General features: G+C 67.9%; 52 protein-coding genes (2 of these 52 running past the window's edge). 20 read left to right on the forward strand and 32 right to left on the reverse strand.

Annotated features, from left to right (window positions below; translation table 11 throughout):
- Nucleotides 1-551: the 3' portion of a nitroreductase family protein gene (locus GC106_RS12240; RefSeq protein ID WP_312872609.1), read on the forward strand. The gene continues 160 nt to the left of window position 1, outside the view; the window shows 551 of its 711 coding nt (coding positions 161-711); its start codon lies off the left edge, out of view; it ends in the stop codon at nucleotides 549-551.
- Between the two features lie 26 nt (nucleotides 552-577).
- Here GC106_RS12240 and GC106_RS49285 read toward each other — a convergent pair whose 3' ends face one another.
- The gene (locus GC106_RS49285; RefSeq protein ID WP_376777726.1) at nucleotides 578-2,302 is read right to left on the reverse strand and encodes a ThuA domain-containing protein; all 1,725 of its coding nucleotides are present in this window, start codon (nucleotides 2,300-2,302) and stop codon (nucleotides 578-580) included.
- Between the two features lie 235 nt (nucleotides 2,303-2,537).
- Nucleotides 2,538-2,897: a MerR family transcriptional regulator gene (locus tag GC106_RS12250; protein WP_173128514.1), complete on the reverse strand. Its 360-nt coding sequence runs from the start codon at nucleotides 2,895-2,897 to the stop codon at nucleotides 2,538-2,540.
- Between the two features lie 107 nt (nucleotides 2,898-3,004).
- Between GC106_RS12250 and GC106_RS12255 the strand changes: the two genes are divergently transcribed.
- Entirely contained in the window at nucleotides 3,005-3,340 is a 336-nt protein-coding gene (locus GC106_RS12255) for an EthD domain-containing protein (protein WP_173128517.1), read from the forward strand.
- Nucleotides 3,341-3,618: 278 nt separating this feature from the next.
- Here the strand turns inward: GC106_RS12255 and GC106_RS12260 are convergent, their stop codons facing one another.
- From GC106_RS12260 to GC106_RS12280, 5 genes are all read right to left on the reverse strand, one after another.
- Nucleotides 3,619-4,086, reverse strand: coding sequence for an SMI1/KNR4 family protein (locus GC106_RS12260; RefSeq protein WP_173128520.1), 468 nt, complete (start codon nucleotides 4,084-4,086; stop codon nucleotides 3,619-3,621).
- Entirely contained in the window at nucleotides 4,083-7,889 is a 3,807-nt protein-coding gene (locus GC106_RS12265; protein WP_173128523.1) for a DUF6531 domain-containing protein, read from the reverse strand. The genes GC106_RS12260 and GC106_RS12265 overlap by 4 nt, the downstream gene beginning before the upstream one ends.
- A 6-nt stretch (nucleotides 7,890-7,895) precedes the next feature.
- Nucleotides 7,896-8,600 carry a WXG100 family type VII secretion target gene (locus GC106_RS12270; protein ID WP_173128526.1) on the reverse strand — a complete coding sequence of 235 codons (705 nt, stop codon included), beginning with the start codon at nucleotides 8,598-8,600 and terminating at the stop codon, nucleotides 7,896-7,898.
- Nucleotides 8,597-8,917 (reverse strand): type VII secretion target, encoded by a 321-nt coding sequence (locus GC106_RS12275; protein ID WP_173128529.1) that lies wholly within the window; start codon nucleotides 8,915-8,917, stop codon nucleotides 8,597-8,599. Before GC106_RS12275 ends, GC106_RS12270 begins: the two co-directional genes overlap by 4 nt.
- A 96-nt stretch (nucleotides 8,918-9,013) precedes the next feature.
- Nucleotides 9,014-10,072: a 3-deoxy-7-phosphoheptulonate synthase gene (locus tag GC106_RS12280; RefSeq protein ID WP_173128530.1), complete on the reverse strand. Its 1,059-nt coding sequence runs from the start codon at nucleotides 10,070-10,072 to the stop codon at nucleotides 9,014-9,016.
- Between the two features lie 398 nt (nucleotides 10,073-10,470).
- On the opposite strand from GC106_RS12280, the gene GC106_RS12285 reads away from it, so the two are divergent.
- On the forward strand, nucleotides 10,471-15,960 hold the full coding sequence (locus GC106_RS12285; protein WP_173128533.1) for an ATP-binding protein: 5,490 nt from the start codon (nucleotides 10,471-10,473) through the stop codon (nucleotides 15,958-15,960).
- 18 nt (nucleotides 15,961-15,978) lie between these two features.
- Here GC106_RS12285 and GC106_RS12290 read toward each other — a convergent pair whose 3' ends face one another.
- The gene (locus tag GC106_RS12290) at nucleotides 15,979-16,302 is read right to left on the reverse strand and encodes a YkvA family protein (RefSeq protein WP_173128536.1); all 324 of its coding nucleotides are present in this window, start codon (nucleotides 16,300-16,302) and stop codon (nucleotides 15,979-15,981) included.
- A 163-nt stretch (nucleotides 16,303-16,465) separates the two neighbouring features.
- Here GC106_RS12290 and GC106_RS12295 point away from each other — a divergent pair, with 163 nt between their 5' ends.
- Nucleotides 16,466-16,822 (forward strand): STAS domain-containing protein, encoded by a 357-nt coding sequence (locus GC106_RS12295; RefSeq protein ID WP_173128539.1) that lies wholly within the window; start codon nucleotides 16,466-16,468, stop codon nucleotides 16,820-16,822.
- Between the two features lie 42 nt (nucleotides 16,823-16,864).
- Here the strand turns inward: GC106_RS12295 and GC106_RS12300 are convergent, their stop codons facing one another.
- Nucleotides 16,865-17,728, reverse strand: a complete 864-nt coding sequence (locus GC106_RS12300) for an alpha/beta fold hydrolase (RefSeq protein WP_173128542.1) — start codon at nucleotides 17,726-17,728, stop codon at nucleotides 16,865-16,867.
- 83 nt (nucleotides 17,729-17,811) lie between these two features.
- Here GC106_RS12300 and GC106_RS12305 point away from each other — a divergent pair, with 83 nt between their 5' ends.
- Together GC106_RS12305 and GC106_RS12310 are read left to right on the forward strand one after the other, a co-directional pair.
- A complete protein-coding gene (locus GC106_RS12305) occupies nucleotides 17,812-18,300 on the forward strand; it encodes a CGNR zinc finger domain-containing protein (RefSeq protein WP_173128546.1) in 489 nt (162 codons plus the stop codon).
- Between the two features lie 85 nt (nucleotides 18,301-18,385).
- Nucleotides 18,386-19,267 carry a shikimate dehydrogenase gene (locus tag GC106_RS12310; protein WP_173128549.1) on the forward strand — a complete coding sequence of 294 codons (882 nt, stop codon included), beginning with the start codon at nucleotides 18,386-18,388 and terminating at the stop codon, nucleotides 19,265-19,267.
- Here GC106_RS12310 and GC106_RS12315 read toward each other — a convergent pair.
- Nucleotides 19,248-21,050 (reverse strand): bifunctional sugar phosphate isomerase/epimerase/4-hydroxyphenylpyruvate dioxygenase family protein, encoded by a 1,803-nt coding sequence (locus GC106_RS12315; protein ID WP_173128552.1) that lies wholly within the window; start codon nucleotides 21,048-21,050, stop codon nucleotides 19,248-19,250. The two genes, GC106_RS12310 and GC106_RS12315, sit on opposite strands and share 20 nt — an antisense overlap.
- A 140-nt stretch (nucleotides 21,051-21,190) precedes the next feature.
- Between GC106_RS12315 and GC106_RS12320 the strand changes: the two genes are divergently transcribed.
- Nucleotides 21,191-21,823: a TetR/AcrR family transcriptional regulator gene (locus GC106_RS12320; protein WP_173128555.1), complete on the forward strand. Its 633-nt coding sequence runs from the start codon at nucleotides 21,191-21,193 to the stop codon at nucleotides 21,821-21,823.
- A gap of 103 nt (nucleotides 21,824-21,926) precedes the next feature.
- Nucleotides 21,927-23,243, forward strand: a complete 1,317-nt coding sequence (locus tag GC106_RS12325; protein WP_312872610.1) for an MFS transporter — start codon at nucleotides 21,927-21,929, stop codon at nucleotides 23,241-23,243.
- A gap of 50 nt (nucleotides 23,244-23,293) precedes the next feature.
- Here GC106_RS12325 and GC106_RS12330 read toward each other — a convergent pair whose 3' ends face one another.
- Together GC106_RS12330 and GC106_RS12335 are read right to left on the reverse strand one after the other, a co-directional pair.
- Nucleotides 23,294-23,644 (reverse strand): hypothetical protein, encoded by a 351-nt coding sequence (locus GC106_RS12330; RefSeq protein WP_173128558.1) that lies wholly within the window; start codon nucleotides 23,642-23,644, stop codon nucleotides 23,294-23,296.
- A gap of 195 nt (nucleotides 23,645-23,839) precedes the next feature.
- Nucleotides 23,840-26,059, reverse strand: coding sequence for a glycoside hydrolase family 9 protein (locus GC106_RS12335; RefSeq protein WP_217280395.1), 2,220 nt, complete (start codon nucleotides 26,057-26,059; stop codon nucleotides 23,840-23,842).
- 140 nt (nucleotides 26,060-26,199) lie between these two features.
- Between GC106_RS12335 and GC106_RS12340 the strand changes: the two genes are divergently transcribed.
- From GC106_RS12340 to GC106_RS12350, 3 genes are all read left to right on the forward strand, one after another.
- Nucleotides 26,200-26,586 (forward strand): hypothetical protein, encoded by a 387-nt coding sequence (locus GC106_RS12340; RefSeq protein WP_173128560.1) that lies wholly within the window; start codon nucleotides 26,200-26,202, stop codon nucleotides 26,584-26,586.
- A 148-nt stretch (nucleotides 26,587-26,734) separates the two neighbouring features.
- The gene (locus tag GC106_RS12345) at nucleotides 26,735-27,730 is read left to right on the forward strand and encodes a ThiF family adenylyltransferase (protein ID WP_173128562.1); all 996 of its coding nucleotides are present in this window, start codon (nucleotides 26,735-26,737) and stop codon (nucleotides 27,728-27,730) included.
- A gap of 199 nt (nucleotides 27,731-27,929) precedes the next feature.
- Nucleotides 27,930-28,505 (forward strand): dihydrofolate reductase family protein, encoded by a 576-nt coding sequence (locus GC106_RS12350; protein WP_173128564.1) that lies wholly within the window; start codon nucleotides 27,930-27,932, stop codon nucleotides 28,503-28,505.
- Between the two features lie 72 nt (nucleotides 28,506-28,577).
- On the opposite strand, the gene GC106_RS12355 is transcribed toward GC106_RS12350, so the two are convergent.
- Complete coding sequence (locus tag GC106_RS12355; protein ID WP_173128566.1) at nucleotides 28,578-30,431, reverse strand: ABC transporter ATP-binding protein; 1,854 nt, start codon at nucleotides 30,429-30,431, stop codon at nucleotides 28,578-28,580.
- Nucleotides 30,428-32,158, reverse strand: a complete 1,731-nt coding sequence (locus tag GC106_RS12360; protein ID WP_173128838.1) for an ABC transporter ATP-binding protein — start codon at nucleotides 32,156-32,158, stop codon at nucleotides 30,428-30,430. Before GC106_RS12360 ends, GC106_RS12355 begins: the two co-directional genes overlap by 4 nt.
- A gap of 89 nt (nucleotides 32,159-32,247) precedes the next feature.
- On the opposite strand from GC106_RS12360, the gene GC106_RS12365 reads away from it, so the two are divergent.
- The gene (locus tag GC106_RS12365; protein WP_173128568.1) at nucleotides 32,248-32,850 is read left to right on the forward strand and encodes a TetR/AcrR family transcriptional regulator; all 603 of its coding nucleotides are present in this window, start codon (nucleotides 32,248-32,250) and stop codon (nucleotides 32,848-32,850) included.
- Nucleotides 32,851-32,917: 67 nt separating this feature from the next.
- Here GC106_RS12365 and GC106_RS12370 read toward each other — a convergent pair whose 3' ends face one another.
- The 3 genes from GC106_RS12370 to dapA all read right to left on the reverse strand — a co-directional run bounded on the left by GC106_RS12370 (nucleotide 32,918) and on the right by dapA (nucleotide 34,683).
- The gene (locus tag GC106_RS12370) at nucleotides 32,918-33,364 is read right to left on the reverse strand and encodes a nitroreductase family deazaflavin-dependent oxidoreductase (protein WP_312872611.1); all 447 of its coding nucleotides are present in this window, start codon (nucleotides 33,362-33,364) and stop codon (nucleotides 32,918-32,920) included.
- Nucleotides 33,365-33,373: 9 nt separating this feature from the next.
- Nucleotides 33,374-33,703: a DUF8129 domain-containing protein gene (locus GC106_RS12375; RefSeq protein ID WP_173128570.1), complete on the reverse strand. Its 330-nt coding sequence runs from the start codon at nucleotides 33,701-33,703 to the stop codon at nucleotides 33,374-33,376.
- Between the two features lie 77 nt (nucleotides 33,704-33,780).
- Nucleotides 33,781-34,683 carry a 4-hydroxy-tetrahydrodipicolinate synthase gene (gene dapA, locus GC106_RS12380; RefSeq protein ID WP_173128573.1) on the reverse strand — a complete coding sequence of 301 codons (903 nt, stop codon included), beginning with the start codon at nucleotides 34,681-34,683 and terminating at the stop codon, nucleotides 33,781-33,783.
- A 72-nt stretch (nucleotides 34,684-34,755) separates the two neighbouring features.
- On the opposite strand from dapA, the gene GC106_RS12385 reads away from it, so the two are divergent.
- Nucleotides 34,756-35,646 carry a LysR family transcriptional regulator gene (locus GC106_RS12385; RefSeq protein WP_173128576.1) on the forward strand — a complete coding sequence of 297 codons (891 nt, stop codon included), beginning with the start codon at nucleotides 34,756-34,758 and terminating at the stop codon, nucleotides 35,644-35,646.
- Between the two features lies 1 nt (nucleotide 35,647).
- On the opposite strand, the gene GC106_RS12390 is transcribed toward GC106_RS12385, so the two are convergent.
- Entirely contained in the window at nucleotides 35,648-36,169 is a 522-nt protein-coding gene (locus GC106_RS12390) for a pyridoxamine 5'-phosphate oxidase family protein (RefSeq protein ID WP_173128579.1), read from the reverse strand.
- 44 nt (nucleotides 36,170-36,213) lie between these two features.
- Nucleotides 36,214-37,047, reverse strand: coding sequence for an arginase family protein (locus tag GC106_RS12395; RefSeq protein ID WP_173128582.1), 834 nt, complete (start codon nucleotides 37,045-37,047; stop codon nucleotides 36,214-36,216).
- Between the two features lie 189 nt (nucleotides 37,048-37,236).
- Here GC106_RS12395 and GC106_RS12400 point away from each other — a divergent pair, with 189 nt between their 5' ends.
- Nucleotides 37,237-40,221, forward strand: a complete 2,985-nt coding sequence (locus GC106_RS12400) for a 3-keto-alpha-glucoside-1,2-lyase-like domain-containing protein (RefSeq protein WP_173128586.1) — start codon at nucleotides 37,237-37,239, stop codon at nucleotides 40,219-40,221.
- A 56-nt stretch (nucleotides 40,222-40,277) separates the two neighbouring features.
- Here the strand turns inward: GC106_RS12400 and GC106_RS12405 are convergent, their stop codons facing one another.
- From GC106_RS12405 to GC106_RS49290, 3 genes are all read right to left on the reverse strand, one after another.
- Entirely contained in the window at nucleotides 40,278-40,490 is a 213-nt protein-coding gene (locus GC106_RS12405) for a CsbD family protein (protein ID WP_173128589.1), read from the reverse strand.
- Between the two features lie 62 nt (nucleotides 40,491-40,552).
- Nucleotides 40,553-40,981 carry a hypothetical protein gene (locus GC106_RS12410; protein ID WP_173128592.1) on the reverse strand — a complete coding sequence of 143 codons (429 nt, stop codon included), beginning with the start codon at nucleotides 40,979-40,981 and terminating at the stop codon, nucleotides 40,553-40,555.
- A gap of 101 nt (nucleotides 40,982-41,082) precedes the next feature.
- Nucleotides 41,083-43,428 (reverse strand): ATP-binding protein, encoded by a 2,346-nt coding sequence (locus GC106_RS49290; protein WP_173128595.1) that lies wholly within the window; start codon nucleotides 43,426-43,428, stop codon nucleotides 41,083-41,085.
- A gap of 273 nt (nucleotides 43,429-43,701) precedes the next feature.
- Here GC106_RS49290 and GC106_RS12420 point away from each other — a divergent pair, with 273 nt between their 5' ends.
- Entirely contained in the window at nucleotides 43,702-44,400 is a 699-nt protein-coding gene (locus GC106_RS12420; protein WP_312872612.1) for a carbohydrate-binding protein, read from the forward strand.
- Here the strand turns inward: GC106_RS12420 and GC106_RS12425 are convergent.
- The gene (locus GC106_RS12425; protein WP_173128846.1) at nucleotides 44,387-45,382 is read right to left on the reverse strand and encodes a LacI family DNA-binding transcriptional regulator; all 996 of its coding nucleotides are present in this window, start codon (nucleotides 45,380-45,382) and stop codon (nucleotides 44,387-44,389) included. The genes GC106_RS12420 and GC106_RS12425 overlap by 14 nt on opposite strands.
- A 131-nt stretch (nucleotides 45,383-45,513) precedes the next feature.
- Between GC106_RS12425 and GC106_RS12430 the strand changes: the two genes are divergently transcribed.
- Entirely contained in the window at nucleotides 45,514-47,274 is a 1,761-nt protein-coding gene (locus tag GC106_RS12430; protein ID WP_173128598.1) for a glycoside hydrolase family 35 protein, read from the forward strand.
- An 18-nt stretch (nucleotides 47,275-47,292) separates the two neighbouring features.
- Complete coding sequence (locus tag GC106_RS12435) at nucleotides 47,293-49,287, forward strand: RICIN domain-containing protein (protein ID WP_173128601.1); 1,995 nt, start codon at nucleotides 47,293-47,295, stop codon at nucleotides 49,285-49,287.
- Between the two features lie 253 nt (nucleotides 49,288-49,540).
- Here GC106_RS12435 and GC106_RS12440 read toward each other — a convergent pair whose 3' ends face one another.
- Entirely contained in the window at nucleotides 49,541-50,185 is a 645-nt protein-coding gene (locus GC106_RS12440) for an MOSC domain-containing protein (protein ID WP_173128604.1), read from the reverse strand.
- Nucleotides 50,186-50,276: 91 nt separating this feature from the next.
- Here GC106_RS12440 and GC106_RS49700 point away from each other — a divergent pair, with 91 nt between their 5' ends.
- Nucleotides 50,277-50,612 carry a DUF3040 domain-containing protein gene (locus tag GC106_RS49700; RefSeq protein ID WP_173128607.1) on the forward strand — a complete coding sequence of 112 codons (336 nt, stop codon included), beginning with the start codon at nucleotides 50,277-50,279 and terminating at the stop codon, nucleotides 50,610-50,612.
- Here the strand turns inward: GC106_RS49700 and GC106_RS12450 are convergent.
- Together GC106_RS12450 and GC106_RS12455 are read right to left on the reverse strand one after the other, a co-directional pair.
- Nucleotides 50,554-50,733 carry a hypothetical protein gene (locus GC106_RS12450; RefSeq protein WP_173127871.1) on the reverse strand — a complete coding sequence of 60 codons (180 nt, stop codon included), beginning with the start codon at nucleotides 50,731-50,733 and terminating at the stop codon, nucleotides 50,554-50,556. The two genes, GC106_RS49700 and GC106_RS12450, sit on opposite strands and share 59 nt — an antisense overlap.
- 65 nt (nucleotides 50,734-50,798) lie before the next feature.
- Nucleotides 50,799-52,052: an ANTAR domain-containing protein gene (locus GC106_RS12455; protein ID WP_173128610.1), complete on the reverse strand. Its 1,254-nt coding sequence runs from the start codon at nucleotides 52,050-52,052 to the stop codon at nucleotides 50,799-50,801.
- Nucleotides 52,053-52,209: 157 nt separating this feature from the next.
- Between GC106_RS12455 and GC106_RS12460 the strand changes: the two genes are divergently transcribed.
- The gene (locus GC106_RS12460) at nucleotides 52,210-52,743 is read left to right on the forward strand and encodes a DUF2231 domain-containing protein (RefSeq protein WP_246365504.1); all 534 of its coding nucleotides are present in this window, start codon (nucleotides 52,210-52,212) and stop codon (nucleotides 52,741-52,743) included.
- Nucleotides 52,744-52,981: 238 nt separating this feature from the next.
- On the opposite strand, the gene GC106_RS12465 is transcribed toward GC106_RS12460, so the two are convergent.
- On the reverse strand, nucleotides 52,982-54,454 hold the full coding sequence (locus GC106_RS12465; RefSeq protein ID WP_246365506.1) for a PP2C family protein-serine/threonine phosphatase: 1,473 nt from the start codon (nucleotides 54,452-54,454) through the stop codon (nucleotides 52,982-52,984).
- A 253-nt stretch (nucleotides 54,455-54,707) separates the two neighbouring features.
- On the reverse strand, nucleotides 54,708-55,001 hold the full coding sequence (locus GC106_RS12470; RefSeq protein ID WP_173128619.1) for a DUF7662 domain-containing protein: 294 nt from the start codon (nucleotides 54,999-55,001) through the stop codon (nucleotides 54,708-54,710).
- Nucleotides 55,002-55,194: 193 nt separating this feature from the next.
- Between GC106_RS12470 and GC106_RS12475 the strand changes: the two genes are divergently transcribed.
- On the forward strand, nucleotides 55,195-55,701 hold the full coding sequence (locus tag GC106_RS12475) for an ATP-binding protein (protein WP_173128622.1): 507 nt from the start codon (nucleotides 55,195-55,197) through the stop codon (nucleotides 55,699-55,701).
- Between the two features lie 2 nt (nucleotides 55,702-55,703).
- Here the strand turns inward: GC106_RS12475 and GC106_RS12480 are convergent, their stop codons facing one another.
- The 4 genes from GC106_RS12480 to GC106_RS12495 all read right to left on the reverse strand — a co-directional run.
- A complete protein-coding gene (locus GC106_RS12480) occupies nucleotides 55,704-56,519 on the reverse strand; it encodes an ANTAR domain-containing protein (RefSeq protein WP_312872613.1) in 816 nt (271 codons plus the stop codon).
- 22 nt (nucleotides 56,520-56,541) lie between these two features.
- Complete coding sequence (locus tag GC106_RS12485) at nucleotides 56,542-56,871, reverse strand: STAS domain-containing protein (RefSeq protein ID WP_217280397.1); 330 nt, start codon at nucleotides 56,869-56,871, stop codon at nucleotides 56,542-56,544.
- 192 nt (nucleotides 56,872-57,063) lie between these two features.
- A complete protein-coding gene (locus GC106_RS12490) occupies nucleotides 57,064-57,234 on the reverse strand; it encodes a CsbD family protein (protein WP_173127874.1) in 171 nt (56 codons plus the stop codon).
- A gap of 65 nt (nucleotides 57,235-57,299) precedes the next feature.
- Nucleotides 57,300-57,671 carry the 3' portion of a hypothetical protein gene (locus GC106_RS12495; protein WP_173128628.1) on the reverse strand. It continues 333 nt past the right edge of the window, so 372 of the gene's 705 nt are visible here — the last part of the coding sequence; its start codon lies beyond the right edge, outside the window — the gene reads right to left on this strand; the stop codon is at nucleotides 57,300-57,302.

Consider the following 57,671-nt stretch of genomic DNA (forward strand, 5'->3'; position numbering starts at 1 on the left):
AGACCGCGGTCAGGACCGCCAACACCGCCCCGAGCGGAGCACATCACCAGCCGTGGACGTTCGTCGCGACGAACGATCGTGGACTGAAACACCGCGTACGGCAAGCCGCGGAGGCGGAGGAACGGAAGTTCTACCACGACCGTAGCGTCCCGCAGTGGCACGCCGCGCTCGCCCGCCTGGAAACCAACGAGGACAAGGAGTTCCTCGACACAGCACCATGGCTCGTCGTGGCGTTCGCACAGAAGAGCACGCCCATGCCGGACGGCAGCCTGCGCAAGAACTACTACGTCTCGGAAAGCATCGGAATCGCATGCGGCTTCTTCATCGCCGCCCTGCACACCATGGGTCTGGCCACGTTGACCCACACACCGAGCCCGATGTCCTTCCTCACCGAACTGTTCGGCCGCCCGAGCACCGAACGCCCGTACGTCCTCTTCCCCGTCGGCTACCCCGCGGAGGACTGCGAAGTGCCTGACCTCCAACGAAAGCCGCTCTCCGAGGCACTCGTCGTCCACCAGGGACCGAACTCCCACGCGACCAACAGCGCGTAAGCGACCGCCCCAGCGTAAGAAGCAGACTAGTGGCCGAAGACCTGAAGATCCCAGAGCGAGTAGCCCCACTGAGTGGCACGCTGCGTACCTTCGACCCGAACGTAACGCGCAGAGCCGGAGACGATGACCTCGTCAATCCCGCCATCGCCGGCACTGGTGGTGTACGCGGTCGTCCAGGCCGAGCCGTCCGCGGAGAACTGGATCGCGTACGACTTGGCGTAAGCGGCCTCCCAGTTCAGCCGAACACGGCTGATGTCGTGCGAAGCACCGAGGTCGACGGCGATCCACTGTGGATCGGAGTGCACACTGCCCCACCGGGTCTGGTTGTCGCCGTCGACGGCGTTCGCACCCACGTGTGAACTGTCAGGCTCCACACTGGACACCGTGACCGGACGATCCCTGGCCAGGTCCTGATCGGACGGACCGCCGTCCTGGCGGACGCGGATGTTGCGGTAGCTGATGTCCAGGCCCGCGCCGTCGTTCTGGACGCCGACGTAACCGAAGGCGATGTCGCGCTGGCTCGTGTATTCGTTGATCTTCACGCCGTTGAGCCAGACCTCGACCAGCTGGCCGTGCACGGCGATCTCGTACGCGTTCCACTGGCCCGGCGGGTTCAGCACACTGTCGCGCAGTGCCCGGTCGGGGGCGCGGAAGCTGTAGACGCTCCCGGTCGTGCGGGTCGGATCGCCGTCGGTGGCGTCGATCTGGATCTCGTGCCCCGCGTTCACCGGCTTCCACGGATCTCCTTGCGGGTCAGGGAAACCGATGAACACGCCACCGTTGTCGTCGCCCGGCATCATCCAGTCGAGACGCAGTGAGTAGTAACCGAACCGCTGCACCGGGAACCACAGCAGGCCCATGCCGCCGTGGGACACCAGCGTGCCGTCGGTGAGGGTGAAGCCACCGGGACCGGCCTGCCGCCACCGGTCCAGGCTCGCCTGGCTGCCGTCGAAGATCGCGGTGTAGCCGGTCTCCGGGCGGCAGTCGGCGTTGCTCGCGCCGCCGGCGATCTGGATGCCGCCGAGCAGCATCCTGGTGAACGCCGGGTCCGAATAGGACTCGGCGGTGTGCCCGAGTCCGGTGTACCACGCGCGGCCGCCCTGGTACTCGTGGCACCAGGTGATGGGGTGGTCGCCCATGGTGCCGCCGCTGTACGACGATTCGTCGAGGCTCGCGAGAACCCGGACGTTCGCCCGGGGATTGGCGCGGTAGTTGTACCACTCGTCGAGACGCGTCCAGGTCTGCGGCAGGTGCGAGGTCGAGACGTTGGACCGGTCCTCGACCCTGATCCGCGCGGTCTGGTTCGCCGGGTGCGAATGGAAGTACGCGCCGACCAGCCCGCCGTACCACGCCCAGTCGTACTCGGTGTCGGCCGCGGCGTGGACACCGACGAACCCACCACCGGCTGCTACGTACTTCTCAAAAGCTGACTGCTGACTGGCATCCAGCACGTCACCGGTGGTCGACAGGAACACGACGGCCTGGAAGCGCATCAGGTTCGTCTCGGTGAACTGGTTCGCGTCGGCCGTGGCGGTGACGGTGAAACCGTTCTGCCGACCCAACTGGCGGACAGCCTCGACGCCCGCGGGGATCGACGGATGCTGATATCCGGCGGTCTTGTGGAACACCAGCACATGCCGCAACGGCACGTCGGCGGAGGCACTCGGCGCGATCACCAACGCCCCCAGCAGGGCGAGGACTGAAACGATTCCGTAGACGGCCCGGGACAGGCCACTGGACACAGCTCGCACGACTCGTCCTCCCTCGCGCCGCCGCGATGCGACTCGACGAGCAGTGAACATCGGACGTCTGGACCTCGTCAAGGGAGCACAAGATCGACGGAACCACAAGAAGGGCCGTTTTCCGCCATCGATTGCTCCGATGCGCGGATTGACGGACCAGGTCGACGCCGGTGTCCACACCAGCCTGTCGATGCACCGTGGCTCGCCGCCCGACCTGCTGAGGCCGGTGAACGGTGACCGGGTTTCACGTCCCGGCGAGATATGTCCGGTTGATGTCGATGAGGTTGTCGAGCGCGGCCTTGGCGGCGATGAGACTGTCGATGTCGGATGACAACCGGTTCCGCTCGCGACTCATGATCGTGAGGGCCCGCTGAGCTTTGCGCCTGCTCGGCGCCGCCATGCAGGGAACCATCTCGGCAATGGTGGCACTGGACATGCCCGCGGCCAGAAAGGACCGGATGAGCCGGACTCGTTGGACGTGTTCCTCGTCGTAAAGACGTTGGCCCGCGGGAGAACGCGAGCTGACCAGCAAACCCTGGTCCTCGTAGTAACGCAGCAACCGACGGCTGACACCCGTCCGGGCCGACAGTTCACCGATCCGCATCGTCACTCCTGTTGTGCGGTGGAACACATAACCTTGCCCCTCACATCGATGTGAACGGTTACCGTGACTCTACCAACCTCTTTGCCGAGCAGGAGAAACAGCAGCCAGTGATCAAGTTCGCCTATCTGGTCAACCGCCGCGAGGGAATGTCCTTCGAGCAGTTCGTCGACTACCACCGAGGCCATCACGCGCCCCTGTTCACCTCCATTCCGGAGGCACAGCGGTATGTGAAGAAGTACACCGTCTCCCACCCGGTGCCGGCCGGGACCTACCCGAAACCGGCCTACGACGGCCTGACCGAGATCTGGTTCGAGAACTGGGAGGACCACAACGCGTTTTTCGCCTCCCAGAACTACCGGCAACTGGTCAATCCGGACGAGGCCGAGTTCATCGACATGGATTCGGTGGCGATCATGGTCACCGAGGAGACGACCGTGATCTGACCGCCACCGCGTGGGACGCGCTCCCGGCCTCGGGTCCGGAGCGAACTTCGTTCGGCCGGCCACGAAGAGGGATGCCTCCGCCCGCGTGGTCGGCATCGGGGCGCCGGTGCGTCAGCGGCGGGCGCGGACCGCCGCGAGTCATGTCCGGGCCGACGTCTCGACGGAGCACAAGATCGACGGACTGACAAGAAGGGCCGTTTCCGCCATCGATTGCTCCGATGCGCGGATTGACCGATCAGGTCGACCGAGAACCCGGCGAACCGTTCAGGGCCGGACCGTCAGGCGATGCGGAACCGGCGTTGTACGTACGTGCCGAAGTCGTCGGCCAGGCGCTCCGGGCCGCCGCGGTCCGCGGCGCCGGGATCCCAGACGACCACCGGATATTCGCCGTCCGCGTCGGGCTGGGCGCTGTCGAGGGAGACGATGCCGCCCATCCCGTCGTACTCGATGATGAGCAGCTCAGGCGGGAACCGGTCGTCCGCACGCGTTTCCAGGGTTTGCGACACCGTGCCGAGCAACCGGTCGCCGCGGGCCGGGGTTCGGTAGACGCCGAGCAGCTCCACGCCATCCCCGTCGCAACTGCCCAGTTCGCTCAAGAACAGCCGGTACGACGGCGGGAACGTCGCCGCCAGCTCCGCTTCGGCGCGCTCGATGTCCTGGTCGCTCAGTCCGCCGGTGTAGTTGTACTCGTCGGGGTTGCCGCGCACACGCTCGACGAGTTCGCGCACCGAATCGACACCGCTCATTTCTTAGGACACCACCCGAATCCCTTGGCCCGTTCCTTCCAGTATTCCTTCTTCCAGTCGGCGAAGGCATCCCGGTCGATCCCGCTCGGAATGTCCGTTCCCGCCTTCCAGTGCAACGTATTGTACGAACCGCTGCCCTGGTACGCGCCCTGAGCGAGGTGCATCGACTGGGTCACCTCGGCCAGCGGGCCGTCCTGTGTCTGCAGCATGTGGTGCACGTTGATCGGCTTGTCGTCGGGTCCCATCGGCGCGAGTCCCTGGATCATCCGCTTGAGGTTCGTGCGCCCGTACTTGTCCTCCGGGGAGACGTAGTTCGGGTCGATCAGATCGTCGCGCTGGTACACGCGTTGGCCGTTGTAGTCGACCGCCGACCAGAACTTGGTGAAGCCCAGTTGCAACGGCGTGAACGCGGACAGACCGAGCGGGTCGATCCACATCAGCGGGTTGTCGACGTACCGGTGCGGGTTCGTCGCGGGCCGCAGCCCGAACGGGTCGGGTGACAGATACGCGGCGATGTCCGCGTCGTAGTAGCGCGTCAGGTTGTAGTGCAGGCCTGTCTCGACGTCATGGTACTGACCGGGGAACCGCAGCGGACAGTCCACGCCCACGTCACCGGTCGCGAAACCCTTGCCCCAGAGGGTGGATGTTCGGCGCCATGCGATCCGGCCGTCGAGTGTCACCAGTTCGCTCGGCGTTCCGACAAGGTCGGTGACGATCGCGTAGAACCGACGGTCGACTTCCTCCTGGCTTTGCCAGGTCCGGTGCAGCTGCGTGGCGGCACGGTAGCTACCAGGCTCGTAGTCCCACGTCATCGCCTGCTGGGTCGCGCCCGAGATGGTGCGCTGCTCGGCGAGCGCGGCACCGTCCCAGCTGAACTCGACCGCTTCGACGATCGATCCGTCGGGGCCAAGGCGTGCTTTGCCGATCCGACGTCCAATTGCGTCGTAGCGATACGTCCACGACGTACCGTCGGGCGTCACGACACCGATCAGCCGATCGTCGAGGTCCCAGGTGTAACGCCATTCCTGCCGCTGACCGGACAACGTACGTCGCAGCGCACGAACGACCCGGCCTTGCTCGTCGTAGTCATAGCTGAGCCGGCCTGCCTGCCGCACGAGCGTCCCCTGCGCCTGGCGGACGCCCTGAGTCATGTCATCCGGTGCCGGGTAGTTCGCTGCCACGAGATTGCCCATTGCGTCGTAGGCATACGTTTCATACCCGGCGGTGGCGTGCACAGCCGTGACTCGTCCAGCGGGATCCAGGTCGAACCGCCGATTGCCGCCCAGCTGATCCGTGATCTCAAGCGGCCGGCCGTCGGGGTGGTAGCGGTAGCCACGGGATTGCAGCCTGCGCTGCGGGCTGCCCGGAGTCACTCCCCATATCTCCTGGCTCACCAGTTGGTCGGCCGGATCCCACGTCTGGGCCAGCGAACCGAGGCCGAACGTCCGGTTGATCTCCCGCCCGGCCGCGTCGTGCTGGAACGACAGGACGCCGCCCGCGGTGGCCAGCGCTTCCGGCAACCCGACCTCGTCATAGGTCCACGTGGACACCGCACCCGACGGCGTGACGCGACGAATACGTTGTCCAGCAAGGTCGTACGTGTGGCTGACCGTCCTGCCGTCGACGGTTTCCGCAACGATCCGGCCGACCAGATCGTAGGCATACTCCAGCACACTGCCCTGTGTGGCTGCTCGAATCGTTCGACCCGCTCTGTCGTACGCATACGTTGCAATCTGACCGTGGTCAGCAATGGTTCGTTCGACGCGCCCGACGACGTCACGCTCGTAACGCACGGTTTGACCGGTACCGGTTGTCCTTGCCACCAGCCGATTCGCCGCGTCATGGGAATACCGGAGTGTCCGATCGTTGAAGTCGGTCTCCTCGACCAGCCGACCGGCAGCATCGAACTCGTATCGCCACCGCAAACCGAGCGGATTGGTCACGCCGGTCAGCCGCAGCTCATGGTCATGCGTGAACTCGTACCGCGCACCGTCGGGGTCGGTCCGCGTCGCCGGTGTACCGAAAGGACCGTACGTGAATGCCGTCACCAACCCGACCGGATTGCGGTACTCGATCATGTTGCCCTCGGCGTCGTAGCGCCACTCTTCGCGTGCGCCGTCGGCCGAGACGCGCCATAACCGCTGTCCCTCGATGCTCCACCCCAGACGCGTGATCGCCTGCAGTGGGTCGATGGTGGATGTGACCCGCCCGAAGGCATCACGCGTAAGCCGTGCCGTGTCGCCCCTCGCCGACGTGACACCGACGACAAGACCCGCGGGGTCGGTTTCGTAGCGTTCGACGCGACCGATCGGATCGGTACGTGCGATGCGATGTCCGCGTGAGTCGTACGTGTATGCGATCACCCCACCCATCGGGTCGGTAGCCGTGAGCAAGTTGCCCCGGTCGTCGTAGGTGTGTCGCCAGATCCCACCAACCGCAGCGACGAAGTGCACCGGACGGCGGTTCTCGTACTGGATCGTGACGCGGGAACCGTCCGGTTGCTCGATCTCGATCGGGTCGCCGTTGTCATCGAGCGTGTAGCGGATCGTGTTTCCGAGCCCGTCGGTGTGGGCCAGAAGCCTGTGATAGCGGTCGTATTCCAGGCCGACCGCGTTGCCGAGCGGGTCGACCACTCGAACCAGGTGATTATGTCGATCGTAGTGATACGTCGTGCTCTGCCCCAGAGCGTTGGTGACCGTGGTGACGCGATTCGTTGTGTCATAGGCGAACGTGGACGACAACTCGCCGTCCTGCCCGTATGCCCGAACCACACGACCATCCGCGCTGTACTCGTACGAGTACTGATAACCGTTGCGGTCGATCCACGCGGTAATTCGATTCGAGAAGTCGTATTCGTAGCGATACGGAATACCGGTCGAGTCCGTAATCGCCGTCAACCTGCCGCCCTCGTCGTATGCGTACTGCACCAACGGAATGCCGTCCGCGGTGCCGTCGAGCAAACGTAAGGCAGTGACTCGTGGCCCGGCCGGGTTGTCCGCACGTTCGACCGCCACCAGGTAGCCGCCCTCGTGATGGACTCGGTCGTGGGTGAAGGTGATGCGGTTGTCGTTGCGGTCGGTCAGAGCGACGAGCGGCCAGCGGTCGGGCGTCGACTCGTCCGGCGCGAAATGCCGTACCCAGCCGGATTGCGGGTCCTCGACACGGTAGACATTCCCGTCCTTGATCAACGGCCAGCGCGCACCCGCGGCCGGCAGCACCGGTTCGGCGTCCGGGTACGGATAGATCAGCACCTGCGCGTTGTCGCCGATGTACCGGACAGCGTCGCGGGTGAACTCGAGCCGCTGGTCGAGCGTCGAGGACCAGCCCGGCCCGAACAGCCCGCCGTCGGTGTACCCGGAGGCGTACGCCCGGCGCAGGATCAGCGGCAACACACCGGCGAGCGCCACATCGACCGTATCGGTGATCATTTGCCCGGACACCACGTCGACCGGGTCGCCGCCCGTGCCGTCGACGCCGTCGTTGCCGTCCGATCGCTGCCCGCCGTTCGGCTCCGTGCCGTTGTCGCCAGGCCTTCCCGGCGTACCAGGCGTTCCGGACGTCCCGGTCGGGCTGGTGCCGGTGGCGGCGGATGACTGGCCGCCGCCCGGCGGAGTCCCCCGCGACGCCAGGTCGCCGACGGTGTCCTGCGCACCGGACACGCTGCCGGACGCATCGACCGAACCATGTCGCTGGGCCGGCTTGCCGTCGCCGTCGGACGGTTTTCCGTTGCCGCCGCCGGTTTTCGTCTTCTTGTGCAGGGCGAACCACACGAGGACGAAGAGCAGCGCGATGAGTGTCCGCACGGCCGCCTACCCGTCGAGGAGCTTGGAGAGGTTGGTCAGGCTGTCGATCAGCGCCATGGTGTAGGTCATGATCCGGCCGGCCCACTTGACCACCGCGGCGGCGATCTGCGCGGCGATCACCGGGATCGTCACCACGAAGATGGCCTCAGCCACCCAGACGATCACCCGTGCCACCAGGTCGGCGATCAGGTCGCGGACGATCTCACGGGTCAGCTCGACCAGCCCGCCCGCGCCTTCGGTGGCCGAGGCCATCGCGGCGGAGATCGCGCCGAGACCACCGATCGCCTCGACGTTGTTGGCCATCAGCGTCTGGTACGCGTCCGCCGCCGTGCCTTTCCAGTCCGGGAGGTCGGTCTTGAGGTGGTTGGCCAGATCGGTGGACATGCCGTGCAGTTCGGTCGCCATGTTGTTCCACGTCGCGGCGTGTGACCTGACCACGTCCGGCTTCCCGGTCAGCTCGTCGAGCATCTGCCGCAGGGGCTCGAAGTACTCCATGGCCCAGCCGATGCCGTTGGCCAGCAGGGCACTGATCGGGTCCATCACCGTCGCGGCGACTTCGAGGCCCAGCCCGGCGCCGGCCAGGACGTCGTCCACCCAGCCTTCGCTCCTGATCGCGTCGACCAGGCCCTCGAAGCTTTCGGCCGTGCCCGCCCCGGTCCACGCCTCCCGGGTGGACTCGACCGGCGCGACCAGGGAGTTGGGTTCGCTCACCGCGCACCTCCGCCGTCGGCGGAGTTGAGCAGACTGACGTTCCCACTCTCCCGGGACTCGTACTGCTGGGCGGAGTCACGCAGTGCTTTCGCAACGAGCAGCAGGTTGTTCTCCACCTGCGCTATCAACTCGTCCTGCCGGGTGTGCCGTCCCTCGAGGATGCCCGAAATCCACCCGCACAGCAGTCCGTACGCCTGGTCGTCCTGCGCGATGTGCCCACTCGCGCCTTTGACCGCGGCGAACCGTTCCCGTATTGCGTCCACGTGATCGGCGTGGGCGCGCAACTGCGCGACATTGACGTTGTAGCCATCGGGCATGGCTCACCCCCAGTCCGTTCGCCTCCCGTTCAGCAGGCCTCAGCGTAACGGCCCAAGGCCTGCGGTAACGGTGAAACGAAGGCAATCGCCGGTGCGTCAGCGGCGGGCGCGGACCGCCGCCGCCAGCTGCTGGACCGTCGATTCCGTCGTGTCCCAAGCCATGCAGGCATCGGTGACGGACTGGCCGCGAGTCATGTTCGGACCGACGTCCTGACGTCCGGCGACCAGGAAGCTCTCCAACATCACCCCGGCGATGCCGCGCTCGCCACCGGCGATCCGGGCGGCGATGTCGCCGGCCACCACCGGTTGCCGGGCGTGGTCCTTGCCGCTGTTGCCGTGGCTGGCGTCGATGATCACACGCTCGGGCAGTCCGGCGGCACGCAGGCGGCCGAGAGCCGCGGCGACGTGTTCCGCACTGTAGTTCGGTCCGTTCGCCCCGCCCCGCAGGACGAGGTGGCAGTCGGGGTTGCCCGCCGTGCTGACCAACGCGGCCAGCCCGTCGGCGTTGACGCCCATGAACACGTGCGGCGCCGCGGCGGCGCGGATGCCGTCGACGGCGTCGGCGACCTCACCGGAGGTGGTGTTCTTGATCCCCACCGGCATGGACAGGCCGCTGCACAGCTGCCGGTGTGTCTGGCTGGCGGCGGTCCGTGCGCCGATCGAGCCCCAGGCGACGAGGTCGGTGAGGAACTGCGGAGTGATCGGGTCGAGGAACTCGCAGCCGACCGGCAGGCCCAGTGCCAGCACGTCCAGCAGCAGGCGGCGGGCCAGCCGCAGACCGGTGTTGACGTCGAAGGTGCCGTCCAGGTGCGGGTCGTTGATCAGTCCCTTCCACCCGACCGTGGTGCGCGGCTTCTCGAAGTACGCGCGCATGACGATCCGCAGCTCGTCGGAGACCGAGGCGCTGAGCCGCGCGAGCCGGTGCGCGTACTCCAGCGCGGCGTCGGTGTCGTGGATGGAGCAAGGTCCCACCACGACAAGGAGACGGTCGTCGCGGCCGTCGAGGATGTCGACGGCCTCCGCGCGTGCCTGGGCGACCGTGGCCGCCATCGTTTCGTGCGCGGGTAGCTCGTGGCGCAGCAGGGCCGGCGACAGCAACGGGCTGAACTGGTTGATGCGGTGGTTGTCCTGGGCGACTGCCGTGACAACTGACATCGGGGCGTCCTCTCATGGCCGAGCCGCCCCGCGATACCCGCCGAGCCGGCTCGATGTCCGGCTCGAAGGTGGATGGTCAGCGCAGCGGATCGCCCGCCGACCCACTCCGGGCCGGGCGTCCAAACCAATACTGGCGCTGCATGCCGCCCACCCTAGCAGAGCGTACGGTGGGCGCGTCGGTCGACGCGGTTTGTCGCAGTCCTTGCGTCAAAGAGCCGCCACTTGGTGTGGCGCAGCTCGCTTTTTGTAGGTTCCCTACAACCCCACGGCTCCGGCATGCGCGATGCGGCACATAGGTGTACTCGCCGGTAATCGAGCAGGGTAGAGAGCAGGTGCAGGCGACGCTCCGGGACCCGGACGTCGCCTTCTGTGCGTGGGTACTTGGGAGGCTCAAACCGGTGTTCAGTCGTGTCGCCATCGTGAACCGTGGTGAGGCCGCGATGCGCCTCATCCACGCCGTCCGGGATCTCTCGGCGGAAACCGGCAGGCGGATCGAGACGGTCGCGCTTTACACCGACGCCGACCGCAACGCGACGTTCGTGCGGGAGGCGGACGTCACGTACTCGCTCGGACCGGCCGCGGCCCGTCCGTACCTCGATCTCGCCGTCCTGGAGAAGGCCCTGGTGGACACCGGGGCGGACGCCGCGTGGGTCGGCTGGGGGTTCGTCGCGGAGGACCCGGCGTTCGCCGAGCTGTGCGAGAAGATCGGTGTCACGTTCGTCGGCCCGAGCGCGGAGGCGATGCGCAAGCTCGGCGACAAGATCGGCGCGAAGCTGATCGCCGAGGAGGTCGGCGTGCCGGTCGCGCCGTGGAGCCGCGGCGAGGTCGCCACCCTTGAGGACGCGCTGCGCGCGGGTGACGAGATCGGCTACCCGTTGATGCTCAAGGCGACCGCCGGGGGTGGCGGTCGCGGCATCCGGATGGTGGCCTCGGGCGAGGACCTGGCCGAGGCCTACGAGCGCACCAGCCAGGAAGCGTTGCGGGCCTTCGGTTCCGGCGTGGTCTTCCTCGAGCGCCTGGTCACCGGCGCGCGGCACGTCGAGGTCCAGGTCATCGCCGACGGCCAGGGCACCGCGTGGGCGCTGGGGGTCCGTGACTGCTCGGTGCAGCGGCGCAACCAGAAGATCATCGAGGAGTCCGCCTCCCCGGTGCTGGCCGCGGAACAGACCGCCGAGCTGAAGGCGTCCGCCGAGCGGCTCGCGGTGGCGGTGGGCTACCGGGGCGCGTGCACGGTCGAGTTCCTGTACCACCCCGGCGAGAAGCTGTTCGCCTTCCTCGAGGTCAACACCCGGCTGCAGGTCGAGCACCCGATCACCGAGATCACCACCGGCACCGACCTGGTCAAGCTGCAACTGCACGTGGCGGGCGGCGGCAGGCTCGAAGGCAAGCAGCCCGCCGAGGCCGGGCACGCGATCGAAGCCCGGCTCAACGCCGAGGACCCGGACCGTGACTTCGCCCCGGCGCCCGGCCGGATCGCGCGGCTGATCCTGCCCGCGGGGCCGGGCATCCGCGTCGACACCGGCGTGAGCGAGGGCGACACCATCCCGGCCGACTTCGACTCGATGATCGCGAAGATCATCGCGTACGGCCGTGACCGCGACGAGGCGCTGGGCAGGCTGCGCCGCGCGATGGCCGAGACCACCGTGATCATCGAGGGTGGCGCGACCAACAAGAGCTTCGTGCTCGACCTGCTCGACCAGCCCGAGGTGATCGACGCGAGCGCCGACACCGGCTGGATCGACCGGGTCCGCGCCGAAGGCCGCCTGGTCACCCACCGGCACTCCGCGATCGCCCTGGCCGCGGCCGCGATCGAGGCGTACCAGGACGAAGAAGAGGTCAGCTGCCAACGGCTGCTGTCCACCGCGCACGGCGGGCGCCCCCAGGTCCGGCACGAGAGCGGACGGCCGCTGGGCCTCAAGCTGCGTGGCGTCAGCTACCACGTGAGCGTCGCCCGGGTCGGTCAGAACCGTTTCCGTGTCGGCGTTTCCGCCGGCGGTGACGCGCACTTCGCCGACATCGAACTCAACCGGTTCGACACGTACAGCGGCCAGATCGTCGTCAACGGGCACCGTTTCCGGCTGGTCTCGGCCACCCACGGCCCGATCCACCTGGTCGAGGTGGACGGCATCACGCACCGGATCAGCCGTGACGAAGGCGGCGTCGTCCGCTCCCCCGCGCCCGCGCTGGTCGTCGCGACGCCGTTGGCCGTCGGCGACGAGGTCGAGGCGGGCGCGCCGATCCTGGTGCTGGAGAGCATGAAGATGGAGACGGTGCTGCGCGCGCCGTTCCGTGCCCGCGTCCGGGAATGCCCGGTGTCGGTGGGCGGCCAGGTCGAGACCGGCGCGGCGCTGATGCGCCTGGAGCCCCTCGCCGACGAAGGCGCCGAGCAGGAAGCCGCGGGCGGCGGCGAGACCGTCGAGATCGACCTGCCCGGCGAGCAGGACGGCATGTCCGCCGCCGACCGGATCGAGCGTGGCCTGCAGGACCTGCGCAGCATGTTGCTGGGCTTCGACGTCGAGCCGCACGACCGCGACCGCGTGCTGTCCCGCTACCTGGCCGCACGGGCCGAGCTCGGCGGCCGTCCGCTGCCGGGTGAGCTGGACCTGCTGACGGTGTTCGCCGACCTGTCGGAGCTGAGCCGCAACACACCGGGCGGCGAGCTCGAGGTCGAGCCGGGCAGCCCGGTGCACAGCCCGCGCGAGTACTTCCACAGCTACCTGCAGAGCCTGGACGTCGAACGTGCCGGGCTCACCGAGGGATTCCAGGCCAGGCTGCGCACGGCGCTCGGGCACTACGGCGTCACGAGCCTCGACCGCACGCCCGAGCTCGAAGCCGCGGTCTTCCGGATCTTCCTCGCGCAGCAACGGATGACGACGGACGTCGCGGTCGTGTCGGAACTGCTGCGGCAGTGGCTGGCCGGAGCGCCGCCGCTGGAGTCGTTGAGCGAGCGGGCCGGCCTCACCCTGGAGTACTTGGTCGAGGCCACCCAGGTTCGCTTCCCCGCGGTGTCGGATCTGGCGCGCGGTGTGGTGTTCCGCTGGTTCGCCCAGCCGCTGTTGCGCCGCAACCGCGCCAGGGTCTACGCCGCCGTCCGCGACAGCCTGCGCTACCTGGATCGCAACCCGGACGCGCCGGACCGCGCCGAGCGGATCCAGTCCATGGTGGCCACCGCCGAGCCGTTGGTCCGCTTGGTCGGCCAGCGGATCGGACGGCCCGGACTCGACCACGCGCCGCTGCTGGAAGTGCTGACCCGCCGCTACTACGGAAACCGTGGGCTGTCCGACGTGACCGCACACGACATCGCGGGGTGCCGGTTCGTCACCGCGCAGCACACCGACGCCAACGGTGTGACGCGGTTGGTCACCACCGCCGTCAACATCGCCGCCCTGCCTGACGCGATCACGGCGGTCGGCACGTTCGCCGCCGACGTCGCCGAGCGCGGGCTGGTCGCCGATCTGTACGTCACCTGGGAGGGCCAGCCGGACGCCGACACGATCGCGGTGCGGCTCGCGGAACTGCTCGCCGAGCACCCGTTGCCCGCGGGCGTCCGCCGGATCACCACGACCGTCGCCGGGACCAGTGGCGCGGTGATGCACCACCACTTCACCTTCCGGCCGGACGATGACGGGGGCTTCACCGAGGACCGGCTGATCCGCGGGCTGCACCCGCAGATCGCGCGGCGCCTGCAACTGCAGCGGCTGCGCGAGTTCCACCTCACCCGGCTGCCGTCGTCGGACGAGGAGATCTACCTGTTCAAGGCGGTCGCGCGAAGCAACCCGGCCGACGAGCGGCTGATCGCGATGGGTCAGGTTCGTGACCTGACGCCGTTGCGGGAGACCGACGGCAGGCTCGTCGCGCTGCCCGCGCTGGAGGACGCGATCGCCGCGTGCCTCGACTCGATCCGCAACATCCAGGCGCAGCGCCCGCAGAACAAGCGGTTCGACACCAACCGGATCATGATGTACGTCTGGCCGCCGACCGACCTGCTGGCCGACGAACTCAACACCCTGGTGCAGCGCATCCTGCCCACCACGGCCGGCGCGGGCCTGGAGGAGGTCCAGTTCCTCGCCCGGCAGCGCACCGACACCGGTGAACTGCTGGAGGTCGCCGCCCGGATCACGCTCGACCAGGGCAACGGCGCGCAGTTGCACGTCGGTGAGCCGTCGACGGAACTGGTGCAGCCGCTGGACGACTACCGCCAGAAGGTGCTGCGCGCGGCCCGGCGCGGGAACGTCTACCCGTACGAGCTGACCGGCATGCTCGCCGGCCCGGACGGGACCTTCGTCGAGTACGACTTCGACAAGCAGGGTGCGCTGGTGCCGGTCGACCGGCCGAAGGGCAAGAACACCGCCGCGATCATCGCGGGTGTCGTCACGACACCGACCCAACGCCACCCCGAGGGCGTGACGCGCGTCGTCCTGCTCGGCGACCCGACCAAGGCACTCGGCGCGCTCGCCGAACCCGAGTGCACGCGGGTGATCGCCGCGCTCGACCTCGCCGAGCGGATGCAGGTTCCGCTGGAGTGGTTCGCCCTCTCCGCGGGCGCGAAGATCTCGATGTCGTCGGGCACCGAGAACATGGACTGGGTCGCGGCCGCGCTCAAGCGGATCGTCACGTTCACCCAGGACGGCGGCGAGATCAACGTCGTGGTCAACGGGATCAACGTGGGCGCCCAGCCGTACTGGAACGCCGAGGCGACAATGCTCATGCACACCAAGGGCATCCTCATCATGACGCCGGACTCGGCGATGGTGCTGACCGGCAAGCAGGCGCTGGACTTCTCCGGCGGTGTCTCGGCCGAGGACAACTACGGCATCGGCGGTTACGACCGTGTGATGGGCCCGAACGGGCAGGCGCAGTACTGGGCGCCGAACCTTCCGGCCGCGCGGGATGTGTTGATGGCGCACTACGACCACACGTATGTCGTGCCCGGCGAGGCGGCACCGCGCAGGGCCGAGACGAACGACCCGGCCGACCGTGACGTCTCCGCCTTCCCGCACGTGAGCGCCGGCAGCGATTTCACCACCGTCGGCCAGATCTTCTCGGCGGAGCACAACCCGGACCGCAAGAAGCCGTTCGACATCCGCACGGTGATGCGCGCACTGTCCGATCAGGACCACCCGGTGCTGGAGCGGTGGGCGGGCATGGCCGACGCCGACACCTCGGTGGTGCAGGACGTGCACATCGGCGGCTGGCCGGTCTGCCTGGTCGGCATCGAGTCGCGGTCGGTGCCGCGGCGCGGCTTCCCGCCCACCGACGGCCCGGACACCTACACCGCGGGCACGCTGTTCCCGCGGTCGTCGAAGAAGACGGCGCGGGCGATCAACTCCGCGTCCGGCAACCGTCCGCTGGTCGTGCTGGCGAACCTGTCCGGGTTCGACGGCTCACCGGAGTCGCTGCGCAAGCTGCAACTGGAGTACGGCGCGGAAATCGGCCGGGCGATCGTCAACTTCGAGGGCCCGATCGTGTTCTGCGTGATCAGCCGTTACCACGGCGGCGCGTTCGTGGTGTTCTCGAAGGCGCTCAACCCGAACATGACCGTGCTGGCGTTGGAGGGTTCGTTCGCGTCCGTGCTCGGCGGCGCCCCGGCGGCGGCCGTGGTGTTCTCCAGTGACGTGAACAACCGCACCGCGACCGATCCCCGCGTGACCGAGTTGCAGGCGCGTGTCTCGGCGGCCAGCGGTGCCGAGCGCGCGGCGCTGAACGCGCACCTCGCCGAGGTCCAATCCGCTGTGCGGGCGGAGAAACTCGGCGAAGTGGCCGCGGAGTTCGACCGGGTGCACAGCATCCAGCGCGCGGTCGAGGTCGGTTCGGTGGACGCGATCATCAGCACCGCGGAGCTGCGGCCGCGGATCATCGAGGCGATCGAGCACGGCATGAAGCGCTGACGGGTCCGGGGACCGGCCTCATTTCCGGCCGGTCCCCGTGATCTCGTCGCGGTTGCGCCTGAACTTCCTCAGCACCCGGCCGACGTACAGCAGCGCCGCGGCCAGCACGCCGATGTCGTCGACCAGGATCGGGTCCGGCAGCAGGTCGACCGGCAGCACCGCGTAGGCGATCGACCCGTAGTACGAGATCTTGGCCGAAACCGGAACACCGGGCTGATGCACCTTCCGGTGCCGCCGGATCATCGTGATCGCGAGCACCAGCACCACGACGGCCGTCACCACGACCGCGACCAGCGCCACCACACCCAATGCGGACAGCACATCCCAGCCTTGGTCCGGCATCGCAGTCCTCCCGTCCGGTTCTCCTTCCAGATATACCCGGCGCGAGCGGCCTCAACCCGCCCGACTGTCCACTATGGACCAGAACGGGCGCTCATTACGTCCCGTGGTCGTTCACCAGGTAAGTTCATCGGCAGGACACACCGGATGGGACAGGACCGGAACCGTGAGTGAACAGCAAGACCACGCGCGCCTGCACTGCCGAGTCGAACAACGGGAGGAGACGGTCGTCATATCGGTGAGCGGCGCCATCGACCTGGCCACCCAGGCCACCTTCGCCGAGACGATCCAGCGGGCGTTCCAGGGGGACGAGCAGGCGGTGGTGATCGACCTCACCGGGGTCACCTTCCTCGCCTCCCCCGGTCTGGCCGTCCTGGTGGAGGCTCAGGAGAACGCGATGCGCGCGCAGAAGGATCTGCGCGTGGCGGTCGGCAACGACACGGTCAAACGGTCCATCGAGATCACCGGATTGGCGCAGATCCTGTCACTCGCACCGGACTTGCGGGCGGCACTGGACAACTGACCGGACAATCTCCCCAAGGACCGGAACGCGAGTTCGCATCCCTCAGCGGAGGTTATGCTTGGCGAGGAAGTTCTCGATCAGGCCGGCGACCTCGTCGAGGTGGCTTTCCAGCAGGAAGTGGCCACCGTCCAGCAGGTGGATCTCGGCCTCCGGCTGGTCGGCGGCGAACGCGCGAGCGCCGTCCGGGCCGAAAATCTCGTCGTTCGCTCCCCACACCGCCAGGACAGGCACACGGCTGGTGCGCAGATATTCGTGCAGCCGTGGGTAGAGCGGCGGGTTGGTGGCGTAGTCAGCGAACAGCTTCACCTGGATCACGTCGTTGCCTGGCCGGGACACCATCGCGAAGTCGTGGTGCCAGGTGTCGGGGCTGACGACGGTCTCGTCCGGCACGCCGTGCAGGTACTGCCACCTGATCGCCTCCAGCGTGAGCGCTTCCCGTACCCCGGCTTCCGTCTCGGACGTGCGCGAACGGTGGAACTCCCATATCGGACGCCAGAACTCCTGGACGAACCCGGCTTCGTAGCCGTTGCCGTTCTGCGTGATGATCGCGGTGATGGCGTCCGGGACACGCAAGGCCAGGCGCCAGCCGACGGGCGCGCCGTAGTCCTGTACGTAGATGGCGTAACGGGTGACGCCGAGCTGGTCGAGCAGCCCGGCGGTCAGGTCGGCCAGCGCGTCGAACGTGTAGTCGAAATCCTCGGCCGGCGGCGCGTCGGAGTGTCCGAATCCGAGGTAGTCCGGCGCGATCACCCGGTTGTGCCGGGCCAGCCGGGGGATCAGGTCGCGGAACATGAACGAGCTGGTCGGAAAGCCGTGCAGGAGCACGATCACGGGCGCGTCCGCAGGTCCGGCCTCGCGATAGAACAGCGTGTGACCGTTGACGGTGGCGTACCGGTGACGCGTCATCTCTAACCCCTTTGAGCGGTGTTTGATGGTTAGAGATAAGCACGTGTGCTATAACCTGTCAAGGGGGTTCAAGGAGGTTAGAGATGGGCGACGAGACACTGCTGCTCGCGTTGCTCAACAGCGCGCCCATGGTCGACGGCGTGCCGCGCGACCACCTCGTTGACGCGAGCGCATGGCTGGCCGATCAAGGCCGGCCGGAGGCGACCGACTCCGCGCAGACTCTGCGCGAGGCGCGCGAGGCACTGAAAGCGGTGGTCCGCGGCCAGGCGACGCCGGTCGCACTGAACCCGTTCCTCACGAATGTCCGGAGTACCCCGTCCACCACCGACGACGGTCTCGAGTGGACACTCGACGACACGTCGGCCCGATCCGTTGTGGTCCACGCGATCCTCGCCTGGGACGAGCTCGCCAAGAAGAGCCCCGGACGGCTGCGAGCCTGCGCCAACCCCGACTGCGAACTCTTCCTGATCGACCGCAGCAAGGCCAACAACGCCCGCTGGTGCTCGATGGCCGCGTGCGGCAACAGGATGAAGGCCCGCCGACATTACCGGCGGTCCCGCCAGGCGCCCTAGGAACAGGCAGCACCCCTTCCCTGCCGGGCCGTCTTCGGGTACAAGTAACTATCTAGTACGTTCATTCCCGTGGAGGGACAGCGGCGTGACGGCACTGCGCGACGGTGGCCGATATCTGGTCGGCCTGATCGGCTCGGGCATCGAGACGTCACTGAGCCCGGCACTGCACGAACGTGAGGCCGACGAACTCGGGCTTCGCTGTCTCTACCGCACGCTCGACCTGACCACGCTCGGCCTGCCGCCCGAAAACGTCGGCGACCTGCTGGCGGCGGCCAGACTCGCGGGCTACGACGGGCTCAACATCACCCACCCGTGCAAGCAACTCGTGCTCAGCCACCTCGACGATCTCTCCGCCGAAGCGGACGCCCTGCGAGCCGTCAACACCGTCGTCTTCACCGACGGCAAGGCCATCGGCCACAACACCGACCTGTCCGGCTTCGCCCGCAACATCGCCTTGGGACTGCCCGATTCCGCGGTCGACAGGGTGGTTCTGCTCGGCGCCGGCGGCGCCGGAGCCGCCGCGGCACACGCCCTGCTGACCATGGGCACCGGAACGGTGCACGTCTTCGACACCGACCGGGAGCGCGGCGAAACACTCGCCGGATCACTGCGCGGTCGCTTCGGCGCAGGCCGAGCCACCGCGGGAAGTCTCAAAGACGATCTGGCGCCATCCTTGCGTGAGGCGAACGGGCTGGTGCACGCCACGCCGACCGGAATGGCGGCGTATCCGGGACTTCCGTTGCCCGAGCACCTGATCATGCCGCATCTGTGGGTGGCCGATGTGGTGTACCGGCCGTTGGACACCGAGCTGGTGGTGACCGCACGCGCCAAGGGATGCCGGGTGCTCGACGGTGGCGGCATGGTCGTTTTCCAAGCGGCCGAGGCGTTTCAGCTCTTCACCGGGTACACGCCGGACGTCGGCCGGATGGTGCGGCACTTCGGTGAGCTCACTCGTGACTCAGCCTGAACTGCCGATGGGCGGCCATCCGCACCGGCGAGTTGGCCACACCGTAGCCCGCGTAGCCGTCGATGCGTTGCACCACCTCGAAGAACATCCGCGACCCCACCATGTGCGTGTAGAAGTGGAGAAACTCGCCGTGCTCGTCGCGGTCGTAGAGCACCGAGTACTCGCGTAGAGACGCCAACCGCCCGGCCGGGAGATCGAACCGCGCGGCGAGATCGTCGTAGTAGTTGCCCGGAATGTCCAGCAGTCGCGCACCGAGTTCCCGCATCGCCTTGGCGCTGGCCACGACGTCGTCGGAGGTGAACGCGATGTGTTGCGGCTCGCGGACAGCAGGCGCCCAGTCGCCACGCCGCAGGGCCGCCACGTTGAGCGCGATGCGGATTCTGCGCCCGGCGTCAGCCGACGACCGGCTGCGGATCAGGCCGAACGGTGCCGCGAACTCCGTTTCCGGCTCCGCTTCCAACCCCAGTGCCGCGCGGTAGAACAACGCGATCTGGTCGAAGTCGTCGAACGGCGCGGTCAGCGAGACGTGGTCGATTCCGGTGATGCCGCAGGTGGTCACCAGCGCAGGGTCCGGCGGCGTGAAATCCGCCATCCAGTCGCCTTCCGGGCGGCAGAAGACAATGCCGACGCCGTCGGGCGCTCGCACCGCGGGGTCGTCGTAGTCCAGATCGGACAGAGCCGGAGCCAGCAACCGCTTCGCGCGCCGGGCGGCGGCGTGTGGATCGGGTGTCGCCACGCCCAACGCGCCGATCCGCACATCGGCGTCGGACCGCACCACGATCCGGGCGTCTCCCTGCTGCCACAGGTGAGCCGGACGGGACTCGTGTTGTCCGATGTAGACGAACCCGAGCGCGGCAAGAACCTCGGCCGGGTCCGGCGCGGTCAGTTCCACGAAGGCGTAGCCATCCGAAGGCGGAACGACCGGCAATCCGGCGACACGCATCCGCTCAGGTCCCCTGCGGGCGGTCGCTTCCCGCAGGACGAGCAACGACCGCATGGCGTCGACGGCGGTGTGCACGGGGTCCGATTGCCGGAAGACGTCGTTGAACACCTCCAGCGACAGCGGCCCGGCGTATCCGGTCGCCGCCACCGCGCCGAGGAAGGCGCTCAGGTCGAACGCGCCCTGCCCCGGGAACAGCCGGTGATGCCTGCTCCACTGCAGCACGTCCATCCGCAGCCGCGGGGCGTCCGCCAGTTGCAGGAAGAAGATCTTCGCCCCCGGGATGACCTTGATCCCGGTGATCCCGCTTCCCCGGGACAGCACGTGGAAACTGTCCAGGCACAGCCCGAGGGACGGATGGCCCGCCTTCCGCACGATCCGCCACGAGTGCTCGTAGGTGTTCACGAACCGGCCCCACGCAAGGGCTTCGTACGCGATCCGGATGCCGCGGCCCGCGGCTCGGGACGCCAGCTCGTGGAGTTGCTCGGCGGCGAGGTCGTCATCGTCGACCGCGTCCGGGGACACGGACGAACAGACGAGCATGGTGTCCGCGCCCAGCTGTTCCATCACGTCGAACTTGCGCCCGGCCCGGCGCAGGTTCGCCGCGAACACGTCCGGCGGCACCGCCTCCAGGTCGCGGAACGGCTGGTACAGGTCGATCGACAGGCCCAGATCGGCGCACCGCCGCCGGATCTCCCGGGGTGTCCACGGCGAGACCACCAAGTCGTTCTCGAAGATCTCCACGCCGTGGAAACCCGCGCCCGAGGCGGCGGCCAGTTTGTCGTCGAGCGTGCCGGACAGGCACACCGTGGCGATGTCCATCCGGACTTCCGGACCGTCCATGGCAAATGAACGTACCAGATAGTTAATAGTTCGGCCGGTCGATCACGTCGTCCGGATTCGGAGCCGACCACGACGTGCGCACGGGCCATCAGCCCCGACTACAGTGAACAGACCCGATCATCACCACGAAAGGCGAGTCGTTGGCCGCACCGGACCGCGGCCGGGATCCCGACCGGACCCGCGCCGACATCCTCGACGTCGCGACCGCCGAATTCGCCGACAAGGGCTACACGGGTGCCCGGGTGGACGAGATCGCCGCACGGATGAGCACCACCAAGCGGATGATCTACTACTACTTCGGCAACAAGGAACAGCTGTACATCGCGGTGCTGGAGCGCGCGTACACCGGCATCCGGACCATCGAACAGGGCCTGGACGTCGAGCACCTCGACCCGGTGGACGCCATCCGGCAACTGGCCGGGCTCACGTTCGACCACCACGAGTCGCATCCGGACTTCGTCCGGCTGGTCAGCATCGAGAACATCCACCGCGCCGCGCACATCACCCGGTCCTCGGTGCTGTCCGGGCTCGCCGATCCGGCCTTGGACGTTCTGACCACGATCCTCGAACGCGGGCGGGACGCGGGCGTCTTCCGTGCCGACGTGGACCCGCTCGACGTGCACATGGTGATCAGCGCCTTCTGCGTGTTCCGCACGGCCAACCGGCACACGTTCAACGCGATCTTCAAGCGGGACATGCTCGATCCCGGGCTGCGCGAGCACTACCGCGAGATGCTGGGCGACCTGGTCCTGGCGCACGTCGCCGCCCGCTGAACCGGCCCTTGACAAGTCGCCTGGGTCACATCATCTTAATTAACTATCTAGTTCGTACCTACGCCCCGCTGTTCCGCAACGCCGCCTGACAGAGGAGCACGACGTGACACCACCCGCGAGTGCGCACCCGGTGGGCAAACCCAAGCAGGCCGCGGTCGCGGCCTGGATCGGCAGCGCACTGGAGTACTACGACTTCTTCATCTACGGCACCGCCGCGGCGCTGGTGTTCAACAAGGTCTTCTTCCCCGCGTCCGATCCGGCCACCGGCACGCTGCTGGCCGTGGCCACCTTCGGGGTCGGCTACGCCGCCCGCCCGGTCGGCGCGTTCGTGCTCGGGCACATCGGCGACCGCTACGGGCGCAAGAAGGTCCTCGTCTTCACCCTGTTGCTGATGGGCGTCGCGACGTTCCTGGTCGGCTGCCTGCCCACGTACGACCAGGCAGGCGTGCTGGCACCGGTTCTGCTGGTGGTCTTACGCCTGCTGCAAGGTCTTTCCGCGGCAGGCGAGCAGGCGGGCGCGAACTCCATGACTCTCGAACACGCCCCGGCGCATCGCCGCGCGTACTACACGAGCTTCACGCTCAGCGGCACACAGGCGGGGCAGATCCTTGCCACGGCGGTGTTCCTGCCCGTCGCCGCGTTACCGGAACAAGCCCTGCTGTCGTGGGGGTGGCGGATTCCGTTCTGGGCCAGCTTCATCGTCGTGGTAGCCGGGTACGTCATCCGGCGGAAGCTGGACGAAACCCCTGTGTTCGAACGAAAAGCGGCCACGGAGGGCGTGGCCCGGCTGCCGGTCGCGGTGCTGTTCCGCGATCACTGGCGTGATGTCCTGCGTGTGGTGCTCGCCTCGATCATCGCCTCGGTCAGCACGATCTTCAGCGTCTACGCTTTGAGCTATGCGGTGAACACGGTCCAGCTGGACCGGTCGGCGATGCTGTGGGTCGGCGTGCTCGCCAACGTCGCCGCGCTGGTGGCGCTTCCCCTGTGCGCCACCCTCGCCGACCGGATCGGCCGCAAACCGGTGTTCATCGCGGGATCGGCCGGGTGCGCCGCCCTGATGTTCGCGTACCTCGGTGCCATCTCGGCCGGGAACCACCTGTTGATCTTCGTGGTGGGCATCGTGATGTTCGGCGTGGTGTACAGCGCCACCAACGGAATCTGGCCCTCGTTCTACGGCGAGATGTTCACCACCGAGGTCCGGTTGTCCGGCATGGCGATCGGCACCCAGATCGGTTTCGCCATCGCGGGTTTCGCGCCGGCCATCGCCGCCGCGATCGACGGCGCGGGCTGGGTCCCGGTCGCTGTGTTCACCGCGGCCCTGTGTGCCGTCAACATCGTCGCTGTCGCCAGCGGTCGCGAGACTTACCGCGTACCCACCGAGCAACTCGGTCTGCGGCCTGCCAAACAGGTTGCCGGCTGACCCGAGGGTTGCCGGAGCGGCTTGATCCGCCGCCCCGGCAACCCGCTAGTTCACCAGCGCAGCCCGATGTTGGACGGTCCCTGCGGGCCCAGCACGGAGGCGGACAGATAGCCCCCGGCCACATTGCTGCACACCCAGGACTGCGGAGGCGCCGAAGCACTGAAGTTCAACCGGCAAGCCACGCGGTCGCCGGAGAACACCACCCATTCGGCGCTACCGCTGCCATGCACGTCGGCGTCGACGGACAACCTTCCCCCCGGGAACCCACCCGCTTCGACACTGCACGCCGGGCCGGCGCAGTTGTTCGAGGCACCGCCTGCCGACGCCGCCAGTGGTGACATGACAAACGCTGCTGCCGCGACTGTCCCCAGCACAGCCGCGCGCTTCACTGATCGACTCATCGAATCCCTCCCTGTTCGAAACCTCGAACCGATCCTGCCGAAGACCGGCTTCACTTCGGCAACAGCGTGGTTTCCCCTCGTGAGTGTTTATCGGCGTTCTAACACGGACAAACACTCACGAGGGTTTACCTGCGGGAGGGGTTGGTTGGGCAGACCCCGCACCGTCGTACGGGGCCCGCCCGGTCTGGGAGGAATCTACTCGTGCCGGCGCTCGGCCTGTTCGGCCGCGAACGCGGCCACCCAGGCCAGTGCCGAGTTCCAGTTGATGGTGACCTCGTTGGTCGCCCAGGAACCGATGTCGTCGATGTAGCACATCGCGTCGGCGCATCCCTTGAGCTTGTCCTGCGCCACCGGGTCCTGGATGTACGAGTTCGGTCCACCGGCGAGTGATCCGGCGGGCGGGTTCGGCAGCGCGGCATCCATCTGGTGCGCCCAGAACCGGTGGTGCTGGTTGTGCGCGTCCCGTTCGCCGTACCCGGTGATGTACGAGATGTTCAACGGGTTGCGGCCGAGGATGTAGTCCAGGCCGGTGAACACGGCGTCGCGATACGCGGTCCTCCGAGTCAGGTCGTAAGCCGTGGCCAGGACGACAAGGTTGTTCAGCACCTGGCTGTTGGATCCCCAGACGTACTTCCCTTCGGGCGGGGCGTACGCCAGGCCGTAAGCCTGGCTCCGTGCCGTGGCGAGGTACTTGTCGGCACCGGCGATGACCGATTGACGTACCCGCGCACGATCCGGGAGTCCATTCGGGACGGTCGCCAGGTCGAGCCGGCCCAACGCCGCGACCGACTGCCAGGAGAAGCCGTCGGCGGTGAAGACGTCCGCGGTGTGCACCGGGGACGAAAGCACGGCGTCGCGATACTCCACGCCCTTCGTCGTCAGGTACAACTCGGCCGCGGCCCAGTAGAACTCGTCGTTCACGTTGGTGTCGTCGTACGCGCCGCCACCTGTCGCGTCCGAAGGAGACGCATAGATCGCGGGGTTCGCTTTGGCGGCGGCCCATGCCTGACGCGCCGCGGTCAGGCACCTGGCGGCGAACTTCCGGTCGTAGCGGCTGAACAACCGGGCGCACTGGGCGGCGGTCGCGGCGAGGTTCAGCGTGGCCGCCGTGGACACCGGATGCAGCTCGCGGAGTTTCGGATCCAGGTGCGGCGGCAGCGGCAGACCGGTCCACTCGTTGTCGTGGATCTTGTGGTGTGCCATGCCCGCGTACGGCTTGCCCGCCGGAACCTGCATGCGCAGCAGGAACTCCAGTTCCCATCGGGCTTCGTCGAGGATGTCCGGCACACCGTTGGCGCGCTCCGGGATGCGCAGGTTGCCGTCACCGAACGCCCGCGGGGACCGTTCGAACTCGCTCATCAACTGCGCGACCGAGATGCCGCCGTTCACCACGTACTTGCCGTGGTCGCCCGCGTCGTACCAACCGCCGCGGACATCCAGCCGGTAGTCACAAACACCTGGCTGGCAGGCGACGTTCGTGTCGCCCTGGTTCGGCGGGACGTCCAGGTGCCCGGCCGGGCGTGCGTACCGCGCTCCGACCAGCGACTCCTCGATCGGGGTTCCGCTTCGCTGGTGGTAGAAGAAGGCCAGGGAGTCGGTCTTCAGCCGTTGGTAGAACTCTCCCCCGATGTCGAAGGGAACGCTCGTCTCGCCGTCCGCGCTGAGCGTGTAGCCCTTGCCCGGGGCGGCCCGGCTGAAGTCGATCGTGTGCGTGTTCTGGCGTGAGGTCGGATCGATCCCTCGCGGCTTGGAGTTCCCGCTCGCCGCGACAGTGCCGTCCGGGCGGGACAGCCGCCACGCGACCGGCTCCGTCGCCGTGGTGACGAGGGTCGCGTGCTTCGCCGAACTGGGCAGATAGCCGGTCTGGTTGACCCTGACCCGTGGTCCGGTATCCGGAATGTACGGCGGCGGCTCCGAACCGCCGGCCAACGACACGTCGTCCACGCAGAAATCAAAGGAATCGGCGTTACCGCCGATCTGGAACGCCACCTGCGCCTTGGCCGTGGTCACCGTGGAGGTGAACTCGTACTCCTGCCTGGTCGCCGACGAGGTGAGCGGAACCTGTTGGGACAGTTCGGCGGTGTACGGCGGGTCGGCCAGCTGGACGTTGGCCCGGACAGTGGCCGAAGTGGACGCCGACGCGGTGAACGCGAACTTGTACGACTGCCCGGCCTCCAGGTCGATCTCGTTCTGGCCGATGATCGCGTCCCATGGGTTGACCGTCCCGCCCGGGACGGTGGCGCATAACCTGCCGTCGACGACCGCGCCGGGCGCGTTGCTCGTCCACCACCATGGCGCCGTACCCGCGTCAAAGCCGCCGTTGGTGACCTGTTCGGCCGGCTCGGCGGTCGCCGCGGCCGGTGTCGTCAGCGCCAGCGACATGCCCAGCAACCCGATGAACGTCTTGCGCCACATCTGCCGTCCTTTCGCAGGGGAGTACGCAGATTCTGGGAGCGCTCCCAGTCTGGCCTCCGCCTGCCCGGCCGTCAACAACCGATTCGGGAGAGGTCCCGGGCGGGCGGGGCACGCTGAGGCGGAACCCGTTAGGAGAGATCATGATCGGACCCATGCCGCCACCGCCGGACCCGGCCGGCGATCAGGTTCCCGCGCCCGGCGCCATCAAGGCGGCGTCGACATTGTGGATCATCACGGGAGTTCTCGTGACCTTCGCGTACGGCTACGCGGCGTTCCGCGCTTACGGCGCGGGCGACGATCGTCTTGCCGCACTGGCCGCGGTGTTCACGGTCGTCGGCCTTGTCCTGTGGCGCTTCGGCAGAGCGCTTCGCTACGGCCGGGACCACCGCAGGGCGTTGATGGTCTGTGGCGCACTGGTCTCCATCGCGATCATTCCGCTGATTCTCGTCATCCCCGCGATGGTGTTGCAGTACCAGCAGACCGGCAACCACTGGTTCGCCCTGCCACCGGCCGGTTCCCAGGCGTGACCCGCGAGCACTACCCCTTGTGGACAGCGTTTCCCGGCTCGCGGCAGATGCCCGGCATACAGCGCCGAAATCCGCTCGATAACCACCGCCTTGACTGTTGACTCTGTCAAGCATTAGCTTGACTATGTCAACGACTTGGGAGGGCGGCATGACGGGTCTGGCGGCGTTGGAGGATGTCCTGGCCGGCGAATCGCCTTCCTGGCAACCGGTGATCGTCACCTGCGACGACGATGCCCTTCGTGCTCTGTGTCGTGACCGGGGAATCGCCGTTCTGGACACGCTTGACCAGCAACTGGCGGAGCTTGCCCGAGTGCGGTCCCCAGGCGCCGGGCGGGACTCGCCGGCCAGGTGGGTGTACTTCCCGTGGGAACGCCGCGTCGTGCACCTGCTGGCGGAGAACGACTTCTTCGATGTGATCACCGATCGGAACCAGGACAAGATCAGTCGCGCTGAGCAGGATGTTCTGCGGGGAAGGACTGTCGGCGTGATCGGTCTGTCGGTCGGTGGCGAAGCGGCGGTCACGGTGGCGCAGGAACACCTGTGTGGTCACATCAAGCTCGCCGACTTCGACCGCCTTGATCTGTCGAACCTCAACCGCCTCAATGCCGGAGTGGACGACCTCGGCGTGCCGAAGGCATGGATCGTGGCCAGACGGATCGCCAAGATCGATCCTTACATGCGAGTCACCGTCTTCGACGAAGGCGTGACACCCGCCAATGTGGACGCATTCCTGGATGGAGTCGACCTGCTGGTCGAGGAATGCGACGACCTCGCGTTGAAGTACGGCATCCGCGTACGGGCCAAGGCGCGCGGGCTTGACGTCGTGTACGCGGCCGATGAGCGCGGTTTCCTCAGCATCGAGCCGTACCGCACTCATCCCGATCTACCGGTTTTCCACGGTCTGGTGAACGGCCCACAGGAGCTCACCGACTGGCTCGGCGAGCTCTCCGACCGGTCACGCCGCTCCGTGCCACTCATCGGGCAGTCGCTGTGCGGTTATCCCCAGTTGGCCGGTGAGGCGCGGTGGGCCGCGGGACAGGTCGGCCATGTGGCCCGGCGGCTCTTGCTGGGCGAGGCCTTGCCGCCCTTCCACGGTCACCTCGATCCCGCGGAGTGGATAAGCGGCCCTTCCGAGGCGATCTGAGGTGGACAGAACCATCGGCGATGGACTGACGGGCGGGCGCCCCGCTCAGCCACCGGTCCCGCGTCGTCAAGACCCTGCGAAACCCGTTCTGACCAGGCATGATCACCGCGTCGAAAAAAGTCCGGGAACTCGTGTCGACTTCGGCGGCCCGTGTTCGACGCAGTGACGAGACCACGTCAGAACAACCTAGGAGCACCCCATGCGCACCCTGATCTCCACCGCCTTCGTCTCGCTCGACGGTGTCGTGGAAGCGCCCGGTGGAGAGCCGGGATACCGCAACTCGGGCTGGACCTTCAAGGACATCGAGTTCGACCCGGCCGCGTACGAGATCAAGGGCCGCGAGCAGGACGAGGCCGCGGCCATGATGCTGGGCCGCGTCAGCTACGAGGCGTTCTCGCCGGTGTGGCCGACGATGACCGAGGACTTCGCCGGCTACAACGTGATGCCCAAGTACGTCGTGTCGACCACGCTGCAGGAGAAGGACCTGGTCGGCAACTGGGGCGAGATCACCATCCTCCGGTCACTGGACGACGTCGCCGCGCTGAAGGAGACCGAGGGCGGGCCGATCATCGTGCACGGCAGCGCCACGCTGAACCACAACCTGTCCGACGCGGGCCTGATCGACCGCTACCACCTGCTGCTGTTCCCGGTCCTGCTCGGCGCGGGCAAGCGCCTGTTCAGCGAGGCCGACCGGGACAAGCAGAACCTCAGGCTCGTCGAGAGCGAGTCCTACCCCAACGGCATCCAGAAGCTGGTCTACGACATCGTCCCCTGACCACCCCAACCCCCTCGTGAGTGTTTAACCGTGTTCTAACACCGATAAACACTCACGAGGGGTGAGCTGGGATTATTCGACGGGGGCCGCGAACTGCGCGGAGTACAGCCGGTGGTACGCGCCTGCACGGTCGAGCAGTTCCTCGTGCGTGCCCTGCTCGACGATGCGGCCGGATTCCATCACCAGGATCACGTCCGCGTCACGGATCGTGGACAGCCGGTGGGCGATCACGAAACTCGTCCGCGACGACCGCAACGCCGCCATCGCGTGCTGCACCAACGACTCCGTGCGGGTGTCGACCGAGCTCGTCGCCTCGTCCAGGATCAGCAGCGACGGGCTCGCCAGGAACGCCCTGGCAATGGTCAGCAACTGCTTCTCACCGGCCGAGACGTTCGTGCCCTCCTCGTCGATGACGGTGTCGTACCCGTCCGGCAGGGTGCGTACGAAGCGGTCGACGTACGTGGCACGGGCGGCCGCGATGATCTCCTCCTCGGTCGCGCCCGGCTTGCCGTACGCGATGTTGTCGCGGATGGTTCCCCCGAACAGCCACGTGTCCTGCAGCACCATGCCCGTCTGGGAACGCAGGTCCTCCCGTCGCAGTGCGGTGATGTCCACGCCGTCGAGCGTGATCCGGCCGGCGTCCAGCTCGTAGAACCGCATGATCAGGTTGACCAGCGTCGTCTTGCCCGCGCCGGTGGGCCCCACGATGGCGACGGTCTGACCGGGTTCGGCCACCAGCGACAGGTTCTCGATCAGCGGCTGGTCCTCCTTGTACGAGAACGACACGTTCTCGAACTCGACCCGTCCGCGCCGCCGCGCGGGCAGCGACGCGTCCGCCGGGTCGGGCTTCTGCTCCTCGGCGTCCAGCAGTTCGAACACCCGCTCCGCCGACGCCACACCGGACTGCAGCAGGTTCGCCATCGACGCCACCTGAGTCAGCGGCTGCGTGAACTGCCGTGAGTACTGGATGAACGCGGTGACCTCGCCGAGCGTCATCGTGCCTGACGTGATCCGCACGCCACCGACCACCGCGATGGCCACGTAGCTCAGGTTCGACAGGAACATCATCGACGGCATGATCAGGCCGGACACGAACTGGGCGCCGGACGCCGCCTGGTACAGGTCCTCGTTACGGCGCCGGAACTCCTCTTCGGACTCCCGCTGCCTGCCGAACGCCTTCACCAACTGGTGCCCGGTGAACGACTCCTCGATGTGCGCGTTGAGCGCGCCGGTGTGCTTCCACTGCGCGATGAACAGCTTCTGCGCCCGCTTGCCGACCGTTCTGGTCACGAACACCGACGCCGGGATCACGAGCAACACGATCAACGCGAGCAACGGCGAGATCGTGAACATCATGACGATCACGCCGAGGACGGTCAGCACCGACGTCAGCAGCTGGCTGATCGTCTGCGCCAGCGTGGTCGAGATGTTGTCGATGTCGTTGGTGACACGGGAGAGCAGCTCACCGCGCGGCTGGCTGTCGAAGTACCGCAACGGAAGCCGGTGCAGCTTCGCCTCGACGTCCTCGCGTAGCCGGTAGACCACGCGCTGCACGACGTTGTTCAGCAGGATGCCCTGTGCCCAGCTGAACAGCGATGCCGAGAGGTACAGCCCGAGCACCCACCAGAGCACTGTGGCCAGTGCGCTGAAGTCGATGCCGGGGGTACGGCCGATTACGCCGTCGAAGATGATGTCGGTGGCGTCACCGAGGACCTTCGGCCCCGCGACGTTGAACCCGACGGCGACCACGCAGAGTCCGAGCACCAGGGCGAGGCTGAGGCGTTCCGGCCGCATGCGGCCGATGAGCCGTTTCGCGGACGTGCCGAAGTCGTTGGCCTTGCTGACCGGTGCCTGCATGGCCGCGAAGCGTCCGCCGGGTCCGCCCGCGGCGGGCTGGGGACGGCGGGTCGTGGTGGGAGTGCTCATGCTGCCTGCTCCGGGGTGAGCTGGGACTCGACGATCTCGACATAGGTGGGGCACGTGCCCATCAGCTCGCGATGGGTTCCGGTGCCGACCACTTCGCCGTTCTCCAGGACGATGATCTGGTCCGCGTCGAGCACAGTGGACACACGTTGGGCGACCACGATCACCGCCGCGTGCTCGGTCCGTGGCCGCAGCGCGGCACGCAACGCGGCGTCCGTCGCGAGGTCCAGCGCGGAGAACGCGTCGTCGAACAAGTAGATCTCCGGTTCGCGCACCAGGGCTCGCGCGATCGACAACCGTTGCCGCTGACCACCGGACACGTTGGTGCCGCCCTGCGCGATGGTCGCGTCGAGACCGCCCATCTCCTCGACGAAGTCCCGTGCCTGCGCGATCTCCAGCGCCTGCCACAGTTGCTCGTCCGTCGCGGCCGGATTCCCGTACAGCAGGTTGGATCGCACGGTGCCGGTGAACAGATACGCCTGCTGTGGCACCAATCCGATCCGGCTGCGCAGCACCTCGGGGTCCACCGTACGGACATCCGTGCCGTTGACGCGGACCTCCCCCGCGGTCACGTCGATGAACCTGGGGATCAGGTTCATCAGGGTGGTCTTGCCCGCGCCGGTACTGCCGATGATCGCGGTGGTCTTGCCTGCCTCCGCGCGCAAGGAGATGTCCCGTAGCACCGGATCGACCGCGCCCGGATACCGGAACTCCACGTTCTGGAACGTGACCTCGGCGCGTCCGGGAAGCTCGGCGACGGGCGAGTCCGGCGGCCGCACGGACGGCTCGGTGTCCAGCACCTCCAAGATCCGCTCGGCGCAGACGGCGGCACGCGGGATCATCATCGAGATGAACGTGGCCATCATGACCGACATCAGGATCTGCACCAGGTAGGTCAGGAACGCGGTGAGCGCGCCGACCTGCATCTCACTGGCACCGACGCGGTGCGCGCCGAACCACAGCACCGCGACGCTGGAGACGTTGAGGATCAGCATCACGGTCGGGAAGATCATCGCCTGCAGCCGTCCGACCCGCAGCGCGGTGTCGGTGAGCCGCTGGTTCGTGTCGCCGAACCGGTCGGTCTCCGCCTTTTCGCGGACGAACGCGCGGACCACGCGGATACCGGTCAGCTGTTCCCGCAGCACCCGGTTGACCTGGTCGATGCGTTCCTGCATCAGCCGGAACTGCGGGACCATGCGCGAGACGATCAGGCCGATCGAGATGGCCAGCGCGGGCACGCAGACCAGCAGCAGCCAGGACAGCCCGACGTCCTCCTGCAACGCCATGACCACGCCCGCCACGCACATGATCGGCGCGGCGACGAACATCGTGGCCATCATGACCACCAGCAACTGCACCTGCTGCACGTCGTTGGTGGTGCGCGTGATCAGCGAGGGAGCGCCGAACGTGGCGACCTCGCGCGCGGAGAACTCGCCCGCGCGGTGGAAGATCCCAGCCCGCACGTCGCGCCCGAACGCCATGGCCGTGCGTGCGCCGTACAGGACCGCCGCGACGGAACAGGCGATCTGCAGCAGCGACACGGCGAGCATCCAGACGCCGGTGGTGATGATGTACTCGTTGTCTCCACGCGCGACACCGTTGTCGATGATGTCGGCGTTGAGGCTGGGCAGATAGAGCGATGCGATCGTGCCGACGAGTTGCAGCACGAGCACGATGGTCAGCTCTCTGCGGTACGGCCGCAGGTAGGTGACCAGCAAGCGGTTCAGCACCAGTTCCCCCATGCAAGAAACGACTCGTGTCTAATAATGCGCAAGGTAGACCACTGACGTAAGAAACGCAACGTATCTTAGGAGCTCGGGTGACGGACACCAGGACGAGGCGCCGCGGCACCGAGCTCGAGCATGCGATTCTGGACGCCGCGTGGGCCGAACTGAGTGAGGTCGGCTACCCGTCTCTAACCATAGAGGCAGTGGCAAAACGGGCAGGGACAAGCAAACCCGTCATCTACCGGCGATGGCCGAGCCGAGCCGCGCTGGTCATCGCCGCATGGGCCCGCCGTCAGCCGATCCACGAGGCAGCACCCGACCAGGGTTCGCTGAGAGCGGATCTGCTGTGGCTGTTCACCCGGATCGCCACCCGGATGGACGCGATGATGAGCCAGACGATCGCGGGCGTGATGGCCGAGGCGTTCAAACACCCCGAGGTCCAGGACCTGCTGCGGGACCGCCTCGACTCCGCTCCCCTGGCCAGGACGCTGGGGACCATCGTGGAGAACGCCGTGGCCCGCGGCGAACTGCGCCCGGCCGCCCTGCCGCGTCGCGTGCTGCGGCTGCCGCTCGACCTGCTGCGCTCGGAAGCGATCCTGTGCGGAACCCCGCTGTCGGAGGAGACGCTGGCCGCTCTGGTGGACGACGTGTACATCCCGCTGCTGAAGGGCCTGGCAGCAGACCACGGTCACTGAGCGAGCCACGGCAGGATGGATTCCCAGGCGGACCCGCGCCCCCCAGATGTACGGCTACGCGGGTGGATCAGGAAGGATTCGGCGCGTCCGCCACACGGAAGACGGGATGCGCGGACGCCTCCGCGGCGAAGGCGCTGGCCGGGTCGCGCGGCTTCGCGTCGAAGTAGGGCCTCGTCACAGGTTCCTTACGGACGTACGCCTGGAGCACCGGCGCGCTTTCCTCGGCGCCGCACTCGAACACGCTGACTGTCCGCGTCTTCCGGCCGTGCCGTAGCCGAACCTCGCCGGCCGCGCGTGCGTTGTGCACCCATGCCACGTTTCCGTAAGGCGAGACAAGCCATTCCTTGCCGTCGAACCTCAGCAGACGGATCGGTGTCGTGCGCGCGAGGCCGGTACGCCTCCCCACAGTCGTGAGCAGGACATAGCTACGCGGTGCGACGCCGACGCGCAACGCTGCTCCGATGACGGCGTTGCCGACCTTCCTGACCACGCCGTACTTGTACTTCCTGGCCACCAGGCCACCCTATCCGCGGGCGCGGCCTGGCGTCTGTTCTGCCACACCGTGGCGCAGCGGGGTTCTGTCGTCGGGCGAGTGCGCGGGCGAGACCGGCGACGTCCTGGGGGTATCCGTGGCGCCCGGGGCGTTGCGCTGGTCGCCGCCTGCGGGTTGTGCTCCGTCGGCAAGTTCATCCAGACGGGTGATCAGCAGCTGCTCGACCTGGGCCCGGTTGGCGTGCTCACGTTCGTGCTCAAGGACCTGCCGGAGTTCGTCCCCGGACAGCGATCGGATGCGATGCCGCAGGTCACCCGTGGAAAGCTGGTCGTAGTCGTTGATCGGGAAGTCATCTGCCATGCCGATCGGCTACCCGGATGGACCCGGGCCTAACTCCCCGTCCGCCCTGGTGAACCTCGTGAGCGTTTATCCGTGTTCTAACCCTGATAAACGCTCACGAGGGGGGCCAGCGCGGCTGTGAGGCGCTGGAGGTGGGGCGGTGGCGACTCGACCAACGGGAGGCGCACGGTCGCGTGCGGGATGATCCCGAGTTCGGCCAAGGCGGCCTTCGCCATGATGGCGCCCTGGGACGTGTGCATGATGGCGTCCATCAACCGGAGCAGCGACTCCTGGATCGCCTTCGCCGAGCCGAGATCGCTGTCGCGGACGGCCCGGATGAGCTCGGCGTTGCGGTCGGCGACGACATTGCCGACGACGCTGACCACACCGGTGGCGCCGCACGCGAGGTAGGCCAGGTTCAGTTCGTCGATACCGCAGTAGTAGGCCAGCGATGTGCGGGCCATCAGGGACATCGCTTCGAACAGGTTGCCCTTGGCGTCCTTGACCGCGCGGATCCGCGGATGCCCGGCGAGTTCGGTCAGCGTGGCGGCTTCCATGGCCATGCCTGTACGGGCGGGCACGTCGTAGAGCATCACCGGGAGCTCGGTGGCGTCCGCCACTGCCACGCAATGGGCGATCAAGCCTGCCTGAGTCGGCTTGGAGTAGTACGGGCAGACGAGCAGCAGCGCATCCGCTCCGGCCGCTTCGGCTTCGCGTGCCCGGCGAACGCTGGCGGCGGTGTCGTAGGTGCCGACACCGACGGTCACCCGGGCCTGGCTCTTCGCCTGAGCCGCCACGGCACGGACCGACTGGACAGTCTCGTCGTCCGTCAGGGTGGGCGACTCACCAGTCGTCCCGGCCACCACGATCCCGTCGCAGCCTGTGGCCAGGAGGTGGTCCATGAGGTTCGCCAGGCCAGGCTCGCTGATCGTGCCGTCGGGATTCATCGGGGTCACCATGGCGACGAGGTTGGCGCCGAAGAGCTGCTGTGCGTCGGTCATGGTCCGATCGTGGCGCGTCCGATAGGTGTGGTCCAGCGATGCTTTCTTGCCGGTATTGCGTAACCTGGCTTTATGATCGATGTCGCTGCCCTGCGGGCGTTGCGGTCGGTGGCCGCCCTCGGCACGCTGGCACGGGCGGCCGAGGAGCTCGGGTTCACCGCCTCCGCGGTGTCGCAGCAGATCAAGCGGCTGGAACGGCAAGTCGGTGTGCCCGTACTGGCCCCGGCGGGACGCGGGGTCGTGCTCACCCCGGCCGGACAAGCCATTGTGGACTCGGCGGCCGAGGTGTTCCAGGCGTTGGAGCGGTGTGCCGAAGCGGCCCAGTCGGTCTCGGCGGGCACGCCGCGGGGTGTCCTGCGCGTGGTCGCCTTCTCGACTGCCATCCGTGGGCTGCTCGCGCCCGTCATTCCGCGACTGGCGGCGCACTGCCCGGATCTGCGCCTGCACATCACCGAGCAGGACCCCGACCAGGCCCTGCACAGCGTCGACGCCGCGACGGCCGACCTCGCTCTGGTCCACGACGCCGACGGGCTGCCAGTCCCGTTGCCCCTGTCCTTGACCCAGCGCCACGTGCACACCGACGTCGGCGACGTCGTGATGAGCCGGACGCACCCGCTGGCGCGCCTCGACCGGCCCCTCACCGGCACTGATCTCGCCGGTCACGCGTGGGTGACCAGCCCACCTGGTTCGGTGTGCCACCAATGGTTCCGGCGCCTGTTCGCGGACGCCGCCGAAGAGCCCGACGTGCACCACCTGGTCGACGACTTCGCCACCCAGCTGGCGCTGGTCGCCGCGGGCGACGTGCTCGCGTTGATCCCCCGCCTCGCCCGCCCGCCCCTGGGCGATGGGCTCGTATCCCGGCCGTTGCGCCGCCGGCCGAAGCGAGAGATCAACGCGGCCTGGCGGCGCAGCGCCAACGCCAGCCCGGCGATCCAAGCCGTGCTCACCGCGCTCGCCGATTAGCTCACCGGGCGAAATCCCAGCGAGTGGCGCCGTGCGGTTCGGCGCTGGCCACACCGAAAGCGGTGTGCAACGTCAGGCGGTACAGGTGCCACGGCGGCGGGCCCGCGCTGGGCGCGCTGTACGGGGCCGTGAAAGCGTCGCCCTCCACCGAGACCGGCCAGCCGCCCGTGCGGTAGACGGCCGCCACACGCTCCAGAGTGGACGAGTCGGTGACCCGGTGCGCCTCGCCTTCCAGGACCAGGTCGAGGCCACGCAAGCGCACCGACACACTGCACGCCGGATTGGCCGCCAGATTGCGCGACCTGCGTGTGCCCGGTCCGCCCTTGAAGTACAGCGCACCGTCCACCCACACCGCACCGACGCCTGCGGTGTGCGGCCGCCCGTCAGGCCGTACGGTCGCGACGAAGAACGTCAGGTCCGCGGTGGGCGTATCGGCCGTGAGGATGTCAAGCGCACGGCTCCACGGCAGTTCCGCGGTCCCGTACCGGTCGAGGTTACGTGTCGATGTTGGGGTGTCAGTCATGCCTACGCGTCGAACGAGCCGGGCCCACATCGACACCGGCCGAATTAGTTCACGAGCTGAGCTATCTCGGTGAGCACCCGGCTGCCCGTGATGGCCATCCGGCCATCGATGTCGGATTCGGGGTGGTAGGCGGTGACAGCCGCGGCGACCACGTCGAACCGTTCGAAGATGTCGCCGACGATGCCGAGCAGCCGCACGAGGCTCAAACCGCCTTCGGCGCTGTACTGGTTGGCGACGCCTTCGCTCGGGTCGAGGCAGTCGAGGTCGATGTGCAGGTACACCCGGTTCACCCGGCCGCGAAGACCGTCCAGTTCCGCCCGCAGCCGGGCATCGCTGAAGGTGTTGCCTTCCAGCACATGGATCGGCGACCGCAACAGGTCCTCGCGCTGACCTGGCTCGTAGTCCCGGACGCTGATCTGCAGGACGTTGCCCGGACTGACCGGCCGCAGGCCGAGGACCCGGTCCCGCAGGGACGACCAGCCGTCCCCGGTCAGCACCGCGAGCCCCATCGCGTCGAGGGAACCCGAGTGGGACCGCTCGGGGGTGTCGAAGTCCGGGTGCGCGTCGAACCACACCACGCCCAGGTCGTCGGTGCCGCATCCCGCGGACGTACCAAGGCTGCTGTTGCAGTCCCCGGCGACGACGAGCGGGAACACCCCTTCGGCGAGCGCGGCCCGGACGTGCTCCTTGAGCCGGCGGGCCAGTTCGAAGACTCGGGCCGCCTCGGGCAACGAGGGGTCGACGGCGGGAACGGTCACCGTCTGAACCGCCGCGAGCTGGGCTGATGCCGCCTGCACCAGCCGCGCGGGCCCCCGGCCACGGTCAACCCCTTCCCGGCCGTCATGGAAAGGCGACATGATCACCCGTAGCGGCTTCACCAAGCCTCCTCTGCCGAGCGGACGGACTGGACGGCGGATACCCCTGTCAGCCGTCGATCACGCCGCCCGGTGAGCTGTTCGGCGTAACTTTGGCCCAAATCCAACCTACTTTCGTTGACTTTGTGCAAAAGTAGGCCGTACTTTCGCTGAGCATTAGCGGAGATCCCTGCTCTCCTCAAAGGAGCAAAGATGCTTCTGGCTGTCCACGAACGATGCCGCCAGTCGCTCGTAGCGGCACTAGTCCTGTTCACCTTCCTGTCCTGTTTTGTCACGGCGCCTGCCCGCGCCGACATCCCGCCGCAACAGCCGGGCGTGACGTTACGGGTCTACGACCTGCAGACCGGGCTGGACAGACTGTGCACGATCAAGTCCGGTCAGACCCCCAACGTCGACAAGCTGATGCCGGTGATCAACTGGACCGGCACCGCCGACTTCGGGATCAGCGACATGTTCGTGTCCGAGGTGACCGGCAACATCAACATCCCCACCGCGGGCACCTACCAGTTCCGCCTGACCAGCGATGACGGCTCAAGGCTGCGCATCGACGGCCAGGTGGTCATCAACCACGACGGGCTGCACGGGGCGACCCCGGTGACCGGCTCGGTCCAGCTCACCGCGGGTTACCACGCGCTGCGGATCGACCACTTCGACAACCTCGCCGACCAGCAGATCACGTTGGAATGGCAGCCACCGGGCGCGTCGAGCTTCGCCGTGGTGCCGAACTCGGTGCTCAGCACCGACGCCGACGTGGTCCGCGTGACGTCGCCGGGACGCAAGGAGTGCGAAGGCGCCGCGGACTCACCGGGCGACGGCCTGCCGTTGACCGGCGTGCACCCCGGTTTCACGCTGACCAACCTGCGCCCCAGCGGGTTTCAGCCCCAGGTGACCGGAATGGACTGGCTGCCCGACGGCAGGCTGGCGATCGCCACGTGGGGTGGCTCCAACAACGTGCTCGGCGAGGTCTACCTGCTCAGCAACGTCGCGGGCAACACCGACCCGTCACGCGTGCAGGCGAAGCGCGTCGCGAGCGACTTGAAAGAGCCGATGGGCATCAAGCACGTCGACGGCAAGCTGTACGTCTCCGAGAAGCATCGCCTCGTCGAGCTGAACGACACCAACGGCGACGAAGTGACCGACAACTACCGGACTGTCGCCACATGGCCGTTCGGTGGCAACTTCCACGAGTTCGCGTTCGGTCTGCTGTACAAGGGCGGCTACTTCTACGCCAACCTTTCCGTGTCCATCAACTACGGCGGTGCCACGACCGATCCGCAGCCCGCGCCGAACCGCGGCACCACGATCAAGGTCAACAAGGCAACGGGCGAGGTGTCGTACATCGCGGGGGGCCTGCGCACGCCGCACGGCATCGGCTGGGGCCCTGAAGGTGACATCTTCGTCACCGACAACCAGGGCGGCTGGCTGCCCGCGAACAAACTGGTCCGGGTCAAGCAGAACCGGTTCTTCAACCACTACACCAACCCGGCGGGCCCGTTCGACGCGCAGCCCGTGACGGCGCCGGTACTGTGGTTGCCGCACAACGAGATCGCCAACTCGCCGAGCAACCTCGTCATGCTGCCGCAAGGGCCCTTCGCCGGGCAGCTCGTGTACGGTGACGTCACCTACGGCGGTCTCCAGCGCGCGTTCCTCGAGAAGGTCAACGGCGAGTACCAGGGTGCTGTTTTCCGGATGACGCAAGGACTCGAGTCCGGAGTCAGCCGGATCAGCCTCGGCCCGGACGGCGCGATCTACACCGGCGGCATCGACGGTGGCGGCAACTGGGGCCAGCCCGGCAAACTCGCCTACGGCCTGCAGAAGATCACGCCCAACGGCACGAACACCTTCGACATCCTCTCGATGCGGGCCGTGCAAGGCGGGTTCGAACTTCAGTACACCCAGCCGTTGTCGGCCGAGACCGTGCAGGACCTCGTGACGAAGTACCAAGTGTCGCAATGGCGTTACGTGCCGACACCCGCGTACGGCGGCCCGAAGGTCGACGAGCAGACGCTTCGCGTGTCCAGTGCGACGGTCTCCGCCGACCGCAGGAAGGTCACCCTGCAGATCCCCGGCCTGCAGGCCGGACGGGTCGTCCACGTCCGCTCGCCGCGGCCGTTCGCTTCCGAATCCGGCACGACACTGTGGAGCACGGAAGCGTGGTACACCCTCAACTCCCTGCCGGGCGGGCCGTCCGCCAGCGTGACCTATGAGGCGGAGCGCGCGGCCCTGAGCGGTGGCGCGGCGGTCAACACCAACCACACGGGCTACGAAGGCACCGGATTCGTCGACGGGTACTGGAACAAGGGCGCCGCCACGACGTTCGCCGTGAACGTGCCCTCGGCCGGGACCTACAACGTCGGCCTGCGGTTCTCCAACGGGCCGGATCCCAGTCCCGGCGCGAAGTCCGTGAGCGTCTACGTCAACGGGACCAAGGTCCGGCAGACCCGGCTGGCCAGCACGACCACCTGGGAGAACTGGGCGACACAACCGGAGGCATTGACCCTCAACGCCGGCGCTAACTCGATCTCGTACCGGTTCGACGACGGCGACGCGGGCAACGTCAACCTCGACAACATCACCGTCACCGCGGCCACGCGTATCCCCCTGTTCACCGGCAACAAACTCGACGCGTGGGAACTGAAGTCCGGCGGCGCGGCGACGTGGCCGGTCACCGCCGGTTCGATGGAAACCCTCGGCGGGGACATCCGTACCAAGCAGAAGTTCGGCGACTTCAAGCTGCACGTCGAGTGGTACGAACCCAACTACCCGTCGAACGTGACCGGACAGGCACGCGGCAACAGCGGCGTGTATCTCCAGGAGCGCTACGAACTCCAGGTGCTCGACTCGTACGGCGACACCAGTCTCGCCAACGACGAGGCCGGCGCGATCTACTCGAAGAAGGCACCGGACGTGAACGCCGCGAGGGCTCCGCTGACCTGGCAGACCTACGACATCACGTTCCGCGCGGCCCGGTTCGACAGCGCCGGGAACAAGACCGACAACGCACGGGTGACCGTCGTCTGGAACGGCGTGACCGTCCACAATGACGTGGCGATCGACGGCCCGACCGGCGGAGGCGATCCGGAAAGCGCCGCCGCGGGCGCGATCCGCCTGCAGGACCACGGCGATCCCGGTGAGAACCCGAGGTTCCGCAACATCTGGATAGAACCGATCAGCTGACACCCCCTCTCGTGAGTGTTTATCAGGGTTAGAACCCTGATAAACACTCACGAGGCTTACTTGTCGTCCTTCAGGGCCTCTTTGGCGTCGTGTACTGCCGCGGCGCCCTTGTCGCGCAGGTCGTGACCGGCTTCCTTCATCTCGCCGCCGAGTTTGTCACGCTTGCCTTCGGCTTCCATGTCCTCGTTGTCGGTGGCTTCGCCCAGTCGCTGCTTGGCCTCACCGCCGACCTGCTGGGCCTTGTCCTTGGCCTTGTCGAAGGTGCTCATGGCGTCGGCCTCCTCGATGGTCTGGCACTGTGCCACCTCTCGGGTGCCCGCCCCGCCCGGTCTTACACGTGCGTCACGAGCAGGGTCACCCCGGCCTCCCCGCCGCAGTCGACGAACACCGGGCCGACGCCGTTGCCCACGGTCGGCGCGACGTTCGCCTTGGCGAGGAAACCGTTGGGGTCGTTCTTGAGAATCCGGATGTTCACCAGCGCCGGATTGTCCGGGAAGCCGCCGAGCACCGTCTTCAGGCCGGTTCCCCCGCCGCAGTCGCCGGTGATCGTGACTTCCTGGCCGCGCTCGGTGGTGGGGTTCGGGCTGACCCGGACCGTCGCCCGTGCGCCCTTCGGCGGCCTGGCTTCCTGCTCGCTCATTTCCTGTGCACTCCCTGACGCGTCACTCGCGCCCGCGGTCCCGATGACGCCTGCGGCGATCAGGCCGGACACCGCGACCAGCCCACCGACCACGCGTCCTGTCGTGGTGATCCTCGGCATGGTTTCCCCTTCCTGACTCTGCGACCGTTTCCCAGACAGGCGCTCGCATCGGCAGGAAGGTTCTGGCGCACGGGAAATGTGACCCAAGCGACACCGGCCGGTCACTGCTTGTCGGGCACGGATGCCTGCGTGATCCAGGTGGCGACCTGGGTACGTGAGTCGAGGCCGAGTTTCCGCAGGATTCTGTCGACGTGCCCTTCGGCCGTGCGCTGGGAGATCACGAGTTTCCGCGCGATCGCCTTGTCCGACAGGCCCGCGGCGATCAGGTGCGCCACATCGAGTTCCCGTTCGGTCAAGGCCGCGAACCGGGAGGTGTCCGCGGACGGCGGCGCTGTCTTGTCCTCGGCCAGCGCGTAGGCGATCGCGTCTTCGAAAGTCAATTCCTCGCCGTGGGCGACCTTCGCTTCGTACAGGCGGTCGCCAAGCGCTTGCCGGCACTGCGTGACGCAGTCCGCGCGCGGAGCCCCGAAGTACAGCGAGCCGAACATGGGATAACCGACCGACCGCCAGATCCGTTGTGCCGCACCGAGCATCGTGGCGGCACGGTCCCAGTTGGCGTGGGCGGCCTCGGTCCACGCGAGCACTTCGACGGCGAGCACGATGCCCAGCTGGTCCTTGAACTCGCGCTTGATCCGCAGGCACTGCCGGCCGTACTCGGCTGCCTGACGCAGATCGCCGCGACTCAACGCCACGAGCGCCAGCCCGTAGATCGCGTAGGCGTACGCCCACTTCTCGCCATGCGCCCGGGCGATCGCACAGGCTTCGTCGCACAGGACGGCCGCTGTGTCGAGATCACCCTGGAACACCGAGGCGACGGCCGACTCGATCCCGGCCATCAGCACATTGCTGTCCAGCACACCCAGGCGCCGGTAGCGTTCCTGTGCGTCCTTGAACAGGGATTTCGCGTAGTCCACGTCGTCGCCGACCAGCGCGTTGCACCCGAGCCGGTGCACGGCGTAAGCCAGCGCCACGTCGTCGCCGGAGTCGCTCGCACAGTCGCGGCACTCCTCAAGCATGGTGACAGCCTCGGCGACCTGCCCCTGCAGCGTACGGATGTATCCGTTGACCCAGAGCGCTTTTCTCCGGTCGTCACCGAACGCCCCGGCGGACACCACAGTGGACCCAAGGGCACGGTCAAGCCAATGCCGCCCCTCACCCAGTGTCCCGCAACCGATCCAGTAGAACCACAAGGTGGCGGCGAGCCGCAGGCCTGCCGCCGATTCGGCAGGTGCTGACAGGCTGAAGTCCAGCGCGGCACGGAAGTTGGCGTGCTCCAGCGTGGTCCGCCTGACCACCTCCGCCTGTCTCGGCCCGAACCACTGCCTCTCACAGTGCTCCGCCAGGTCGAGGTAGTGGTCACGGTGCCTGCGCCGCACGGCCGTTTCCTGGCCGGACTCCCGCAACTTCTCCAGCCCGTACTGCCGAAGCGGCTCCAGCAGCCGGAAGCGGCTGCGCGCCACGTCCGGTTCGCAGACCAGCACGGACTTGGCGATCAGCCGGAACAGATGGATCAGCACCTCCTCGGCGGCCAGACCGGCTCCGGAACAGACCTCCTCAGTCGCGCGCATGTCGAAGCCACCGGCGAAGACCGACGCCCGCATCCAGAGGTTCTGTTCGGCCGGTGTGCAGAGGTTGAAGCTCCACTCGACCGCCGCGCGCAGCGTCTGGTGACGGGGCAGCCTGCCCTGCGTAAGCACGGCCGGCGACCGGTAGCAATCGGCCAGTCGGGCCCGCAACTGGTGGAGCGTCAGCACCCTGAGCTGGACCACGGACAGTTCGATGGCCAGCGGGATACCGCCGAGCAGACGACAGACCTCGGCGATCTGCCCCTGGCTTTCCGTGGTCACCGCGAAACCCGGTCGCACGGCGGCCGCGCGTTCACTGAACAACGTCAGCGCCGGATAACGTGCCCATTCCCCGGGCGACAAGGACTCTGGGGATTCCGGCAGCGGGAGCGGATCGACCCGCCACAGGTGCTCGCACCTGACGCTGAGCCGCTCCCGGCTGGTCGCGAGCACCCGCAGCCCGGGCGCGGCTCGTAGCAGGACGTCCACCAGGTCCGCGCACGCTTCCACCAGGTGTTCGCAGTTGTCCAGAATCAACAACAACTGCCGGTCGCGGAGATGGCCCGCGAGCACTTCGGTCCGATCGCGTCCGGTCTCGTCGTGCACCGCGAGCGTCTCGAGAATCGTGTGCGGGACCAGGTCGCCGCCGCGCAGGCCCGCGAGTTCGACCAGCCAGACCCCGTCACGGAACACACGACGCAGGTCGGTCCCGGCCTGTAACGCCAGCCGTGTCTTGCCGACGCCGCCCACGCCTGTCAACGTCACCAGCCGTGCCTTCGACAGCAGGTTCCTGACCTCGGCCAGATCCTGCTTGCGGCCTACGAAACTCGTCGTGTCAGCAGGCAGATTGCCCTGCCGACGGGTTGCAAGGGCACTACCCACGGGTAAAACCTTGCTGGCCGTTCGCCATCGGGTCAACGCGCGACGTAGTCGTTCCCCCAGAGGGAGCAACGAGCGCTCCCCCTCCGATGACAAAAGGACGAACGCCTGTTACTCGTCCGGCACCACCCGCGGCGCCGCCGGAGATTACCCGCGCGTCGGGGAGCGACCGGTACTGCACGGCCGGCGCCCCGAGGAGATGCCCTGCGCACATGTCCGCCCTGATCGTTCCCTGTGTTGTGTTAATCCTGACGCGACGGTCCGGAAGGAGGTCGGGTGAACCGCAGGGTGAGGTGGGCGGTGGTCGGCGCCGGTGCGTGCGCGGTCGTCGCCGTGGTGACGACGCTGCTGATGAGTCCGGTCGACCAACCGGTCGGCGCGCGCATCACCGTGCCGCAGGCTGACGCCACCAAGGAGGCGACACTCCCACCGCCACCGTCCTCTGTGTCCGTGATCCTCCCGGCGCCGCCCATCGACACGCCACCAAGCACTGCGCACGACATTCCAGCGCGGAACACCCCGGCGACGGTCCCACCCGAACACCGCCGTCACGTGCCCGCGCCGCCGCCGCCGGAACCGGCGCCGCCCAAGTTCTCGGCCGCCGAACTGCAGGCCGAGAACGCCAGGGTCCGCCACGGGGACGTCGAGTCCGAACACGCCGGGTTCACCGGCTCCGGGTACGTCAACTACGACAACGAGGCGGGCAGTTCGGTGGAGTGGACGGTGACCGCGTCCACGACCACGGCAGCGGATGTGGTCTTCCGGTTCGCCAACGGCAGTTCCGAAAGACGGCCGATGGACATCAGGGTGAACGGCATCCTGGCCCGGACGGTCACCTTCCCGGTCACCGACGGGTGGTCGGACTGGCGGACGGTGACCGTGCCGGTGAACCTGTTGGCAGGCACCAACACCGTCAAGGCCACGGCGACCACCTCGAACGGCGGCCCGAACGTCGACAGGATCACCCTGGGGTGACCGGTGGTGGTGCCGTGCTGGACCGGACGACCAGTTCGGTCGGAACACTGACCGGTTCGGTGGCCTGGGCCTCGCCGGTGATCTCGGCGAGCAGGGCGGCCACGGCGTTGCGGCCGACCGCTTGGAACGACTGGCGAACGGTGGTGAGCGGGGGCCAGAACTGCGCGGCCCCGTCCATGTCGTCGAATCCGACGACACTCACCTCGCCCGGCACGGCCCGGCCTTTCTCGTGCAGCGCCCGCAACAAGCCCAGTGCCATCTGGTCGTTCGCGGCGAAGACAGCTGTGACCGTGGCTTCGTCGGCCAACCGCAGCCCGTGCTCGTAGCCTGACTCGGCTGACCAGTCGCCGGTGAGCACGGGCGGTACTTCCCGGCCGGCCCGTTCGAGCGTCGCCTGCCACGACTTGCGGCGCCGTTCGGCCGCGTACGACTGAGGTGGGCCGGCGATGTGCCAGACGGTCCGGTGGCCCAGGTCGAGCAGGTGGCGGGTCGCCGAGGCGGCGCCCTCGGCCTGGTCGGTGTCGACCACGGGATACGTGTAATGCGCACTGGAGTCGATGACCACCACGGGAAGCCCGCTGGGCAGCTCGATCTCGCTCTCGTCCAGCTCGTGCCGCTCGATCAGGATGATCACGCCGTCCACCGCCTGCTCGTTGAGCCTGCTGAAGGCGCCGGTGACCTCGCCCTGGGTCGGCCGGGTCATCGGCATCAGCGTGATCGAGAAGCTCTCGGCGACCGCGGCGGCGGCGATCGCGCTGAGGGTGCGGCTGTTGCCGAAGGTCGGCACCGCGGACATGATCACGCCGATGCTGCGGAACCTGCCGTTGCGCAGTGCCCGCGCCGCGCTGTTCGGCCGGTAGCCCACGCGGCGCATCGCGGCCAGCACCCGTTCGCGGGTGGCGTCGTCGACGTTCGTCCTGCCGTTGGCGACGCGGGACACCGTCTGCCCCGACACCCCCGCCTCCCTGGCCACGTCGGCCATGGACGGGCCTCTTCCGCCGGTAGTGCGCACGACAGGGGACTCCTCGGGTGTCCTGGACATGTTTACGTCAGCAGGTTAGCCTCGGCGAGTCGATGTTTACGTAAACATCCGCCGGAACCGGAGTGACGACGATGCCTGACTTCGCCATCGGCGAGACGGACTTCCTGCTCGACGGCCGTTCTTTCCGGATTCTCTCCGGCGCCCTGCACTACTTCCGGGTGCACCCGGACCTGTGGGCCGACCGCATCGAGAAGGCCCGGCTGATGGGGCTCAACACCATCGAGACGTACGTCCCGTGGAACGCCCACGCCCCGCGGCCCGGCCGGTTCGACCTGTCCGGCGGCCTCGACCTGGGCCGGTTCCTCAGCCTGATCGCCGAAGCCGGGATGTACGCGATCGTGCGGCCTGGCCCGTACATCTGCGCCGAGTGGGACAACGGCGGCCTACCGGCCTGGCTGTTCCGTGACCCGAGCGTGGGCGTTCGCCGGTACGAGCCTCGCTATCTCGCCGCCGTCCGCGAATACCTGGACCAGGTGTACCGGGTGGTCGTGCCACACCAGATCGACCGCGACGGCCCCGTCCTGCTCGTCCAGATCGAGAACGAATACGGCGCCTTCGGTGACGACAAGCGCTACCTCGCAGCGTTGACGCAGTACACCCGCGAAGCCGGGATCACCGTTCCGCTCACGACCGTCGACCAGCCGGTTCCGCACATGCTCGAAGCCGGCAGCCTCGACGGACTGCACCGCACCGCGTCCTTCGGTTCACGCAGCACTGAGCGGCTCGCGACGCTGCGGGCCCACCAACCCACCGGTCCGCTGATGTGCAGCGAGTTCTGGGACGGCTGGTTCGACCACTGGGGCGCGCACCACCACACCACCCCGGTCGAGGAGTCGGCGTCCGATCTGGACGCCCTGCTCGCCGCGGGCGCGTCGGTCAACCTCTACATGTTCCACGGCGGCACGAATTTCGGTCTCACCAACGGCGCCAACGACAAGGGTGTCTACCAGCCACTGGTTACTTCGTACGATTACGACGCGCCCTTGGACGAAGCGGGCAATCCGACGCCCAAATACCACGCCTTCCGCGAGGTGATCGCCCGCTATCACAAGGTCCCCGACAGCGTTCCGCCTCCGCCGCAACCCGCCCCCACGCCCACCGCGGCACTGCGTGACCCCGTCTGGCTGCTGGACGCACCCCAACGATGGGGGACGTGGCAGACACACGAGCACCTGCCGGTTTTCGACGAGCTCACGCCGATCCCCCGGCTTGCCTTGCTGCGTACGGCAATCAGCGGTGATCACCCCGGTGTGCTGACGTTCGGCGAGGTCCGTGACCGCGCGACGGTGTTCTTCGACGGCCACCAAGTCGGCACACTGATACGCGAGCACCACGACCGTGCCATCGCCTTGCCCAGGGCGCGTGGCGAACTGCTGGTACTGGTGGAAGACGAGGGACGAGTCAACTACGGCGAGCGGATCGGCGAGCCCAAGGGCATCATCGGCGGCGCCACCCTGAACGGGCGAGAGCTGTCCACGTGGGACATTTTGCCGATCGACCCGGCTGCCGTGCCTGATATCCGGCCCGGCACAGGCAGCGAGGCAGCCGTGTCCGGCCCGTTGGCCGGGCCGGTGGTGATCCGCGCCGAGTTCGATGTCCCGCGGCCCGCGGACCTCTTCCTCGACACCGCCGAGTGGGGCAAGGGAATCGTGTGGGTCAACGGCTTCGCGCTCGGCCGCTACTGGCGTCGTGGTCCACAACGGACGTTGTACGTGCCTGGCCCGGTGGTACGGGAAGGCACCAACGAGATCGTCGTACTGGAACTCGGCACCCTGCTCGATCCCCAGGTCCGTTTTGTCCCCCATCCCCTGCTCGGCCACACCGAATCCTGACCGGAGGGCAGTTCGACGATGAACCTGAAACGCCTGCTGACCATCCTTTGTGTCCCCGTGGCGGCCGCCGCCGTCCCCGCTGCCGTGCCCGCTGCCGCGGCGGCGGCCGAGTCGGTGACCGTGCGGCCCGATCCGACGTACCGGCAGCAGCCCTTCGAAGGGTGGGGTGCCAGCCTGGCGTGGATGGCCGTGGCGACCGGCGGATACCCCAACGAGATCCGCAACCGGCTCGCCGACATGGTCTTCGGTCCGGAAGGGCTGAACTTCACGATCGCCCGCTACAACATCGGCGGCGGGAACGCCCCTGACGTACCGCCGTATCTGCGCGCGGGTGGCGCGGTGCCGGGCTGGTGGAAGGCGCCTGCGGGCACGACCCGCGACGACAAGGACTGGTGGACGCCCGGCGACCCGGCCGAGTTTGATCCGGCGGCCGATCCGAACCAGCGGTGGTGGGTCGACCGGATCAAGAACCGGGTGACCAAGTGGGAGACGTTCAGCAACTCCCCGCCGTACTTCCACACCGTATCCGGTTACGTCTCCGGCGGATTCAACGCCACCGACGAGCAGTTGCGTACCGAGAAGATCGGTGACTTCACCGCCTACCTCGCGCAGGTCACCAAAACCCTGGAGCGCGCGCACGGGATCAAGGTCTCCTCAGTGGACCCGTTCAACGAGCCCAACACCAACTACTGGAAGACCACCCTCGGCAGCGACGGCAACCCGACCGGCGGTCGCCAGGAAGGCGCACACATCGGCCCCGCGGTGCAGTCACAGGTGATTCCGGTGATGGCGCAAGCGTTGTCGTCGTCGGGATCTCGTGCCGTGGTGTCCGCACCGGACGAGACGAACCCGGACCTGTTCGCCGCCGACTGGCACGGCTGGTCGCCGGAGTCCCGCGCCAAGGTCGGTCAGCTCAACGTGCACACCTACGGCACCGGGAACCGCCCGATCGCCAGGGATATCGCCAAGGGCGCGGCGAAACCGCTGTGGATGAGCGAGGTCGGCGGGAGCTGGCTGGACCGCCAGGACTTCACCAGCATGGACCCGGGTCTCGGGCTGGCCGCGCAGATCACCGGTGACCTGCGCGAGCTGGAGCCGAGCGCGTGGATCAGCTGGCAGCCGATCGAGGACTACAACAACATGAAGCCGGGCGGCGAGACCCCGGCGGGGATGAACTGGGGCGAGATCCAGGTCCCGTTCGACTGCCCGGCGAACGCCACCCTGCGGACGTGTCCGATCAGGACGAACACGAAGTACCACACCATGCGTAACTTCACCCACCACATCAAGCCGGGTGACCGGCTGATCGGCGTGAACGACAGGGCCAGCACGGCGGCGATGCGTGGCGAGAACCTGGCCACGGTGGTCCACACCAATGCGAGCACCGTCGAACGCGACGTCGTGCTGGACCTCTCCGGCTTCGCGTCCATCCGCAACGGCGCGTCCGTCACGCCGGTCATCACCGATGTCGGCAACGCTCTCAAGCCCGGCAAGCCCGTGCGAGTGATCGGCAAGAAGGCCACGATCCGCGTCCCGGCCCGCTCGGTGACCAGCCTGGTCGTCACCGGCGTCAGCTCCGCCGCACCCGGCACCGGCCTCGCCTCCGGCAAACCGTTCTCGTTCACCGGCGTGCAGAGCGGCAAGGCACTGACCGCGGAGAACGGCACGCTCGTGCAGCGCACGACAGACGCGTCGGCCCCGGCGCAGCGCTGGACGCTCACCAACCGCACCGGCAGCCACGGCAACCGCGACCAGTTCACCATCACCAACGCCGCCAACGGGCAAGTCCTCAGCACCGCGAACGGCGCCGTCACACTCGCCCCGGCGGAAACCGACAACCCGGCCTCACGCTGGCGGCTCTCCACCACGGGCGACGGGACGTGGACGTTCGTCAACGTAGGCACCGGTGAGCTGCTGGACGTGATCGGCGAGTCCCGTGAGGACGGTGCCCGCATCGGGCTCTACCGCGCCACCAACGGTGCCAACCAGCGTTGGACAGCCGTCACACGCTGACGCCCGATCCACTGGATGCCGCCTGTTTGGGCGTCGCCGAAACGGGTAGCCGCTACCGACCGGACTCGGAGGAAAGCAGCGGTGTCCACGGGGAACGCGGCGGTGGCGGCATCCAGTGGGTGGCATGACGCGGAGTACGGCAGGCAGCCGGCCGGTGACACCCACGCCTGACTGCTCAACCTCGTGAGTGTTTATCAGGGTTAGAACCCCGATAAACACTCACGAGGGAACGTTGTCCGCAGGCGGCCAAAGGTCACCGCACCCGGGTTCGTCGTAGGACCTTGGCCAGGATGTCCTCGGCCAGCGCCTCGGCTCCGGTCAGCCGCGTGAGCAGGTCCGGCCGGCGGGTGATCGCCTGGAAGACCAGGTCGACGGTCACGCCGTGTCCCGGCCTGGTCAGCACCTCCACGGCATCTCCGGCTCGGATCGCACCCGGCCGGATCACGCGCAGGTAGGCGCCCGGCACGCCGCGGTCGATGAACGTCCGAATCCAGTCCCCGCGTTCCAGCCATGCCGCGAACGTCCTGCACGGGGTTCGCGGCGCACTGACCTCAAGCACGACCTCGTGCCCGACACGCCACCGTTCACCGATTTCGGCGCCGTTGACGTCGACGCCGATCGTGGTCAGGTTCTCGCCGAAACCGCCGGAGGGCAGCGTTGTGCCCAGATCCTTCTGCCAGTCGTCGAGATCCTCCCGCGCGTAGGCGTAGACAGCCCGGTCCGGTCCGCCGTGGACGGTGCCGTCACTGATCTTGTCACCGGCCAGCCCGGACGCCCCCGCCTCGGGCGCGGACACCGCCACAGGCCCGGTCACAGGCCGCTTGTCGATCCCGCTGTGTCCCGTCGCGGCCAGCATCGGCCGCAGATCGCCGACGTTGACCGACAACACCGCGCCCATGAACTCACCGTTCCCGAGAAGATCCTTGTTTCCGTGGAATGACAGCGGGTAGCCACGCGGCAGTCCGCCAATCGGCGTCCCAGGAGGCACGATGGATGCCCGGTATCACCAACGTCGGCTTCGCCAGATCGAGCACACTCTCGAGATGTCCGACCCGTCATGGGCACAGTCCGTGGGCCTGCGTCCGAGCAGGGCACGACGGGCCAACCGGCTCCCGGTACGCCTCGCGGTGGACGCGGCCGGGGTGGGCTGCATCGCCTTCGGAGCGGCGACGGAGGCGTTCCTGGTCATCTTCCTGGGCTGTCTGCTGGTGATGTCAGGTGCCTGCATGCACACAACCAGGAGGCAGACGCCCCTCGGCGGGGCCACTAGCTCGCGGAATCCAGGCGCGAGGTCAGGCCGTCCAGGTCTTCCCGCAGCTTGGTGAGGTCGCGTGCGTGCTGCGCGAGTTGCTCCGTGTGCCGGTCGATCCGTTCCTGCAGGTCCGCGACGAGGTCGCTGGTCCGCGGTGCTGTCGACTCAGGCGTCCCCGTGGCTTCAGGGTCCATGAGTCACCTCCCAGTCCGCCCTGTCTGCTCAAGGCTCCCTCCCCTCTACCCGATCATGGGCGGGCCTAAACACCTTCTGTCCGCCGTTCCGGCTTGGTGGCTTCGTGGTGTACCGCCTCCAGCGCGTCCACGACGACAGTTCGCGCATGCCAATCCAGCCATGTGGCGATCTCCGTGGCGGCGTGGTCGAGTTTGGCGGCCTGCAACCGCGTCGGCGTGAACCCGGTGTCCACGTGACAGGTCGTGACCACGCCGACACACGAGTTGTCCGTGGTCAGCAACGGGGTGCTGACCACGGTGCCGACACCGGCCTTGAGCAGCACGTCCCGGCCTGGGAGACACTGTTCCTCGGAGACGTTCTCAAGGACCACGCGGGTTTTGCCCGCCACCGCTCTGCGCCACGGCGCCATCGGGTCGTCCTCGCCGGCCAGGTGATCGGCGAGGTCCGGGGTGAGGCTGCGGGACGATTCGACACTCAGCCGTCCGCCGGGCGGCTCCACCAGCTGCACGGCGGCCATCACCGCGCCCACGTATTTCACGACCTCGTCGACGAACGAACTCAGCACCGCCGACCTGTTGCCGCGTTGCCGGGCACTCTGGGCGAATATCGACAGCGACGGCGCGGGTCGCCGGGTGCGTCCCGGGAACCACACCGGGCCTTCCGGAGCAGGAGCGTCGAGCAAGGCACGGGCCAGTGCGTGAAGCCGGAGGTTGTGCCGTTGGGCGCTGTCACGCAGCAGGTCGAACGCCGCCTCCGGCACACGCAGCCCGTACCGTTCCTGAACGACACCCAGCGCCCGTGCGATCACCGGCCTGGTGCGCAACGCGGCACGCAGGTTGAACACCTCTTGGCGCAGTTCACCCAACTCGGGTGGACCGGGCATGTCCGTCCGTGCCCTGCCGACGTGGCCGACCGGCTCCGGCGTCCCCAGGCACGCCGCGATCGCCATAGGCACGTTCTCGTGCACGTTGACGAGGTGAGTGGCGTGCATCAGCCCCAGGACCCGCCGCACGTGTGAGCTGGACGCGACCGTGAGCAGGCGCCGTCCGGTCAGCGCGAGCCGGTCGGCCTGTTCGATCAGGACCCGCACGCCGGGCGCGCCGAGCAGCACAACCTGGTCGAGGTCGACCACGACGTAACGGCTCTCGCCCGGTATCCGGGTACGCAGACAATGATCCAGGGTCCGGCTGCCGTCCACGTCGATTTCGCCGCGGACGCGCAGGATGACGAGGACGTCGCCCGGTTTCCATTCGGTGTCTACGTGGATGCGCGGGCCGGAACGCCCGTTCCCGACGAGCGGTGGATCGGTTCTGCCCACAGTGTGCTCCTGATCTCGTGTACCGGCGGCGTACACGGAAAGAGCCGCTCTGCTGGACTCACCCGACACATCCCACCGTAACCGCCACACCGCATGGCGTGGTGACGAGAACCGGCGTGGTTATCGGGTACCCGGGACCATGGACGTTCACCGGTTGATGCGAGCCGTCGAGAATCTCCGTGCGGTCGACCGTCCCGCGGCCACGGTGGCCGCGGCGGTTCGCAGGGGACTGAAAGCGTCGAAGGCCGACGGCGCGTTGCGCGGATCGTGGCTGGGACACCCGCTGCATCCGTTGATGGTCACTGTGCCGATCGGGGCGTGGGTGTCGGCGGCAGTCCTCGACGCGGGGAACCGCAACGACGACGCGGCCCGCAAGCTCATCGCGATCGGGCTGACGGCCGCTCCGCCCACCATCCTGCTCGGGCTGGCTGATTACGGCGAACTCGACAAGCGCCAGCGGCGTGTCGGGCTCGTGCACGCGGTCACCAACGCCGCCGCAGTGGGGTGCTTCGCCGCGTCCTACCAGTTGCGGCGACGCGGGCGACACACTGCCGGAAAGCTCATGAGCACGCTCGCGCTCACCGTGCTGAGCACCGGAGGCGCGCTCGGCGGACACCTGTCATACGCGCAGGGAGCAGGCGTGCACCGGTGGCAGGCACCGCGCTCCATCGAGGATGGCACCGTCGGCTGACGGACGGCAGTTAACAGCGAGCCACCGACGCGGCCACGTCTTCCAGCGGCGAACAGCGGCTCGCGCACAGCTTCCCGGTGGCCATGTCGATCTCGCCGGACAACTCCACGACGACGATCGCGCCGAGAACGCGGACACCGACCCTGCTGGTTTGACCCCGGAGAACGCCTGATTCACGGCGGACGCGTTCGGCCGAGGGCTCACCGTATTGGGGTCGCCGGGCGGAGCGCGAACCCCGTCAGGTGGCACCGGTGGGGCGGCTCGGCCGGGTCCAGCGGGCGAGCAGGATGGTGGCGTCGTCCCGCGGTGTCTCGTTCTGGTGGGCGATGACGGCGTTGATCAGCCGGCGGGCGATTTCCGGGAGCGGGTGTGCCACCGCGGTCTCACGACGGAGGAAGTCGGTCAGACGGGCCTCGCCGAACGGGTCCCCGGCCTCGTCACGGGCTTCGGTGATCCCGTCCGTGCAGAGCACCAGCAAGTCCTCCGGTCGCAGCGTCTGCGCGCCGACCTCGATGTCACCCACGCCCGAACCGAGCGGGCGGCAGCGGCCCGCACCCAACGGTTCGACCACCTCACCCGCCCGCATGATCAACGGGTCGGGGTGCCCGGCGTTGATGTAGCGGAGCCGGCCGCTGGCGAGATCCAGCTCGGCGAGGACGGCCGTGACCGACACCGCGTCGCCGAACTGCCTGCCGATGGTCTGGTCGATCAGCCTGGCCTGTTCATGGAGCCCGTGACCGGCGTGCCGGGCACTGCGGTGCGCGGCCAGTGCGGCCGCCGCGACCAGGCCGCTGCGCAGGTCACGACCCACTGAGTCCAGCACGATCAAGGTCGCGGTGCTCTCCGACAGGGCGTAGTCGAACGCGTCACCGCTGACGGTGTGGCCGGGCTCCAGGACGCCGGTCACCACGAAGCCGTCCACACCGGCGGTCAACGGCGGCAACAGCGACCAGATCAGCTCGGCGTTCACCGTCCGCTGGGTGCGCAGCCGGGTCCGGTCGAACACGTCGCCGTACTGGGAGAGCAGGGTGACCATGTGCCCGAGCAGGTGGGACAGCCACCGGCACTGCACCCGCAGACCCGGGTCGTGGAGATCGTCGACGCTGTCCACCGCGACCTCGAGGACACCGAGACGCTCGGCTCCGTCCAGCAGGGGCACCCAGAGCCGCGGTCCGGCGGACGTCGCCGACGGCTGGATCCGTGCCTGTTGGAACGCACGTCCCGCGAGCGTGGTGTCCACGTCCAGCGCACTGTCCTTGTCACCTGTGTCCGGGTGCCGGAGGGGCTGTAGGCACTGCTGCTCATAGTCGACCAGGTAGATGGTGATGCGCACCCCGAGCGCCTTGCCGGCGGCTTCGGCGACCGACGGCAGCCGGTCCGGCGGCGCGAGTTCCGTGCCCTCCAGCAGCCGGACCAGGGCGGCGAAGGCATCGCCACGGGGTTCGGCGTCCCGGACCGGCCGGCTGTAGACGGCCCGGTGTGTCCACGTCAGTTCGTCGAGGCGTTCGTTGATCGCCTGGGCGAGGATGTCGCGCTGGAGCGGGGGCAACGACCCGAGCCCATGGACGTACGCGTCGACCTCCAGGAACCCGGCCTCACCGCCTATCCCGAGGTAGCGCAGCCACAACTGTTCCACCGTCAGCTCGGCGCGCTTCATCGCGCGCCTGACGCTGCGCTGCTGCTCGCCGGCACGTCCATGGTCATTGCTCATGACAGTCACCATTCATGACGGTTGGACGTACGGCGGTGGTTCCGCTCACCGCAGACGCCGCACCGTGGACTGGGCGACCCGTTCGGCCGCCTGGCGCACTGTCGTGCGTTGCTCCCGACGGCTGCTCCGGGAGGAGCCGTCCAGGACCATTCCCGCACCTCCCTCCTTGAGACGCCGCGCTCGACTGCCCCGAGGTACCCGGCTTGGCCGCGTTCAACCCTGCCGGCCGCGGGGAGGCGGCACGGTCGTCCTCTCAGGACCGACGAGAGCGCCGGCCCGGGTGTTCACGAGCGTTGGCGTCCTCACGGGTGAACAGCACGCGGCACCCAGCCAGGTCCACTGTGGTCACTCGCCATCCGGCGGACCGCCAGCCCATCGCCTGCACGAGGTAGCCGTTCGCCCACCACTCCCGATGCCGGTAGGCCGAGGCCGGCAGCCCGCCGACCATGTCGGCGATGTCGGCGAAGTCGAGCCGCACGGCGGTCAGGCCCCGGTCAGCCTCGGTGGTGAGAAAGGCGCTCAACGGCGCGTACTTCTTGCCCGGCATCGGACACGCCCCCGGCGTCGGATGAACTGATCGGTCACCCAACGAGATGCCCACCGTGCACAGTGTTATGCCGTTGTTCCGAACCCGGTTGCGGGCAACCTGTGACACGACTTCCGGGCTCCGTGGCGGCACCGGAGGCACGAGCAGGTACCTTGGGAACCCGGACCTGTGTCTGCGAGGGACGGCGCTGCGGATGCTTGACGACACTGACCCACACATATCGAAGTCACCAGCGGCCCTGCGTGCCTGGGCCCGCCAGTTGCCCGAGCCCATCTGCGAGACCGTCCTCGACGCCGATCTGTCCCTGCCTTTCCTGTTCCACGAGGTCGTCGCCGTCAACGGCGCGTTGTCCCCGCAGCGGCACGCGATCTCCGGCTGGGCACGCCGCCTCGGCTTCGACGGCCACCACGTCGAGGACATGATGCTCGCCGTCGACGAAGCCGTGGCCAATGCCATCGAGCACGGCTACCGTGACCGCCCGGCCGACGACCCCGGGATCGTGATGCTGTTCGCGGCGTCGATGCCGGCTCAGGGCATGGCACACGTCGTCGTGGCCGACAACGGCTCCTGGCGGCCGCCGACCGACTCCGGGTTCCGCGGCCGCGGGCTGTCGATCATCCAGAAGATCACGAACCTGTTCGAGCTGCACTACGACCACACCGGCACGGTCACCCGCATGGCCTGGTACCTGCCGTCGTGACGTCAGCCGGTGGGCGGCCCGAGCTCGGCGTGCCGGGTGGCGACGGTGCGGGCGACCTCGGCGAGCTTGATGTTCAGGTCCTGCGAGGCACGGCGGAGCAGCTCGAAGGCCTCGTCGGCGCTGATGCCGCGACGCTGCATCAGGATGCCCTTGGCCTGCCCGATGACGTCCCGGGTCTCCAGCGCGCGCCGCAGGTGGACCTGCTCCAGTTCCGCCAGGCGCACGGCCTCGGTGGTCGCCACCGCCAGTGACGCGTGGGTGGCCAGGAGCAACGCCTGGTCACGCGTGGCCTCGTCGCCGAGTTTGCCTGTTCCGCGTGAGTACAGGTTGAGCGCACCGGACAGCCGCGGTGGGGTGATGTCCGGCAGCATCGCCGTGGACAGAACCGACCGGTAACCCAGTTCGGCGGCCTTCGGACCGAACCGCAGCCATCTCGGCTCGTCGGCGAGGTCTCCGCTGTAGGTGTACGCCACGCCCGGCGTGCGTGCCGCCTCCAGGCAGGGGCCCTCGTTGAACTGGTACTGCCATTCGTCCAGTTCGGCACCGAGGGGGTCAGTCTCCACCGGGGTGTGCAACGCCCCGTCGTTGGACCGCAGCGTCACGCTGACCAGTTCGACCTCCGGCAGCACCGCGACTGCCGCCTCAGCCACGTGCTGGAGCACGCCCGCCACGCTGTCCGCGGCCAGCAGCATCCTCGTCAACTGGGCGAACTGCCTGGCCAGGGGGCTGCGATCGGGGTCACCGGCGGGATGTGGCGCGTCGGCGGGACGCGCGACGAACTCCGCCTTGTCCCGGCTCCACTCATCCTGAGCGACCACGTCTCCGTCCTTCCCCGAGGAGTCATTCCGACACTTGTTCCGCCTCGTCGCCCGTTAACAGCTTCTGCAGGCCGGCCAGCCGCACAACGCGTTGCAACTGCGGTGACGCGGCCCGGATGGTCAAGCCACCGGCGACGGACGAAGCACGGGCCCGTGCCCGCAGCAGCGCTCCCAGTCCGGTGGAGTCGCAGAAACTCACCCCGGACCCGTCGACGACCAGATGTACGTACCCGCGGTCGAGCAGGTTCGAGAGCTTGCGCAGGATCACGTCGCCCGTTTCGAGCGTCAGGTCCCCCGCCACGGCCACGTGAGCGGTGGAGCCGCTCGTGAGGACCACTTCGATCGGATTCACCGCGTCAACACCTGGACCACTCGCCTGACAACCCCACCGGCATGCCGCCGTCGATCTCATGTTCGTGTCCTGACCAGGGCAGGCGCCGGCTACCAGGCTCGGGCATCGGCCGCCTCCCCGTCGTCGTCATCCGATACGTCAAGACCTCGGCTACCCCGCCGCCACGGCGGATAACCGGTGAGGCACTCCACATCATCGCCCCATCAGCCGGTCGCGGGCGTCGCGCGCGGCCTGCTTGACGGCTTCGGTCACCCGCTCGGCTTTGCCCTCGTCAGCGAGTTGCTCGTCGCCGGTGGCCTCGCCGATCTCCTCCTTCGTCTCGGCCATGGTTTGCTCGTCCTTGTCCGGTGTGTTCTCGGACACGCCTGATCACTCCTGCCGGTGGTGGGTCCCGTGGGGTTCCCATTCCGGCCGCGGTTCAATCCGCACTAGGCAGCCAGCAGGCGGTCGATCGCGCGCGGCAGAACCGCACGCAGATCGCTCAACGTCTCCCGGCGGGTGATGTGCGAGGCAGTGGCCACCTCGATGAGCGAATTGCCGCGTGCCGCCAACGCACCGCAGTACCTGAACTTCTTCGTCTGGTCCGCTGTCTCGTCGCAGTACGCGAAGAAGGCGTCAACACCGGCCGGTTGACCGATGCCGAGGTCGGTTCTGATCTTGTGGTCGAAACCGTCTTCGTCCTTCCACGTCGTACAGGCAGCGGCCTGCGCGGCGACCAGTTCGACCACGTTCTTGCCTGTGCGCGCCTGGAACGCCCATGCCGCGTTGTGCACCAGGATCCGGTCGCCGGAGAACATCCG

The sequence above is a fragment of the Kibdelosporangium persicum genome (assembly GCF_013280595.1).
GTDB lineage: Bacteria > Actinomycetota > Actinomycetes > Mycobacteriales > Pseudonocardiaceae > Kibdelosporangium > Kibdelosporangium persicum.

Coding starts and splice junctions, on each gene's coding strand:
- GC106_RS12250 (WP_173128514.1), bottom strand. CDS start 2,897: ATGCGGATCGGTGAACTGTCGGCCCGGACGGGTGTCAGCCGTCGGTTG.
- GC106_RS12260 (WP_173128520.1), bottom strand. CDS start 4,086: ATGAGCGGTGTCGATTCGGTGCGCGAACTCGTCGAGCGTGTGCGCGGC.
- GC106_RS12275 (WP_173128529.1), bottom strand. CDS start 8,917: ATGCCCGATGGCTACAACGTCAATGTCGCGCAGTTGCGCGCCCACGCC.
- GC106_RS12280 (WP_173128530.1), bottom strand. CDS start 10,072: ATGTCAGTTGTCACGGCAGTCGCCCAGGACAACCACCGCATCAACCAG.
- GC106_RS12290 (WP_173128536.1), bottom strand. CDS start 16,302: ATGCCGGACCAAGGCTGGGATGTGCTGTCCGCATTGGGTGTGGTGGCG.
- GC106_RS12300 (WP_173128542.1), bottom strand. CDS start 17,728: ATGACGCGTCACCGGTACGCCACCGTCAACGGTCACACGCTGTTCTAT.
- GC106_RS12305 (WP_173128546.1), top strand. CDS start 17,812: ATGGGCGACGAGACACTGCTGCTCGCGTTGCTCAACAGCGCGCCCATG.
- GC106_RS12315 (WP_173128552.1), bottom strand. CDS start 21,050: ATGGACGGTCCGGAAGTCCGGATGGACATCGCCACGGTGTGCCTGTCC.
- GC106_RS12330 (WP_173128558.1), bottom strand. CDS start 23,644: ATGAGTCGATCAGTGAAGCGCGCGGCTGTGCTGGGGACAGTCGCGGCA.
- GC106_RS12335 (WP_217280395.1), bottom strand. CDS start 26,059: ATGTGGCGCAAGACGTTCATCGGGTTGCTGGGCATGTCGCTGGCGCTG.
- GC106_RS12340 (WP_173128560.1), top strand. CDS start 26,200: ATGATCGGACCCATGCCGCCACCGCCGGACCCGGCCGGCGATCAGGTT.
- GC106_RS12345 (WP_173128562.1), top strand. CDS start 26,735: ATGACGGGTCTGGCGGCGTTGGAGGATGTCCTGGCCGGCGAATCGCCT.
- GC106_RS12350 (WP_173128564.1), top strand. CDS start 27,930: ATGCGCACCCTGATCTCCACCGCCTTCGTCTCGCTCGACGGTGTCGTG.
- GC106_RS12355 (WP_173128566.1), bottom strand. CDS start 30,431: ATGAGCACTCCCACCACGACCCGCCGTCCCCAGCCCGCCGCGGGCGGA.
- GC106_RS12375 (WP_173128570.1), bottom strand. CDS start 33,703: ATGGCAGATGACTTCCCGATCAACGACTACGACCAGCTTTCCACGGGT.
- dapA (WP_173128573.1), bottom strand. CDS start 34,683: ATGACCGACGCACAGCAGCTCTTCGGCGCCAACCTCGTCGCCATGGTG.
- GC106_RS12385 (WP_173128576.1), top strand. CDS start 34,756: ATGATCGATGTCGCTGCCCTGCGGGCGTTGCGGTCGGTGGCCGCCCTC.
- GC106_RS12390 (WP_173128579.1), bottom strand. CDS start 36,169: ATGACTGACACCCCAACATCGACACGTAACCTCGACCGGTACGGGACC.
- GC106_RS12400 (WP_173128586.1), top strand. CDS start 37,237: ATGCTTCTGGCTGTCCACGAACGATGCCGCCAGTCGCTCGTAGCGGCA.
- GC106_RS12405 (WP_173128589.1), bottom strand. CDS start 40,490: ATGAGCACCTTCGACAAGGCCAAGGACAAGGCCCAGCAGGTCGGCGGT.
- GC106_RS12410 (WP_173128592.1), bottom strand. CDS start 40,981: ATGCCGAGGATCACCACGACAGGACGCGTGGTCGGTGGGCTGGTCGCG.
- GC106_RS12425 (WP_173128846.1), bottom strand. CDS start 45,382: ATGGCCGACGTGGCCAGGGAGGCGGGGGTGTCGGGGCAGACGGTGTCC.
- GC106_RS12430 (WP_173128598.1), top strand. CDS start 45,514: ATGCCTGACTTCGCCATCGGCGAGACGGACTTCCTGCTCGACGGCCGT.
- GC106_RS12435 (WP_173128601.1), top strand. CDS start 47,293: ATGAACCTGAAACGCCTGCTGACCATCCTTTGTGTCCCCGTGGCGGCC.
- GC106_RS12440 (WP_173128604.1), bottom strand. CDS start 50,185: ATGGGCGCGGTGTTGTCGGTCAACGTCGGCGATCTGCGGCCGATGCTG.
- GC106_RS49700 (WP_173128607.1), top strand. CDS start 50,277: ATGGATGCCCGGTATCACCAACGTCGGCTTCGCCAGATCGAGCACACT.
- GC106_RS12450 (WP_173127871.1), bottom strand. CDS start 50,733: ATGGACCCTGAAGCCACGGGGACGCCTGAGTCGACAGCACCGCGGACC.
- GC106_RS12460 (WP_246365504.1), top strand. CDS start 52,210: ATGCGAGCCGTCGAGAATCTCCGTGCGGTCGACCGTCCCGCGGCCACG.
- GC106_RS12465 (WP_246365506.1), bottom strand. CDS start 54,454: ATGAGCAATGACCATGGACGTGCCGGCGAGCAGCAGCGCAGCGTCAGG.
- GC106_RS12470 (WP_173128619.1), bottom strand. CDS start 55,001: ATGCCGGGCAAGAAGTACGCGCCGTTGAGCGCCTTTCTCACCACCGAG.
- GC106_RS12475 (WP_173128622.1), top strand. CDS start 55,195: ATGCTTGACGACACTGACCCACACATATCGAAGTCACCAGCGGCCCTG.